Annotated in this window: 62 protein-coding genes and 1 pseudogene (1 of these 63 running past the window's edge); 48 read left to right on the forward strand and 15 right to left on the reverse strand. The window is 39.7% G+C overall.

What is annotated here, in order from left to right; all coding sequences use genetic code 11:
* Nucleotides 1–340: 340 nt before the first annotated feature.
* The 3 genes from efp to nusB are packed head-to-tail and all read left to right on the forward strand — an operon-like array spanning nt 341 to nt 1760.
* On the forward strand, nt 341–898 hold the full coding sequence (gene efp, locus Hs30E_RS00840) for an elongation factor P (RefSeq protein WP_172207378.1): 558 nt from the start codon (nt 341–343) through the stop codon (nt 896–898).
* Nucleotides 899–940: 42 nt separating this feature from the next.
* On the forward strand, nt 941–1348 hold the full coding sequence (locus tag Hs30E_RS00845; protein WP_172207274.1) for an Asp23/Gls24 family envelope stress response protein: 408 nt from the start codon (nt 941–943) through the stop codon (nt 1346–1348).
* Nucleotides 1338–1760 carry a transcription antitermination factor NusB gene (gene nusB / locus Hs30E_RS00850; protein ID WP_228461959.1) on the forward strand — a complete coding sequence of 141 codons (423 nt, stop codon included), beginning with the start codon at nt 1338–1340 and terminating at the stop codon, nt 1758–1760. The genes Hs30E_RS00845 and nusB overlap by 11 nt, the downstream gene beginning before the upstream one ends.
* 109 nt (nt 1761–1869) lie before the next feature.
* Here the strand turns inward: nusB and Hs30E_RS00855 are convergent, their stop codons facing one another.
* From Hs30E_RS00855 to Hs30E_RS00865, 3 genes are all read right to left on the reverse strand, one after another.
* Complete coding sequence (locus Hs30E_RS00855; protein WP_172207278.1) at nt 1870–3072, reverse strand: PASTA domain-containing protein; 1203 nt, start codon at nt 3070–3072, stop codon at nt 1870–1872.
* Between the two features lie 210 nt (nt 3073–3282).
* Nucleotides 3283–4170: a cation diffusion facilitator family transporter gene (locus tag Hs30E_RS00860; RefSeq protein WP_172207280.1), complete on the reverse strand. Its 888-nt coding sequence runs from the start codon at nt 4168–4170 to the stop codon at nt 3283–3285.
* Complete coding sequence (locus Hs30E_RS00865; RefSeq protein ID WP_172207282.1) at nt 4148–4477, reverse strand: ArsR/SmtB family transcription factor; 330 nt, start codon at nt 4475–4477, stop codon at nt 4148–4150. The genes Hs30E_RS00860 and Hs30E_RS00865 overlap by 23 nt, the downstream gene beginning before the upstream one ends.
* Before the next feature lie 438 nt (nt 4478–4915).
* Here Hs30E_RS00865 and manA point away from each other — a divergent pair, with 438 nt between their 5' ends.
* Nucleotides 4916–5860 carry a mannose-6-phosphate isomerase, class I gene (gene manA, locus Hs30E_RS00870; protein ID WP_172207284.1) on the forward strand — a complete coding sequence of 315 codons (945 nt, stop codon included), beginning with the start codon at nt 4916–4918 and terminating at the stop codon, nt 5858–5860.
* 78 nt (nt 5861–5938) lie between these two features.
* On the opposite strand, the gene yidC is transcribed toward manA, so the two are convergent.
* The 6 genes from yidC to Hs30E_RS00900 all read right to left on the reverse strand — a co-directional run bounded on the left by yidC (nt 5939) and on the right by Hs30E_RS00900 (nt 11106).
* Nucleotides 5939–6874 carry a membrane protein insertase YidC gene (gene yidC, locus Hs30E_RS00875; RefSeq protein ID WP_172207286.1) on the reverse strand — a complete coding sequence of 312 codons (936 nt, stop codon included), beginning with the start codon at nt 6872–6874 and terminating at the stop codon, nt 5939–5941.
* A 98-nt stretch (nt 6875–6972) separates the two neighbouring features.
* Nucleotides 6973–8676, reverse strand: coding sequence for a phospho-sugar mutase (locus Hs30E_RS00880; RefSeq protein ID WP_172207288.1), 1704 nt, complete (start codon nt 8674–8676; stop codon nt 6973–6975).
* 85 nt (nt 8677–8761) lie between these two features.
* Nucleotides 8762–9343 (reverse strand): ECF transporter S component, encoded by a 582-nt coding sequence (locus Hs30E_RS00885; RefSeq protein ID WP_172207290.1) that lies wholly within the window; start codon nt 9341–9343, stop codon nt 8762–8764.
* 91 nt (nt 9344–9434) lie between these two features.
* Nucleotides 9435–9980: a phosphopantothenoylcysteine decarboxylase gene (gene coaC, locus Hs30E_RS00890; RefSeq protein ID WP_172207292.1), complete on the reverse strand. Its 546-nt coding sequence runs from the start codon at nt 9978–9980 to the stop codon at nt 9435–9437.
* Nucleotides 9949–10662 carry a phosphopantothenate--cysteine ligase gene (locus Hs30E_RS00895; protein WP_172207294.1) on the reverse strand — a complete coding sequence of 238 codons (714 nt, stop codon included), beginning with the start codon at nt 10660–10662 and terminating at the stop codon, nt 9949–9951. The genes coaC and Hs30E_RS00895 overlap by 32 nt, the downstream gene beginning before the upstream one ends.
* 258 nt (nt 10663–10920) lie before the next feature.
* Nucleotides 10921–11106 (reverse strand): 4-oxalocrotonate tautomerase, encoded by a 186-nt coding sequence (locus Hs30E_RS00900; protein WP_172207379.1) that lies wholly within the window; start codon nt 11104–11106, stop codon nt 10921–10923.
* A gap of 149 nt (nt 11107–11255) precedes the next feature.
* Between Hs30E_RS00900 and Hs30E_RS00905 the strand changes: the two genes are divergently transcribed.
* Nucleotides 11256–11957, forward strand: a complete 702-nt coding sequence (locus tag Hs30E_RS00905; RefSeq protein ID WP_172207296.1) for a DUF8453 domain-containing protein — start codon at nt 11256–11258, stop codon at nt 11955–11957.
* 213 nt (nt 11958–12170) lie between these two features.
* Here the strand turns inward: Hs30E_RS00905 and Hs30E_RS00910 are convergent, their stop codons facing one another.
* Nucleotides 12171–13067 (reverse strand): Fic family protein, encoded by an 897-nt coding sequence (locus tag Hs30E_RS00910; protein WP_172207298.1) that lies wholly within the window; start codon nt 13065–13067, stop codon nt 12171–12173.
* Between the two features lie 388 nt (nt 13068–13455).
* Here Hs30E_RS00910 and Hs30E_RS00915 point away from each other — a divergent pair, with 388 nt between their 5' ends.
* The 15 genes from Hs30E_RS00915 (at nt 13456) to Hs30E_RS00985 (ending at nt 27997) form a co-directional block, all read left to right on the forward strand.
* On the forward strand, nt 13456–14139 hold the full coding sequence (locus tag Hs30E_RS00915; protein ID WP_172207300.1) for a DNA methyltransferase family protein: 684 nt from the start codon (nt 13456–13458) through the stop codon (nt 14137–14139).
* On the forward strand, nt 14140–18525 hold the full coding sequence (locus Hs30E_RS00920; RefSeq protein WP_172207302.1) for an Eco57I restriction-modification methylase domain-containing protein: 4386 nt from the start codon (nt 14140–14142) through the stop codon (nt 18523–18525).
* A gap of 135 nt (nt 18526–18660) precedes the next feature.
* Nucleotides 18661–18936 carry an AbrB/MazE/SpoVT family DNA-binding domain-containing protein gene (locus Hs30E_RS00925; protein ID WP_172207304.1) on the forward strand — a complete coding sequence of 92 codons (276 nt, stop codon included), beginning with the start codon at nt 18661–18663 and terminating at the stop codon, nt 18934–18936.
* On the forward strand, nt 18936–19280 hold the full coding sequence (locus Hs30E_RS00930; RefSeq protein ID WP_228461961.1) for a type II toxin-antitoxin system PemK/MazF family toxin: 345 nt from the start codon (nt 18936–18938) through the stop codon (nt 19278–19280). The genes Hs30E_RS00925 and Hs30E_RS00930 overlap by 1 nt, the downstream gene beginning before the upstream one ends.
* 45 nt (nt 19281–19325) lie before the next feature.
* Complete coding sequence (locus tag Hs30E_RS00935; protein ID WP_172207308.1) at nt 19326–19487, forward strand: hypothetical protein; 162 nt, start codon at nt 19326–19328, stop codon at nt 19485–19487.
* 291 nt (nt 19488–19778) lie between these two features.
* On the forward strand, nt 19779–20369 hold the full coding sequence (locus Hs30E_RS00940; RefSeq protein ID WP_172207309.1) for a thymidine kinase: 591 nt from the start codon (nt 19779–19781) through the stop codon (nt 20367–20369).
* Nucleotide 20370: 1 nt separating this feature from the next.
* Entirely contained in the window at nt 20371–21444 is a 1074-nt protein-coding gene (prfA, locus tag Hs30E_RS00945) for a peptide chain release factor 1 (protein ID WP_172207311.1), read from the forward strand.
* 23 nt (nt 21445–21467) lie between these two features.
* Nucleotides 21468–22493, forward strand: a complete 1026-nt coding sequence (gene mutY / locus Hs30E_RS00950) for an A/G-specific adenine glycosylase (RefSeq protein ID WP_172207381.1) — start codon at nt 21468–21470, stop codon at nt 22491–22493.
* Entirely contained in the window at nt 22490–23305 is an 816-nt protein-coding gene (gene prmC, locus Hs30E_RS00955) for a peptide chain release factor N(5)-glutamine methyltransferase (RefSeq protein WP_172207313.1), read from the forward strand. Before mutY ends, prmC begins: the two co-directional genes overlap by 4 nt.
* Entirely contained in the window at nt 23298–23909 is a 612-nt protein-coding gene (locus Hs30E_RS00960) for an L-threonylcarbamoyladenylate synthase (protein ID WP_172207316.1), read from the forward strand. The genes prmC and Hs30E_RS00960 overlap by 8 nt, the downstream gene beginning before the upstream one ends.
* Nucleotides 23906–25153, forward strand: a complete 1248-nt coding sequence (gene glyA / locus Hs30E_RS00965) for a serine hydroxymethyltransferase (protein ID WP_172207319.1) — start codon at nt 23906–23908, stop codon at nt 25151–25153. The genes Hs30E_RS00960 and glyA overlap by 4 nt, the downstream gene beginning before the upstream one ends.
* Nucleotides 25154–25155: 2 nt before the next feature.
* On the forward strand, nt 25156–26139 hold the full coding sequence (locus tag Hs30E_RS00970; RefSeq protein ID WP_172207321.1) for a nucleoid-associated protein: 984 nt from the start codon (nt 25156–25158) through the stop codon (nt 26137–26139).
* A 27-nt stretch (nt 26140–26166) separates the two neighbouring features.
* Complete coding sequence (locus Hs30E_RS00975; protein WP_172207322.1) at nt 26167–26760, forward strand: lysozyme family protein; 594 nt, start codon at nt 26167–26169, stop codon at nt 26758–26760.
* Between the two features lie 92 nt (nt 26761–26852).
* Nucleotides 26853–27722, forward strand: coding sequence for a methylenetetrahydrofolate reductase (locus Hs30E_RS00980; protein ID WP_172207323.1), 870 nt, complete (start codon nt 26853–26855; stop codon nt 27720–27722).
* Between the two features lie 59 nt (nt 27723–27781).
* Entirely contained in the window at nt 27782–27997 is a 216-nt protein-coding gene (locus Hs30E_RS00985) for a hypothetical protein (RefSeq protein WP_172207325.1), read from the forward strand.
* Nucleotides 27998–28060: 63 nt separating this feature from the next.
* Here the strand turns inward: Hs30E_RS00985 and Hs30E_RS00990 are convergent, their stop codons facing one another.
* A complete protein-coding gene (locus tag Hs30E_RS00990) occupies nt 28061–28336 on the reverse strand; it encodes an acylphosphatase (RefSeq protein ID WP_172207326.1) in 276 nt (91 codons plus the stop codon).
* Between the two features lie 100 nt (nt 28337–28436).
* Here Hs30E_RS00990 and Hs30E_RS00995 point away from each other — a divergent pair, with 100 nt between their 5' ends.
* The 5 genes from Hs30E_RS00995 (at nt 28437) to Hs30E_RS01015 (ending at nt 33262) form a co-directional block, all read left to right on the forward strand.
* The gene (locus Hs30E_RS00995) at nt 28437–29171 is read left to right on the forward strand and encodes a TrmH family RNA methyltransferase (protein ID WP_172207327.1); all 735 of its coding nucleotides are present in this window, start codon (nt 28437–28439) and stop codon (nt 29169–29171) included.
* A 192-nt stretch (nt 29172–29363) separates the two neighbouring features.
* A complete protein-coding gene (gene rpsD, locus Hs30E_RS01000; protein ID WP_172207329.1) occupies nt 29364–29975 on the forward strand; it encodes a 30S ribosomal protein S4 in 612 nt (203 codons plus the stop codon).
* Between the two features lie 169 nt (nt 29976–30144).
* Entirely contained in the window at nt 30145–30867 is a 723-nt protein-coding gene (locus Hs30E_RS01005; RefSeq protein ID WP_172207330.1) for an AzlC family ABC transporter permease, read from the forward strand.
* The gene (locus Hs30E_RS01010; protein WP_172207331.1) at nt 30867–31181 is read left to right on the forward strand and encodes an AzlD domain-containing protein; all 315 of its coding nucleotides are present in this window, start codon (nt 30867–30869) and stop codon (nt 31179–31181) included. Before Hs30E_RS01005 ends, Hs30E_RS01010 begins: the two co-directional genes overlap by 1 nt.
* 86 nt (nt 31182–31267) lie before the next feature.
* On the forward strand, nt 31268–33262 hold the full coding sequence (locus tag Hs30E_RS01015; protein WP_172207332.1) for an ABC transporter ATP-binding protein/permease: 1995 nt from the start codon (nt 31268–31270) through the stop codon (nt 33260–33262).
* 80 nt (nt 33263–33342) lie between these two features.
* Here the strand turns inward: Hs30E_RS01015 and Hs30E_RS01020 are convergent, their stop codons facing one another.
* From Hs30E_RS01020 to Hs30E_RS01030, 3 genes and pseudogenes are all read right to left on the reverse strand, one after another.
* Nucleotides 33343–34287, reverse strand: coding sequence for a dihydroorotate oxidase (locus Hs30E_RS01020; protein WP_172207333.1), 945 nt, complete (start codon nt 34285–34287; stop codon nt 33343–33345).
* 85 nt (nt 34288–34372) lie between these two features.
* Nucleotides 34373–35476, reverse strand: coding sequence for an NAD(P)H-dependent flavin oxidoreductase (locus Hs30E_RS01025; protein ID WP_172207334.1), 1104 nt, complete (start codon nt 35474–35476; stop codon nt 34373–34375).
* 125 nt (nt 35477–35601) lie between these two features.
* Nucleotides 35602–36413: pseudogene (locus Hs30E_RS01030) on the reverse strand (IS5 family transposase).
* Between the two features lie 169 nt (nt 36414–36582).
* On the opposite strand from Hs30E_RS01030, the gene fabT reads away from it, so the two are divergent.
* The 14 genes from fabT (at nt 36583) to Hs30E_RS01100 (ending at nt 49103) form a co-directional block, all read left to right on the forward strand.
* A complete protein-coding gene (gene fabT / locus Hs30E_RS01035; RefSeq protein WP_172207383.1) occupies nt 36583–37023 on the forward strand; it encodes a fatty acid biosynthesis transcriptional regulator FabT in 441 nt (146 codons plus the stop codon).
* On the forward strand, nt 37020–38000 hold the full coding sequence (locus Hs30E_RS01040) for a beta-ketoacyl-ACP synthase III (RefSeq protein ID WP_172207335.1): 981 nt from the start codon (nt 37020–37022) through the stop codon (nt 37998–38000). Before fabT ends, Hs30E_RS01040 begins: the two co-directional genes overlap by 4 nt.
* A 44-nt stretch (nt 38001–38044) precedes the next feature.
* On the forward strand, nt 38045–38272 hold the full coding sequence (locus tag Hs30E_RS01045) for an acyl carrier protein (RefSeq protein WP_172207336.1): 228 nt from the start codon (nt 38045–38047) through the stop codon (nt 38270–38272).
* An 88-nt stretch (nt 38273–38360) separates the two neighbouring features.
* Entirely contained in the window at nt 38361–39317 is a 957-nt protein-coding gene (gene fabK / locus Hs30E_RS01050) for an enoyl-[acyl-carrier-protein] reductase FabK (protein ID WP_172207337.1), read from the forward strand.
* Nucleotides 39318–39343: 26 nt separating this feature from the next.
* A complete protein-coding gene (gene fabD, locus Hs30E_RS01055) occupies nt 39344–40264 on the forward strand; it encodes an ACP S-malonyltransferase (protein WP_172207338.1) in 921 nt (306 codons plus the stop codon).
* Nucleotides 40265–40266: 2 nt separating this feature from the next.
* On the forward strand, nt 40267–41001 hold the full coding sequence (gene fabG / locus Hs30E_RS01060; RefSeq protein WP_172207340.1) for a 3-oxoacyl-[acyl-carrier-protein] reductase: 735 nt from the start codon (nt 40267–40269) through the stop codon (nt 40999–41001).
* A 58-nt stretch (nt 41002–41059) separates the two neighbouring features.
* Nucleotides 41060–42310 (forward strand): beta-ketoacyl-ACP synthase II, encoded by a 1251-nt coding sequence (gene fabF / locus Hs30E_RS01065; protein ID WP_172207341.1) that lies wholly within the window; start codon nt 41060–41062, stop codon nt 42308–42310.
* A 7-nt stretch (nt 42311–42317) separates the two neighbouring features.
* Nucleotides 42318–42782 (forward strand): acetyl-CoA carboxylase biotin carboxyl carrier protein, encoded by a 465-nt coding sequence (gene accB, locus Hs30E_RS01070; RefSeq protein WP_172207385.1) that lies wholly within the window; start codon nt 42318–42320, stop codon nt 42780–42782.
* Nucleotides 42779–43204: a 3-hydroxyacyl-ACP dehydratase FabZ gene (gene fabZ, locus Hs30E_RS01075; protein WP_172207343.1), complete on the forward strand. Its 426-nt coding sequence runs from the start codon at nt 42779–42781 to the stop codon at nt 43202–43204. Before accB ends, fabZ begins: the two co-directional genes overlap by 4 nt.
* A gap of 55 nt (nt 43205–43259) precedes the next feature.
* Nucleotides 43260–44648, forward strand: a complete 1389-nt coding sequence (accC, locus tag Hs30E_RS01080; RefSeq protein ID WP_172207344.1) for an acetyl-CoA carboxylase biotin carboxylase subunit — start codon at nt 43260–43262, stop codon at nt 44646–44648.
* A complete protein-coding gene (gene accD, locus Hs30E_RS01085; RefSeq protein WP_172207346.1) occupies nt 44635–45501 on the forward strand; it encodes an acetyl-CoA carboxylase, carboxyltransferase subunit beta in 867 nt (288 codons plus the stop codon). Before accC ends, accD begins: the two co-directional genes overlap by 14 nt.
* The gene (locus Hs30E_RS01090) at nt 45502–46260 is read left to right on the forward strand and encodes an acetyl-CoA carboxylase carboxyl transferase subunit alpha (protein ID WP_172207347.1); all 759 of its coding nucleotides are present in this window, start codon (nt 45502–45504) and stop codon (nt 46258–46260) included.
* Between the two features lie 195 nt (nt 46261–46455).
* Nucleotides 46456–47490: an endonuclease/exonuclease/phosphatase family protein gene (locus tag Hs30E_RS01095; RefSeq protein WP_172207348.1), complete on the forward strand. Its 1035-nt coding sequence runs from the start codon at nt 46456–46458 to the stop codon at nt 47488–47490.
* A gap of 14 nt (nt 47491–47504) precedes the next feature.
* Entirely contained in the window at nt 47505–49103 is a 1599-nt protein-coding gene (locus Hs30E_RS01100) for an NAD(P)/FAD-dependent oxidoreductase (RefSeq protein WP_172207349.1), read from the forward strand.
* 98 nt (nt 49104–49201) lie between these two features.
* On the opposite strand, the gene Hs30E_RS01105 is transcribed toward Hs30E_RS01100, so the two are convergent.
* The gene (locus Hs30E_RS01105; RefSeq protein WP_172207350.1) at nt 49202–50143 is read right to left on the reverse strand and encodes a UbiA family prenyltransferase; all 942 of its coding nucleotides are present in this window, start codon (nt 50141–50143) and stop codon (nt 49202–49204) included.
* 355 nt (nt 50144–50498) lie between these two features.
* Here Hs30E_RS01105 and Hs30E_RS01110 point away from each other — a divergent pair, with 355 nt between their 5' ends.
* The 9 genes from Hs30E_RS01110 to dnaK all read left to right on the forward strand — a co-directional run.
* Nucleotides 50499–50765, forward strand: a complete 267-nt coding sequence (locus tag Hs30E_RS01110) for an ACT domain-containing protein (RefSeq protein WP_172207351.1) — start codon at nt 50499–50501, stop codon at nt 50763–50765.
* Between the two features lie 28 nt (nt 50766–50793).
* Nucleotides 50794–52131, forward strand: coding sequence for a PFL family protein (locus tag Hs30E_RS01115; protein ID WP_172207352.1), 1338 nt, complete (start codon nt 50794–50796; stop codon nt 52129–52131).
* Between the two features lie 107 nt (nt 52132–52238).
* Nucleotides 52239–52928 carry a histidine phosphatase family protein gene (locus Hs30E_RS01120; protein ID WP_172207353.1) on the forward strand — a complete coding sequence of 230 codons (690 nt, stop codon included), beginning with the start codon at nt 52239–52241 and terminating at the stop codon, nt 52926–52928.
* A gap of 28 nt (nt 52929–52956) precedes the next feature.
* The gene (locus Hs30E_RS01125) at nt 52957–53739 is read left to right on the forward strand and encodes a M15 family metallopeptidase (protein WP_432205778.1); all 783 of its coding nucleotides are present in this window, start codon (nt 52957–52959) and stop codon (nt 53737–53739) included.
* A 109-nt stretch (nt 53740–53848) separates the two neighbouring features.
* Entirely contained in the window at nt 53849–54271 is a 423-nt protein-coding gene (locus Hs30E_RS01130; protein ID WP_172207356.1) for a hypothetical protein, read from the forward strand.
* A gap of 149 nt (nt 54272–54420) precedes the next feature.
* Nucleotides 54421–55470, forward strand: a complete 1050-nt coding sequence (gene hrcA, locus Hs30E_RS01135) for a heat-inducible transcriptional repressor HrcA (protein WP_172207357.1) — start codon at nt 54421–54423, stop codon at nt 55468–55470.
* 8 nt (nt 55471–55478) lie between these two features.
* Complete coding sequence (gene grpE, locus Hs30E_RS01140) at nt 55479–56015, forward strand: nucleotide exchange factor GrpE (protein WP_172207358.1); 537 nt, start codon at nt 55479–55481, stop codon at nt 56013–56015.
* The gene (locus Hs30E_RS01145) at nt 56015–56380 is read left to right on the forward strand and encodes a YccF domain-containing protein (protein WP_172207359.1); all 366 of its coding nucleotides are present in this window, start codon (nt 56015–56017) and stop codon (nt 56378–56380) included. Before grpE ends, Hs30E_RS01145 begins: the two co-directional genes overlap by 1 nt.
* 83 nt (nt 56381–56463) lie before the next feature.
* Nucleotides 56464–57671, forward strand: the 5' portion of a protein-coding gene (dnaK, locus tag Hs30E_RS01150; RefSeq protein ID WP_172207360.1) for a molecular chaperone DnaK. It continues 616 nt past the right edge of the window; only the first 1208 of its 1824 coding nucleotides appear in the window; the start codon lies at nt 56464–56466; its stop codon lies beyond the right edge, outside the window.

The raw sequence follows: 57671 nt of genomic DNA on the forward strand, positions 1-57671 counted from the left end.
TGCTAAAATCAAAACCTTTAAGTGTATGGCTCAGAAATATCGTAATCGAAGAAAGAGGCACTTACTTCGTGCGTCCTTAATTTGTGGTATTATCAATTTCGAAATTTAATTTCGGGAGAAGTCTAATCAATAATTTTGGTATTTCAAAATATTTCTACGAAAATAACTTTTAAAATAGATTAACTAAAAATTAAATCGACAACTTACATGTATATTCCAGAAAAATTAAATTTGTGAAACGCCCGTGTCGAATCGTTAATAAATCTAGCGAAATCATAGCAAATATGATAAAATAAAGAGTACAAGTAAAAAATTTGTAAAAATGAAAGCGAGAAATAAAATGGTAGCAGCAAACGAGCTCAAGGCAGGAATGACTTTTGAATCAGATGGCAAACTTTTGCGTGTTCTTGAAGCTAGTCATCACAAACCAGGTAAGGGCAATACAATCATGCGGATGAAACTGCGTGATGTTCGTACAGGGTCAACTTTTGACACTTCTTACCGTCCTGAGGAAAAATTCGATCAAGCCATTATCGAAACGCACAATGCCCAATATCTCTATAAAATGGATGATACAGCGTATTTTATGGACAATGAAACTTATGACCAATACGAAATTCCAGTGGCAAATGTTGAAAATGAATTGAAGTTCATCCTTGAAAATGCTGAAGTGAAGATTCAATTTTTCGGTAATGAAGTCATTGGTGTGTCTGTACCATCAACTGTTGTCCTTGAAGTCGTTGAAACGCAACCGTCTATCAAGGGCGCAACGGTCACTGGTTCAGGAAAACCAGCTGTTATGGAAACGGGACTTGTTGTCAATGTGCCAGATTTCATTGAAATCGGTCAAAAACTCGAAATTAACACTGAAACTGGTGCTTATTTGAAGCGCGCCTAGACTGTTTCTTATTATCATTAATTGAGTATAGAAAGGAAAAACATGTCAGATATTATTAAAAGTCATCCCGAATCACTCGGAGAAATCGTCATTGCTCCACAAGTTGTCGAAACGATTGTTGCTATTGCTGCAGCAAAAGTTGAGGGTGTTTATGCCTTACGCAACAAGCGCTTTGCTGACCGTATTGGCAAAAAAGCTGACGGGCGTGGTGTTTATGTTCAACAAACTGACGATAAAATTATCGTTGACATCTATGTTTACTTGACTTACGGCGTTTCAGTGCCAAATGTTGCCATGGAAATGCAACGTGTCGTTAAAGATAACGTTCGTGATATGAGTGACATCGTGATTGATGACGTCAATATTCACGTATCAGGTATTATCCCTGAAAAAACACCGAAACCTGATTTCAAAGAACTCTTTGACGAGGACTTTTTGGATGCCGACTAAGCCCTTAAGTCAGCACGAAATTCGTATTCGTGCGGTTCAAACCCTGTATTTACTTGAAAATCAAGCTGATGAAACGGTTGAAAATGCCTTAGACTTTGCGCTTGGCTATGACGGTGACGTAAGAAAAGTAAGTGAGATCCCAGCCTTTTTAACAGAGCTGATTTATGGTGTTCGCACAAAAAAAGCAGAACTTGACGAAAAAATCACAACGCATTTGGCGAAAAACTGGTCAGTCAAACGACTTGCGCCAATCAATCGTGTCATTTTGCGACTCGGTACATTTGAGATTTGTTTTGCCGAAACGCCGCGTGTTGTTGCGATAAACGAAGCTATTGAACTTGCAAAAGCCTTCAATGATGAAAAAGATGCTAAGTTTATCAATGCGATTTTGACGAAAATTGAAGCAGAATAATCACTGATGAAACAAGTGATCATAGTTGCTTGTTTTTACATGAATAAATTATAAAAACACATGAATTACGTTTTTAAAACGCTGATTTCATGTGTTTTTTGGCGCATTTTTAATGGCTACTAGAAGATGATGAACTACTAGACTTGCTGTCATCAAATCTTGACGAAATTTTTAGTAGCAACATATCGTTATTGACTGTTGCTGAGATGATTCTACCTGATGCCAAGCTACTTTTATTATCAAATGAAACACGGAAATCAATGCCTAAATCTTTAAGTGTTTTAAACGCAGCAGACGAGTCCATATTGACGAGTGATTTTGGATCGATCTGGTCAATCGCTTTTTCGTATGCTTTCGGACTTTCCATAATCAAGGTTACAAAAGAATTGTCCATCATAACCATGGTGTCAGGTGCAATCGTCTGTTCCTTGACAATCGTTGTTTTAACGCCACTATAAGTAATATGATCAAGCGGATAGCCCATGGCATTCAAGGTTTGTAAGGCATTATCATAGCTCATGCCAATCAAACTTGGGAAAGCTACGGTTCTAAGAACGCTACCACTTGAGACGGTAAAGCTAATGTCCTCAGGAGATTGGAGGGAATAGTTATCATTTTTTTCGGGAGTTTGTCGGATAATTTTCCCGATGTCAACGACTGTCGAATTTTCATAATTAACCTTGATTTTTTCAGCGGCAACACCCATTTCAATCAGCTTATCACGAGCTTCAGTCAAAGATTTATTAACCCAGTCACTCATCAAAAAAGCATCTTTTCCGTCACTAATTGTTATTTTTAAAATATCAGAGTGGCTATTGAAATTTTTGAAAGTTGTTTTATTTAAAATTGTTCCCGCTTTTTTAGATGAATATTGTCGTGTAATTTTAAGATTTTTATCGGTTAATTTATAATCTTCCCGAAGCTGATTAAGCGAGCTATCAGCCATTTTTCCTTGATAATCAGGAATGTCAACGCCCTTAAATTCACTGATATAAATGACAATATTGCCCAAATTTTTGGCAGCAGAACCCGCCTCAGGTGAAGTTTTCAGTGCAATGTTACTCTCACCATCATAAGTTGTGAATTTATAAGAGATTTTCTTGAAACCAACAGTGGTTAATTTATTGGACGCGTCAATTTTTGATAAGCCCTCAACATCAGGGACAATCAAATTTTTCGAGCTGTCAAAGAAGATATAGATAGCCGTTCCAGCACCGATTGCTGCAGCAAGAGCAATAAATAAAGCGAAACGACCAAAATAATGCCATAACGTTTTGAAAAAATGTTTTTCTTGTTTTCTAAAAGTTGTCATAGTTCTATTATAAATTAAAATGTTTAGATTTTCAAAGAAATAATAACTTTAAGATGAATTTTGTCTTGAAGTTGGGTTGTGTAGGCAATTGATTTCATTTATATTAGTGTTAATTCTTATCAGTTACACGATAGTTTCACTAAAAAATATTATGAATTTCTAAACAAAATTATCAAAATCTCATATTATAAAAAATATGAAGATAATAAGTCAAATTAATGTTTGATGTGACTCATGTTCTTTTTGATTGACATCAATTTCGATTGCTGAAAAGGCGACATCATGGTTTTTTAAAATTTGTCGTGCAACAGATTTTGCGCGTTTGTTATCAGAAATTTCTATCGTCATGTGCATCATAGCAGCATGCTTTTCACCATCAATGGACCAGATACAAAGTTCTGTTATTTTGCTAATTTCTGGCAAATTTTCTAATTCTCTGACTAATTTTTTGTAGTCAATCGTTTCAGGTGCTGCCTCCATTAGAATACGTAAAGTCCCGAAAAATTTGGGTATCGCTTCAGTCAGGATGAAAATAGCAATCCCTAGTGAAAGCAGTGGGTCGAGCCAATACCAAGGCTGAAAGTGCATAACGATTGACACGACTAGAACAGCAGCCCAACCAAGCACATCTTCCAACATATGCAGGTTAAGGATACTTTCATTGCGCGAGCTACCACGTGTCATCAGAAAAGCGCCGTAGCTATTAGCGACAATGGCGAAAATAGCTAGCCAAAACATGCCTGTTGTTTCAACAGGTCTTGGATGAATCAAGCGTGGTATTGCCTCAATGACTACAAAAACTGATCCAGTAAGGAGTATAACGCTTGTAATCAAAGCGCCGAGAAGTGAAAAACGTCGATAGCCCAAAGTAAAGGAAGTATCAGATTTTTTGCGTGAAATTTTCTCGAAAAACCAAGCAAAGCCAACAGCAATCGCATCGCCTGTATCATGGACAGCATCGGACATAATGGCGACTGAGCCAAACATAGCGCCGAAAATAAATTCGAGTACCGCAAAAGTTGCATTGAGCGCAAAAACAATCGTGATTCGTTTGCCCGCTGCGGCAGTTTTAGGGTCAGTGGAAGAGTTCTGGGTCATGAATATGGTCGCTTTCTAGCTCCTTGGCATGGTCAATGGAGACTTTTAAAAGTTGTAAAATGTGGCTATCGCCAATTTGATAAACACTGGCTTTACCAACTCTAATGTTGGCAACAAGCAAATGTTCTTTGAGTAATTTCAATTGATGAGAAACAGCAGATTGCTCTAAACCTAATTTTTCAGCGAGTTGTGAAACGTTTAAAGGACTTTCTGACAAGAGTAGGAGAATTTTGACACGAGTTGCATTTGCCAAAATCTTATGAATATGAACAATTTCTTTGACAATAACATCTGAATATTTTTTCATATGAATAGTTTATCATATGTTTAATCAAATAGCAAGAGTAGATGTAATTAACTCACGGAAATTTCATGGTTTATTACAATTATGTAACAAAAACAATAAAAGCCTTGAAAACATTGAGATTTTCATACTTTTTGCTATTTCTATAAGTTTGTCGTGCATATAAAAATTTTGAACTCTTTTGTAGAATTTTTATCTGTCATTTTTAAGACGATCTTACTTAAAGTCTTGATTTACAAGGCGTTTAGTGTATTTTAGAAATTGTGATGTCATTTACCTGTAACAAACCGTGAAATTTCCGTGGCAATTAACCGTTGGCTAGAACTGACGAAGAACAAAAATGGCATTATTCTTTTTTAGTTAATCAAGTATAAAATCAGTCATTTTTATGGTAAAATAAATTATATACTTATTTATAAACTAGAAAGAAGTTCGACTATTATGACACAACCATTATTTCTCAACTCTGTCTTGCAAGAAAAGATTTGGGGTGGTAATCATCTCAAAGATTTTGGTTACGATTTGCCGAGCGATAAAATCGGCGAATATTGGGCGATTTCAGCGCATCCCAATGGCGTTTCAGTCGTTAAAAATGGCGAATTTGCTGGTCAAAAGTTAGATGACCTTTACAAAAATCGTCGTGATTTGTTTGGTAACTCGAAAAAAGAAGTTTTTCCTTTATTGACTAAAATTCTTGATGCCAATGACTGGCTCAGTGTGCAAGTTCATCCTGACGATACTTATGGTCTGGCTAATGAAGGCGAACTTGGTAAGACGGAGTGTTGGTACATTATCTCGGCTGAGCCTAACGCTGAAATTATTTATGGGCATAATGCCAAGAATAAAGCGGAATTGCGTGCTATGATTGAATCTGGCGACTGGGATCATCTTTTAACGAAAGTTCAAGTTAAGGCGGGCGATTTTTTCTATGTGCCAAGTGGGACGATGCACGCGATTGGTAAAGGCATTTTGATTCTTGAAACGCAACAATCTTCTGACACAACTTATCGTGTTTATGATTTTGACCGTAAAGATGACAAGGGTAACTTGCGTGAGCTGCATATTGATAAATCTATTGATGTGCTGAATTACGGCGCACCCGCAAACACCGTGCCAGTTGTCACAAACGAAGAGAATCTCGTGAGAACCTCATATGTTTCAAATGATTTCTTCACAGTTGAAAAATGGGAAATTTCAGGTCTTGTCAAATTCATCAAGACTGCGCCTTATATGCTTTGCTCGGTTTTAGAGGGACAGGGAATCTTACGTGTTTGTGGCGAAAGTTATGCGCTTAAAAAAGGCGATCATTTTATCTTGCCAAGCGACATAGCTGCTTGGGAATTTGAGGGGAATTTAACCTTGATTGCTAGCCATGATGGCGAATAAGTGTTAATATTATAAAAAAATAGTCTCTTGACAGCAGACTATTTTTTTTATTTTATATCAATCAAGTTCTTTTAAATTTTAACGTCTTTGTTTCCCAGCATTTCGGTTTTTCTTATTTTTGTTAGCAGAAACACTGTTATTAAATTCTGTCTTAGTATTTATCACGTTTTTGGGTGTCACGTCTTTCAAGACTGTTGTCTTAACGACGGGAGGATTTTCTTCAAATTCTCTGTCAATTTTCGCACGCAAGTGCGGCTTAATCATGAACGTCACGATGATTTGTTGGATAACGCCGAACAAACCGCCGACAACCCAGTAAAGCGTCACACCTGCAGGCGAGCTAAATGAGAACATGATAATCATCAAGGGACTCATGAACATCATCGTTTTCATCTGTTTCTTTTGCTCTTCGTCAATGCCGATAGTTGAGAGGAAACTTTGCAAGAAATAGAAAGCACCCGCGACTACTGTCAAGACAAGACTTGATTTGCCAAGGTCAATGCCGAGGAAAGTCGCCTCTGTAATGCCATTCGTATAACGCGCAGCATAAAAGAGTGCAGAGAAGAATGGCATTTGAATCAGCATTGGCAGACAGCCCATAGAGGCGAACATGTTGATGCCATTTTCCTTTTGTGCTTGCATCAGCTCTGTTTGTGCCGCCATTTTTTCTTCGTTATTAGTCGCCTTGTTCACTCTTTGTTGAATCGGTTCAAGGACAGGTTTCAGATAACGCATTTTTTCTTGCATATAGCTTGATTTGTAGGCTTGATTCAGACCAAGAGGTAAGATTAGCAAACGAACAATGACTGTGACAAGAATAATTGCAAGTCCAAAGCCAAAACCAAGGTCATTTGCAAAAAATTCAACTGCCTTACTCATCGGTTTGACAAGCAAATTATAAACCCAACCTTCACCAGTCGGCTGACCTTTTTTTGTTTTGACACAGCCAGTTAAAAATAGCAGTGCTGTTAGCATAAAGCCAGATAAAAAGAGTCGTTTAGTTATTTTTTTCAATGTTATTCCTAATTTCTAAATTATAGTCACTAACTATTTTACCACAAAAAAACAAGATTTTGATACGTCCTAAGACTGAAATCTTGTTTTTCTGTGATTTATTTGATAAAGTTTTTAATTTCTTGGTCAAATTTGACGAGTTTTTCAGCTGAAAGGTCATTGGTTTCAGCAACAGCTGCCAGATAGAATTTGATTTTTGGCTCAGTGCCAGAGGGGCGAACAGCAATCCATGACCCGTCTTCGAGATGATATTTGAGGACATCTGACGGTGGTGTTGTCAATTTTTCAACTCTACCATCAAGAGAAGTTGCCGTATTTTCAAGGAAATCTTCAGTCAAGATAACTTTAATACCATTAAAAGCTGTCGGTTGATTGCCACGGAATTTATCCATAACCGCTTTAATTTGCGCTGCGCCATCAATTCCCTCAAGCGTGACAGAAACGGTATTTTCAAGATAGTAGCCGTATTCCGCATAAATAGCTTGAATGCCGTCATACAGAGTCTTACCGAGCGATTTGTAGTAGGCAGCGACCTCACAAATCAAAAGGAGCGCTTGAATCGCATCTTTATCGCGAACGAAAGGTTTGATGAGGTAGCCAAACGACTCCTCAAAGCCCATCATATAAGTCTGTGAGCCAGTTTCTTCAAATTCTTGGATCTTTTCAGCAATGAATTTGAAACCTGTCAAGACGTTTAACATTTTGACATCGTAAGACTTGGCAATCGCTGTCACCAATTCTGTGGAAACGATTGATTTGACAATGGCAGCATTACTAGGGAGCGTGCCAGCCTGTTTGTGCGCCTCAAGGATATATTTTGCCAAAACAGCGCCGATTTGATTACCTGTCAAAGGTTGATAATCGCCATTTGGCAAGCGCACTTCAACACCGATACGGTCAGCATCCGGGTCAGTTGCGACCAACATATCAGCATCAACTTTGCGACCAAGTTCTTCAGAATAGGCAAAAGCAGCTTGATTTTCAGGATTTGGTGATTTCAAAGTTGGGAAATCGCCGTCAGGAATGGCCTGCGCTTCAACAACGGCGATTTTTTCAAAGCCAGCCTGTGCCAATGTTTTACGACCAAGCATCTCGCCTGTGCCATGGAGCGGTGTGAAAACGATATTGAGGTTTTTGCCAAATTCGTCAATGACTTTTTGGTTAATGGTCACAGATTTAACATTTTCAAGGTATTTTTTATCAATTTCATCGCCAATGACCGTGATGAGCTCGCTATTTTCATCAGCTAATTTGATTGTGAAAATATCATCAATCTCTTTGATATAGTCTGTCAGTTTATCCGCATCTTCTGGCGGCATTTGTCCGCCATCCTCGCCATAAACCTTGTAACCATTGTACGGCGCAGGATTGTGCGAGGCGGTAATCATGATACCAGTCAGCGTATTGAGCTCACGAATGGCAAATGACAGCTCGGGTGTCGGGCGCAAAGACTCGAAAACATAAGACGGAATGTCGTGTTGCGCCAAAACGCGTGCCGCCTCAAAGGCGAACTCACGAGAAAAATGGCGTGAATCATAAGCAATCGCAACGCCACGTTTTTTAGCGTCCCCCTTAGAGTCCATGAGACGTGCAAGACCCTCAGTCGTTTCGCGTGCTGTGTAGATGTTCATGCGGTTAGTTCCCGCACCAATCAAGCCCCGTTGCCCCGCCGTCCCGAAAGCAAGTGAGGTATAAAAGGCATCCTCCCTTGTTTTTTCAGTCATGTTGGCAAGTTCAGTTTTGAGATAGTCAGGCAATTCTGCGAAGTCAGCCCATTTTTGATAAGTTTCTTTATAAGACAATGTTGTCTCCTTTCGCTTGTAAGCATTCCAATACGTTCAATTCCATTTTATCAAAAAAAAGCGTGAATTTCACGCTTTAACTGCTTTACTTTCTCATTTTGCTTAAAATGGGGACTAATGCAGCTGTTAAGACTGTTGCTGCAATACTTTCAGCGATTGAATTTGTTGCAATGATTGAGGCAATCAAGGCTTTAAAAGTCATATTCAATTCATTATTGAAAAAAAGGAAAGCTGAACTCAAGACGAGAACGGTATTGGTCGCAGAGCCAAAAAAGCCAGAAAGACCCGCACCAAATCGGTTTTTAGCTAACTGATAAATGAAAAAGGGCAGAATCCCGACAATAATCCGAGGAATAAAGGCAACGAAAAGTGACCAACCATTACCATGAGGCGCAAAAGGAGAGAATAAAAAGGAGGTTGGAATCGGCGCAAATGTCGAGTTCAAAAAGGAAATCATTCCCATGGCAAAGCCTAAAAATGCTCCTTTGCGCCAACCGAGAATAATCGAGCCAATAATCACTGGAATATGAACCAAAGTCGGTTGAATCGGAAAAGGCCAGACGGTATAAACGATTTTGGAAAGCAACTGAATCACTACCATAATGGCGATAAAAATACCAAGAATGGCAATATCAGAGGCTTTTGAGTGTTTTTTGGAGTTTGTCATGTGAGATGATAAGCCAACTTAAAAAGTCAGACTCAAATCCTTTCGTGTTTTTGTTTATTATAGCACAAATTTAGCTGATTTCAGTAAATTTTCAAGAATTTGTGATAATTTCTTGAATTTTTTCAACAATATCGGAAACATCTGCCAAAGCGCCCTTACCTAAATCGCCACAGGCTAATAAAGCAATTTTTGGCTCAATTTCGGTAAAACCAATGTTTTTTAAAGTCTGGATATTACGTTGCGTTAAGCTATTTTCATACATGTTGGTGTTCATAGCGGGGGCAATGACTTTCTTGACACCTTGCGGGAGCGCTAGCGCCACGCTTGATACAATATCATCTGCTCGACCTTGCGCCAAGCGCGCAATCGTATCAGCAGAGGCGGGTGCAACGAGGAAAATCTCGGTATGTTTTGCCAAATCAATGTGGTTGACGACCTCGGCTCGCTCCTCAGCCATGACACTGGTATGAACAGGGCGTTTGGACAGGACTTGCAAGGTCATGGGCGTGATGAAAGCCTGTGCAGCCTCTGTCATCAAAACGGTTACGTCGTGACCGAGTTTACCTAAGCTAGATGTGATGTCAGCGGCCTTGTAGGCGGATATGCTACCAGTTACGGCGAGTGTGATTTTGGTCATAAGTCTCCTTACTTTTTGCGACAATCAAGTCGGCAATGTCAAGTTTCGTCTTTGCTTCTATTATAGCATTTTGGCTGACGAGCAGCCCGAGATGGCGCTCAGCCGTGATAGTCGTCAGGTCATTTGCTAGGATAAAATCTGCCTTATTTTGGGTTAATGATGTGCTGGCAACTTGAATGAGATGTTCTTTTGGGACATCAACCAGCAACTTGAATCCAAATAAAATAACATTTTGGTTAATCGTTTTAATTGATTTTATAACTTTTGGGGTCTTTTTCAAAAACAGAACTTGATAATCAGAATGAGAAGAAATTTTCTTTTCTTCATTACTAGCGCTCAGAAATTCTGTTATATCATCAGACTTGGCTACCGTCTCAAAGTCAGTCATATAAATGGGCGTATAGTCAGAAACCGCCATACTATGCACAACGACATCAACAGTTGGCAGATAATTTTGCATAGTTTCAAGCAAATTAGCGACACCAGAAATCCGAATAATCGTCAAATTATCATGATTGTCAGGCACAAGTGCTTGCAATCCAGCTAATAAAATAACTTCATGATTTTGAATAAGAAAACGCTCGGCAATAAGTTTTCCCAGCCTACCAGTCGCAAAATTGGTAATACCACGAACGCTATCAATGTTTTCAGTCGTCCCGCCAGACGTAATAAGAACGCGCATAAAACTCCTTTCTCAACCGTTTTTGTTATTATATCATAAAATTCGCAGCCAGTGAACTTTATGATATAATTTTGCATCTTATTTTGTTAAAAATAAATGCAAAAAAGCGTTATGTAGTCAGATACGTAGCGCTTTGTGTTGGCGTTCACAACCCAAATTATGATTAAACTATACCACAAAAAGTTATGTTGTCAGATTTTAAGAAATAGTCATCAGTTTGAGCTTAATCTTTATACAGAACTCGCTTTTCGTAGCAGTTTAATCAACTTTTTTCATTTCACCCTCTGGGAAATAAGTGCCTTCTTTCATGTCATTGATAAAAACATGAATGGCACTTTTGGGCGCAGTTGTATTTTTGAGGACAGCCTCAGTAATATCACGAGCGAGCTGATTTTTTTGCTCTTGCGTGCGACCTTCAAATAATTCTACACGGACAAATGGCATAATTTTAGTAACCTCTTTTCTTGTTTGATAATATTTTTGCATATTTTTCCTAAAATATCAAGTAAATAGATTGATTATGCTAGGAATTTCATATATTTAGTGAAAAATGGTATAATTGAAGTAGTAAATACTTGACATGGAGAGATAGTGTGGGAAAAATTATAACTTTTCTTGAAAATATTTTGAATTATTTATGCACGATTACAGCAGATGGTTTACTAGGTTTTTTGGGAGCATTAGTTGGAGTTTTTGGTACATTTTTTGTAGTAAGATACCAAATTAAAAAAGAGCGAGAAATCGCTAAGGAAAATGATAGACCAATTCTAAAATCAACTAACTCAACTGGATACATAGATTTTGATGATGAACAGACTAAATCTATTGAATTGAATATTGTTAATGCAGGAGAAACACCTGCTTTAGATATTCATGTTGAAGTACGTACTTTCTATAAAAATTATTTTCTTAAGGTAAAAGAAGAACTTTCTATTGATAAGATTTTTGATAGGAAGTATGATGTACTGATGGGTGGAGATTTACTAAAAATTCCTATTGTCGTAAATAACTTTGAAAAAATGAGGAAAAATAGTGAAGGTTGCTCAATTTTTATTGATCAATTAAATAGTACTTTGGAACAAAATAATAATATGACGTTTTTTCTGAAAATAACATTTACTAATAGAGATGGGAAGAGTACTGAAGAAAAAGCAATTTTCAATTTGAAATGGTCAAACTTGAAATTTACTGATGAAAGTAGGACAATTCTTAGTTATGTGAATTTTGTTTTGGAAGCTGGTTGGGGCAAAGTTCCAGAAGGGTTTGATAGATTGAATTACAAAAAAATACATTGATTTTTCAAATTCATTTAATGTTAATATATAAATATAAGCTCAAAAAGTTCAAATGTTCTGCAAAGAAAATATCAACCAACATTTAGCATATCGTTAGCAAGTTTGCCGAAGTTTGAGGTGGTGGAATGAGAAATGCACTCAAACTCGCAAAAACGTGTGAAATTTCAAATGAAATGAAAAAAGCAAGGAATGCTTGCATACACATGCCTTGCTTTATTTTTTGTAGTCAATTCTAAAATAATCTAGGTGTTTTTTAAATTTATCTTGTGCCGTCAAACAAGTATCTATCAAATACCCATGTTCCTCTTCCCATTGAGATAACCCTCGATAATAAAATAGTTTCAGATTATCTTCAATGATGAAAGGCACGATATTATTTCGGAGCAATTCTTTGAACATTAGCAAACGCCCAACACGACCATTGCCGTCTTGAAAGGGATGAATAGACTCAAAGGCATAATGAAAAGCTAAAATTTCTTCAAAAGTTTTGATTTTGTTGCTATTGTAGGTTAGAAGAAGTTGTCTCATCTTTTTAGACACTTCTTCTGGTTGACAACTTTCCTTGCCACCAACCTCGTTTGGGATCTTTTTATAATCGCCAACCGCAAACCATTCTTTTCTTGAATCACTTGTTCCATTTTTTAAGATAAAATGAAGTTCTTTAATCAATTTTTCAGTAAGCGGCTTTTTCGCCTGTTCAATGATGAGGTCAATACACCGAAAATGATTAGCCGTTTCCACAATATCATCTACATTGAGGCTATTAGAATTTATGCCAACCGTATTTGTTTCAAAAATATATCTCGTTTGGTCATGCGTTAGCGTACTGCCCTCGATATGGTTGGAATTGTAGGTTAGGTCGATTTGGATTTTATGGTAAATCCCGCCCTTTACTTTCCCACGTTCTTCATCTTGCAAAATTTCAAGTAGTGTTCTATGATTCGAGATTACTTGATTTTTTCGTCTAGGTTTTTCAGCATTGTCGGGAATCAACCAAGTTTTTCCTTTTAATTTTGCACCTGCAATCCGACCTTGATTGGCATAGTTACGCACTGAACGCTCTGATAGTTGCCATTTTTCTGCGATTTCTGATACTGATAAGTCTGCCATAAACCCTTCCCATATATTTATTATACCATTTTATCGGCAAAATAAATCATTTATATATTATTAAAATAATAAATTTTGCCGATAATCAAGCGAAGAACTCAAATTTTACTCGAAACTGACAAAAAAGCACATAAATATGCTGTAATGAGAGTTATGCTCTCTATTTTTGAATTTGCTAAATTTTATTTAGGTTAGAAAAACGAATATTTCTAAAAAGTGATATAATTAAACTATTAAATAATTGACATGGAGAAATAAAGTGATACAATTGGACAGCCAACAGCCAACAGCCAACAGCCAACAGCCAACAGCGTAAATTTTACGTTTTTTCGTCATATTTTAATAAAAAGTCGTACTCTCAAGAGTGCGACTTTTTTGGTGCTCTCATATGAATAAACGTCTAATTAAAAGTAAGCATCGTGTTCAAAAACATGGAGAAGTTTTCACGCCCAGTTGGATGGTTGAGAAAATGTTAGATATTCAAGGTGTGAAAGAAGACACTTACGATGTGACGAAAACATTTTTAGAGCCAGCAGCAGGAGATGGAAATTTTCTTGTAGCGATTTTAAAGCGAAAATTAGTAGGTGTTAAAGAGACTTTCAGTCCAAAATATTGGCAAACAAAATCACTTTTTGCTTTGTCATCTATTTATGGTATTGAATTTTTGGCAGATAATCTTGAGATTGCTCGTTATCGGATGTTTCTTTATTATTTAGATTGGTATGAAGAAACATTTGGTCAAAAATTGAATAGTAGAAAAGACATCTATAAGTCTGCTTATTTTCTTATCCAAAAAAATATTGTTCGTGGTAATACTTTAACAAAGTGTCATCCTGAAACCGGTGCGCCTATCGTATTTAATGAGTGGCGACGAGTCAAGGGAAGTGCAAGCAAAGTGGAAAGGGTTGAATTTTCTTTTGCGGAATTGTTAAATGAGAAAATTACTTTAGAATCAGGCATTTCAGAGGGACAATTAAGTTTATTTGACCTAGAGGGCGACGATACTGAACAAAAGAAAATAATAGCTACAATCATTGATATACAGAAAGTTTACCAATTGGAGGGAAAGTAAATGACATCAAATTTTGAATTTTTGATGGTTGAGACGGATACAGCTATTCTTTTTGAAACAGCTAATTTTGCTGAACAAAATTATATCCAAAAAGATTATGAGGGCACATTGACTAAAGTCGGGAAAATGGCTAAAAAAGTTGCATTTTCTACCGCGGAACAGGAAAATATTATTTTGCCTGAACGTTCGACGTTTAATGATTATCTCTCTGAACTCAAACAAAATAATATCGAATCTTATATTTTAGATGGATTTTATAGTATTAAGGGAATAGGAAATAAAGCAGCTCATGTGATTAATTCACAAGAGGCGACAAAGGAAAATGCTTTAAAAGCGCTTAATCACATCTTTATTATTCTTGTTTGGTATGTCAAGAGGTATACAGATACAGATATTCAAACAGCTTATTTGGATTTTTTGGAGCCAGAGGCTGAAAAACGTTATCAAACTGCTGAGAGAAAACTAATTTATATTCAAAGCGGTAAGTGGTCGCAATATGATGGCTATGAAAAAATTGGTGATGCCTCAATAGAAGATTTTGAAATTGACCAGTCTCCTAATAGTAAAGATTTGCAAAAAGCCGCAGATAATACAGTTCGTGCTTATATGAATAGGGCGGGTGTACCTTATACCATTCATTGGGCAGAACTTGCTTACTCTAAAATAGAAAAGCGCTTTTTTAGAGATTACGATGTTCATGAAGTATTAAAACGTTCGGGATATAGTCCAAAAGAATTTGGTCAAGGAAATGAGTTTTATCCTGTTGATGTTGAAACGGCAAAATCAGCTATAAAAGCTGTTAAAGAGGGGAAATCAGCACTTCAAGGAATTGCTGAGGCAAAATCAGAATATGACATTACACTGCGTCCTGAGCAAGATGCTGCGGTTGCGAAAACTAAAAAATCCTTTAAGAAAAAGGACAAAATGCTTTGGAATGCCAAAATGCGCTTTGGGAAAACGCTGACTGCTTTGCAACTGGTAAAAGAAGAGCAATTTCAAAAAGTACTGATTATGACCCACCGTCCTGTTGTCTCAGATTCATGGTTTGAAGATTTTAACAAGATGAAAATGGCGGATTCGGGCTATTTTTTCGGTTCATATGATAAAGGTGAACGTTTAGAAAAACTCAAAACAGGCAACCAACCCTTTATTTATTTTGCCTCTATCCAGTTACTTAGGTATGGCAATGGACAAGCCAATCTTGGGCAGTTTTCAGATATTGACTGGGATTTGATTATTGTTGATGAAGCTCATGAAGGCACGCAAACGGCGCTTGCAGAAGAGGTTTTAAAAACACTTAAAAAAGATAAGACAAAAACGCTTGAGCTTTCAGGCACGCCCTTTAACCTCCTTGACCAATACGAAGAGAGCCAAGTTTATACATGGGATTATACCATGGAGCAGACGGCGAAACTCAAATGGTCGCTTGAAAGTCCAGATAAGCCTAATCCTTACGAGGGCTTGCCCAAGGTCTCGATGTTCACTTTTGATATGAGGCATAAAGAACATTATGCAGATGAATCAAAAGCCTTTAACTTCCGAGAATTTTTTAGCGTAGATGATAATGGTGATTTGGTACATTTTAATGACGTGACGGCTTTTTTGGATAATCTGACTAATCCAGACAAGTTATCAAATTATCCATTTTCAACACCAGAATATCGTGAGGAATTAAGACACACACTTTGGTTATTGCCAGGTGTCAAAGAGGCGGCAGCGTTTGAAAAATGTTTGAAAGCGCATCGGATTTTTGGACAGGAGTATGACATTATCAATGTTGTGAAAGACGGTGATGATGAAGTAGCTAGTCAAAACGATTTGGATAAGGTTAGAAATGCGATTACAAAAGACCCTAGCCAAACTAAGACGATTACGTTGACTGTGCGTAAATTGACAACAGGTGTGAATATTCCTGAGTGGACAGCAGTATTTTTCTTGTCAAATACGACTAGCGCCATGAATTATCTTCAGGCAGCCTTTCGAGCACAAACACCATTTTCTCATGAAAAATTAGGCATGAAGAAAAATTGTTATATCTTTGATTTTGCACCAGACCGTGCCTTGTCCGTTATGGCTGAAAGTGCGCAAATCAACTCGGATGTTGGTAAGAAAAACACCCAAGAACAAAAAGATGCCATGACACGTTTGTTGAACTTTATGCCGATTCTGGGTAGTTCTGATACTGGTATGAAAACTTTTAATGTTGATAGTATGCTGACACAGCTTAAAAAGGTCTATGCTGAGAAAGCCGTCCGTTCTGGCTTTGAAGATGATAGTCTCTATAATGATAAATTGCTGACCTTGACCGTAGGCGATGCTGAGATGTTTAAAAATCTGAGTACGATTGTCGGTAAAACGCAAGGACAGAAAAAAGTATCTGACATCGTGATTGCTGATAATGGCTTGACTGACGAAGAATACGATAAGGGAGAAAAAGCTAAGCAAAAACCAATACGCAAGCGGACTAAAGAAGAAAAGGAACTGATAGAGAAAATCAATGCTGCTAAAAAACAGCGCAAAACCATGATTTCTATCTTGCGTGGTGTCTCTATCCGTATCCCGATGATGATTTACGGCATGCAAGTTGAGCTTTCCAAAGATATTACGATAGCAGATTTTACGAAACAAGTGGATGATAAGTCTTGGCAAGAATTTATGCCTAAGGGATTTACTAAAGGCATGTTTAAGGACATTTCCCAGTATTATGATGCGGAAGTCTTTATCGAGGCAGGAAGATTAATTCGTCAACGTGCTAAATCCTATGATAAATTGGACTTTATCGAGCGTGCTGAACGTATCGCTGAACTTTTTTCTAGCTTTAAAAATCCCGATAAAGAAACGGTTTTGACACCATGGCGTGTGGTCAATCTGCAACTTGTTAAAACCATTGGTGGCTTGAATTTTTACGATGATGATTTTGTGTCAACGACTGGTAATGCTATCTCTAGTTTACACTGGGTTGATAAAGACGATACGAAAGTTGTCTATACGCCTGTGAGCAAAATTCTTGAAATTAATACCAAGACAGGACTTTATCCACTTCATGCGGCGATGAGCTTATATTATCAAGTGCTTAATGCCAATGATGACAGTCATTTTGATGCAGATAAAGTTTATCGAAAAATTCTCAAAGAAAATATCTATGCGATTGCCAAAACGCCAATGGCGAAAACGATTACCGAACGGACCCTTGCGGGGTATCGAGATTTTGAGATGAATGTTGAATGTATTGAGGATTTTGTCGAAACGATTAAAAAAAGTCCAGAAAAAGGCAAGGAAAAAGTAGAAAAGGTGTTTGATAATATGAAATTTGATGTTGTGATTGGCAATCCGCCTTATCAGGAAAATCAGGCAAATAATAATAAAGGGGAAGCTCTCTATCATTATTTTTATGATGTAGCAGAAAAGATTGCAGATAAATATTGTTTGATTACACCAGCGAGATTCTTGTTTAATGGAGGTTTGACTCCGAAACCTTGGAATCAAAAAATGCTCAATGATAAACATCTAAAAGTTAAATATTTTGCTCAAAATTCTAGTGAAATTTTTCCAAATACAGATATAAAAGGTGGGGTTGCTGTTTTATATAGAGACTCTAAAAAAGATTTTGGAGCAATTAAGACTTTTGTTCCAGACCCAATTTTAAATGGTTTATCTAGAAAATTTGAAGATAATCTAGACAAAAATTTACCTTCGATTATTTTTGGCGGGCGTTCGGATTTGAAATTTAACGATGAATTTTTAAAAGATTATCCAGAGACAGTCCGAATGAGGCTTGCACAGATACAGATAAAGTATCCAGATGTTACAACTTTGAGTGCAAATGAAGAATATGAATTAAAATCATCTACTTTTGAATCATTGGATGCTGTTTTCTTGAAGGAAGAACCTGCAGATAAAGATAATTATTATAAAATACTCGGACTTTATCAATCTAAACGAGTTTATCGCTGGATTCAAAAGAAATATATGGCACCTCGCTATGAAAAATCAAATAATATTGAAAAATACAAAGTATTTGTCCCTAAAGCAAATGGTAGTGGGGCAATTGGAGAAGTTCTCAGTGCGCCGCTCATCGGTGCGCCGCTCACTTCTGCAACGCCTACCTTTATTTCTATTGGCGCTTTTGATACAGAATTAGAAGCAGAAAATTTATTGAGTTATGTCAAAACAAAGTTTGCAAGGAGTTTACTTGGAATTTTGAAAATTACCCAAGATAATCCTCCATTCAAATGGGCGCATGTCCCCCTCCAAGACTTCACAGCAAACTCAGATGTGCCATGGGAAAAATCAATCGCTGAAATCGACCAGTTTTTCTATCAAAAATACGGACTTGATGATCATGAAATTACCTTTATTGAAACAAAAGTGAAAGAGATGCTGTGAGATGGATAATACGGCAGTTTATGATATAGAATGTTTTAAAAAATTATTGATTTAACCAAAATAAAGCAGTAAACTTCTTTACATTTTCCTTACTTTGAGCTATAATGAAGTAAAGAAAATGTAAGGAGAAAGATAATGCGAGTTCAAACTAAGGTGGAGGCAACCCTATCTTCTAAAGGTCAATTGACGATTCCAAAAAATATCCGTCAATTACTTAATATCAAGACTGGTAGTAAGGTGGTTTTTATGGTATTGGCTGATGGTAAAATTGAAATTGATAATGCGGACAATCTTCAATCAGAAAAAGATGTGCAAAATGAATTAGCAAATTATTATCGAAAATATGGTCAGGTAGAACTTGAAGAAACAGATCGTATGCTAGAAGATTTTGTAGGAGATTGGGTTAGTTGATGAAATACGGCGAAGTTTATATGGTCGATTTTAACCCTGTTGTTGGAAGTGAGCAAGGCAATTTTCGACCAGTAGTGATTGTGAGTAATGACCTCTACAATAGAGGAACAAAGATGCGGGTTGTTATTCCCATTTCTAGTGTTGAGAAGTACGGCACAGAAAAGAAGTGGCTTGATTATCCTTTGATACAAAAAGTGCCTGAGGAACAAGTTGTTCATGGCTTTGCTTTGTGCAATCAATATAAAACGGTTGATTTGAGGGCGAGGAAAGGGCAATTTAAAGGGGCATTTTCTAAAGAATTTGTTGATAGATTAGCCTTGATTGTTAGAAGTACGATTGGCTGATATTGAAATTTAGAAGTGTCTATTTTAAGTCTACAAACTGACTTTATGACAGTCCATAGAGAGGAACGAGTGATTGAAAATGAACTGGTTCAAAATGTGACGAAATTCCTATTTGAACTGGCAATTTTGCCAGTGGCTAATCAATCGAAAGATTATAGGGCATCTCTAAAAACTCAAATTCGCCCATTTTTGCTAAAATTTCCTTAGTCGTCGTCATTCCTCCTCGACTTGCACCAGCAAGCCTTCGTCGGATTTCCTAGCCTAAGAAAATTTTATCTAAAAATGAACAAAAGCAGTTTTTAGAGGTGCCCTATACAAATTCTTAGTTAAATTATTAATCAAGAACATCACAACCAGTCTAGTGAGTGAGGATAGAGATGCCCTTAATCTCAAATTTTACTCGAAACCCACAAAAAAAGCACATAAACATGATATAATAGAGAGTATATGCTCTCTATTTTTGATGAGATAGCGTTTTTTGAAAGAGAAAATGAACGAATGGCAAAATTGTACTTCAAATACGGCACGATGAACAGTGGCAAATCAATTGAGATTCTTAAAGTTGCGCACAATTACGAGGAACAGGGGAAGCCCGTCGTTATCATGACAAGCGCGCTTGACAATCGTGATGAGATTGGCGTGGTCAGTTCGCGTATTGGCATGCGCCAAAATGCTGTCTCGATTGATGAGACGTTTGATATTTTTGATTATGTGGCTAAGCTTCCTGACAAACCTTACTGCATTTTGATAGATGAGGCACAATTTCTCAGCAAAAAAAATATCTATGACTTTGCTAGAATTGTTGACGAACTAGATGTGCCAGTTATGGCATTCGGGCTGAAAAATGATTTCCAAAACGAGTTATTTGAGGGGAGCAAATATTTACTTCTCCTCGCCGATAAAATCGAAGAAATCAAGACAATCTGCTGGTTTTGCAGTCAAAAAGCAACCATGGTTCTCCGCACCGAAAACGGAAAACCAGTCTATGAAGGCAGTCAAATTCAAATCGGTGGCAACGAGACTTATCTGCCTGTTTGTCGCAAGCATTGGCTCAATCCCGACCTAGAAAAAATGAAAGAAATGAGATAAAATGTTCGATCAATTACAGATTATGGCTGACCGCTACGAAGAATTAGGTGGTCTGCTCAGTGACCCAGAGGTTGTTAGCGACACCAAGCGTTTCATGGCATTATCTAAAGAAGAGGCAGCATTGCGTGAAACAGTTGCTGCTTACGAACGCTATGTTGCTGTTACGACAGGCATTTCTGATGCTGAGGACATGTTGTCAGATGCAAGTCTTGATGCGGAAGAATCTGACATGTTCAAGGAAGAACTCAAAGACTTGAAAAATGAGAAAACACAACTTGAAGAAGACATCAAAATCTTACTTTTGCCAAAAGATCCCAATGATGATAAAAATATTATCCTCGAAATTCGAGGTGCAGCAGGTGGCGATGAGGCGGCATTATTTGCGGGCGATTTGTTAGCTATGTACCAAAAATATTCGGAAAATCAAGGCTGGAAATTTGAAATTTTGGAATCAAATGTCACAGAAATTGGTGGTATCAAAGAAGTGTCAGTCATGATTTCAGGCAACAGTGTTTATTCCAAACTTAAATATGAGAGTGGCGCTCATCGGGTACAACGTGTGCCAAAAACAGAGACACAAGGGCGTGTCCACACGTCAACAGCAACGGTGCTTGTTATGCCCGAAATCGAAGATTTCGACATTGACATTGATCCAAAAGATTTGCGGATAGACATCTATCATGCCTCGGGCGCTGGTGGGCAAAATGTTAATAAGGTGGCAACAGCCGTGCGGATTGTGCATGAGCCGACGGGGATTAAGGTCGAGATGCAAGAGGAGCGCAATCAGCAAAAGAATCGCGATAAGGCGATGAAAATCATCAATGCTCGCGTTTATGACCATTTTGCGCAGATTGAGCAGGATAAAAATGACGAGATGCGCAAGTCAACCGTTGGGACAGGCGACCGTTCTGAGCGGATTCGCACCTATAATTTTCCGCAAAATCGCGTGACAGACCACCGTATCGGGCTAACTTTGCAGAAACTGGACACGATTTTGTCGGGCAAACTTGACGAAGTGATTGATGCGCTGATTCTTTTTGACCAAACGCAGAAACTTGAGGATTTGAAACAGTGACGAGCTGGCATTTATCTCAGGAAATGGTGGCTGAGTTTCGGAGAACGTTGCTTGATTGGTATGACGAAAGTGGTCGGCCCCATTTGCCTTGGCGGAAGAATACGGACGCCTATCACGTCTGGGTCAGCGAAATTATGCTCCAACAAACCCAAGTTGAAACGGTCATTCCCTATTATGAGCGATTTCTAGCAGAACTACCAACTATCGCAGATTTGGCGGCAGCAGATGAAGAAGTCTTGCTAAAACTTTGGTCGGGTTTGGGCTATTATTCACGTGTGCGCAATATGCAAAAGGCGGCGCAACAGATTATGGCAGATTTCGGCGGTCAATTTCCGACAACGAGCCAAGCACTCCAAACTCTAGCAGGTATCGGCCCTTACACAGCAGCAGCTATTGCCAGTATTTCATTTGGTGAAGTTGTCCCAGCACTTGACGGTAATATGTTTCGTGTGTTTTCACGTCTGCTTAAAATTGAGGCGGATATTGCCCAGCCAAAATCTCGAAAAATTTTTTATGACCTTATTGCGCCAATTGTTGATCCTGTGCGACCTGGCGATTTTAATCAAGCGATTATGGACCTAGGAACATCCTTGATGAATGCGAAAACGCCAACGCTTGCCACATCGCCATTTGCACGCTTTAATCTGAGTTTTCAAGATGGCACGGAGCTTGATTTTCCAGTCAAATCTAAAAAAGTCAAGCAAAGACAGAAATTTTATGCAGCACTGATTTCTGAGAAAAATGGTCATCTTGCCTATGAACAGCGCTCGAAAACGGGTTTACTGGCAAATTTTTGGACCTTTCCCTTGCTTGAATTTGACTCGTGGGATGCTGTTTATGACGGCGTTTCAGCGCAATTTGCAAATGCAAAACAATTGACAATAACACCTGTCACGCATATTTTTACGCACCAGAAATGGCAAGTCATGTTAGTTCAAATTGATGAGTTTTCAGAAAATTGGACGTATTTTTCTGAAAAAGATTATGACACCTTGCCCCAAACGACTTTACAGCTGAAACTTCAAGTGGCTTTGAGAGAGAATTTATGACTTATTTGCAGACTTTCCAGACTTATGAAAAGCAGTTGACGCGCCCTGAGGAGTTGCGCTATGTCTTTCGTTATGCGCGGAATTTGTCCTATACAGACTTTGTCATGTTGCTCAATACCGAAATTTCAGCTGAAGATGAAAATTTCATGAAAATGATTTTCAAACGGTTGCAAAAAGATGAACCAGCCCAGTATATTGTCGGCGAGACTGAATTTTACGGCTTGACTATCACTGTTGATAGACGTGCCTTGATTCCGCGACCCGAAACAGAAGAATTGGTTGACTTGATTTTGGCAGAAAATGCGACAGAAGGGTTAAAAGTGCTAGATATTGGGACAGGGACGGGTGTCATTGCCCTGTCACTCGGCAAACATCAGCCGACTTGGCAACTGACAGCGACCGATATTTCAGCAGAAACTTTAGAATTAGCTGCTCAAAATGCCGAAAAAACTAAGATTTCAAATCTTACTTTCATCCAATCAGATGTTTTCAGTCATATTTCAGAAAAATATGACATTATCGTGTCAAATCCGCCTTATATTGCAGATTTTGAAAAAGCTGATATGGCAAAAAACGTGCTAGAGTACGAGCCACATCTCGCCTTATTTGCGGAAAATGACGGTTTAGCCATTTATCAAAAAATGGCTGAAAATGCCAGTCAATTTTTGACAGAAACGGGTAAGCTCTATCTGGAAATTGGCTATTTACAGGGTCAGTCAGTCAGTCAGCTTTTTCAGCACCATTTTCCCCAAAAACGTGTGCGTGTTTTGCAAGATTTATCTGGAAAGGACAGGATGATTGCCATTGACTGAGTTATTATCAGCTAAGGACTTAGCAAGAGCGGTTGCGCTTATCAAGTCTGGTCAACTTGTCGCCTTACCAACCGAAACAGTTTATGGTTTATTTGGCTTGGCGCAAAACGATGAGGTAGTTAGGCAAATTTACGAGCTCAAAAACCGAACGTTCGACCATATGCTCAACTTAAATATCGCCAGTTACGAAGATTTGAAAATTTTTTCACAAAATCACCCAAAATATCTGGAAAAGTTGTATAATAAATTTATGCCTGGCAGTCTAACGATGATTTTAGAGGCTAATGAAAATGTGCCGAAACTGGTCAATAATGGCTTAACAACTGTTGGTTTTCGCGTACCCAAAACACCTGTAACGCTTGATATTATACGACAAACAGGAACGCTAGTCGGTCCGTCTGCCAATTTGACAGGCAAGCCTAGCCCCAAAACAGCACAAGAAGTGCTGGCTGATTTTGACGGCAAGATTGCGGCGATTTTGGTAGCTGATGACAGTATTTCTGGTCTTGATTCGACGATTGTCGACTTGACGGGCGCGACACCTAAAATTTTGCGCCAAGGCGCAATCACATTAAAAAAAATTAACGAGGTAATTCACACATGATTTTTGACAACCCTAACTACGAAACATATGACCAAGACCTTTGGCAAGCGGTTCATGCCGAAGAAAAACGTCAGCAACAAAATATTGAGCTGATTGCCTCTGAAAATGTTGTCTCAAAAGCTGTTATGGCAGCTCAAGGGACACTTTTGACTAATAAATATGCCGAAGGTTATCCTGGTAAACGCTATTATGGTGGTACTGAGTGTGTTGATGTTGTTGAAACGCTTGCTATTGACCGTGCCAAAGCCCTTTTTGGTGCTGAGTTTGCCAATGTTCAGCCACATTCTGGTTCACAAGCCAATGCTGCGGCTTATTTGGCTTTGATTGAGCCAGGTGATACGGTAATGGGGCTTGACCTCGCTGCTGGTGGGCATTTGACTCACGGATCGCCTGTCAACTTCTCGGGAAAAACGTATCATTTTGTCGGTTATAATGTTGACAAGGAAACAGAATTACTTGACTACGATCAGATTTTGGCACAGGCTAAAGAAGTGCAACCGAAATTGATTGTGGCTGGCGCGTCTAGCTATTCTCGCACGATTGATTTTGCTAAATTCCGTGATATTGCGAATGCTGTTGGTGCGAAACTCATGGTTGATATGGCGCATATTGCTGGTTTGGTTGCGGCTGGTTTGCACCCTAACCCAGTCCCATATGCTGATATTACAACGTCTACGACCCACAAAACGCTCCGTGGACCGCGTGGTGGTCTGATTCTTACAAATGACGAAGACTTGGCAAAGAAAATCAATTCGGCTATTTTCCCAGGTATTCAAGGTGGGCCACTCATGCACGTTATTGCAGGCAAAGCGGTTGCTTTTAAAGAGGCGCTTGACCCTGCTTTCAAGGTTTATCAAGCACAAGTTATCAAGAATACCAAAACAATGGCGGATACTTTTGAAAAAGCGGGAATGCGCGTGATTTCTGGCGGAACTGATAACCATATGTTCATGCTTAATGTAACAGGTTTTGGTATTAACGGCAAAGAGGCACAAAACTTATTGGACACTGTGTCTATTACTTTGAATAAAAATGCGATTCCTTATGAAACTTTGAGTCCCTTTAAAACTTCTGGTGTGCGAATTGGTGCAGCGGCAATGACGTCGCGTGGTTTCAAGGAAGATGAGGCTGTCAAGGTTGCTGAATTTATCATTCGAGCTTTCCAAAATAAAGATAATCAAGTGATTCTTGACCAAATCAAAGCTGATGTGATTGCTTTGACTGATCAATTTCCGCTTTATTGATAATGGATATTTATATTAAAAAGGCGATTTTACACGCTTTTGACCCAGGCAATCCTGAGATAACTTTTTCGGAAAATCTGATGGAATTGACACCTGTGATGTTGGACTATGTGACCAAAAAAGTTGAGAAAATTTATTCTGATGATGCCAAACGTGGTGTTTTGTCGGCTGAAAATCAATTTTTGTCACATGTGACGGATGATTTTATTCCCGCAACGGTGGCTGTTGCTAATTTTTGGCGGGAAGAATTTGTCTTGTCTGAAAAACAAAAGCAAAATGACTTGCTTTTTGTCGATTATGAATTGGCAACGCAACCGCATTTTGCCTTTATTCGCTTGTCATTGCGTGATTCTTTTTCGCATGATTTCGATTTGGCAAATGGTCAAATCAAAATTCGCAAGAGCGAGTCGTCATTGCCTGGGGCTGGCAGTGCTGCTGATGAGGCAATTGCTGTCAATCGTGTGACTTTAGCTTACCATTTGTTAGAAAAACGTATCAAATATAATGGTAAAAATTACAATTATTTTTCAGAAAATCTGCTTGCGGAAAAACCTGAAATTTCTGTCAAAAAAGCGATTAAAGCGATTAAAAAAACAGCTGAAACGGTTGCTAAATCTTATGATGACGATGATTTTGCTTTCTCGCAAAAGGTGCAAAATGCGGTTTTTCATGCGGTCGAAAAACAGGATAATCTCAATCCAGAAGTGCTTGCAGACCAGCTTTTTGCTGATAATCTGACAGCCCGTTTGGCATTTAAGGACAAAGTCAAGGAAGAAATTCCCGAAAAAGTCAATTTTGAGCAAATGCCTATGGAGAAAATCGAGAAGCAGTTAGCCAATCAGAAACTTTCGCTGTCAAATGGCATTGAGATGACTGTGCCGCAAAGTCTTTACGAGGATGCAGAAACAGTTGAATTTATCCAAAATGATGACGGAACTTATTCGATTTTGATTAAAAATATCGAAGAAATTAAAAACAAATGGTAAGAGAATAGTGACAAAAGGAGGGGAATTTTGTTTAAATTTATTAGAAATCTGTTCCTCCTAATCGTCATTTTGGGGACTGGTTTTTGGATTTATCGCACACATGAAAATGTGAAAGCAGTTATGAAATATGATGATTTTGTGACACAAACCCTTGAAAAACATGATGTTTCAGGTAATCGTGAGTTGGTACTCGCTATTATCTATACTGAAACCAAGGGGCAGCGCACGGATGTGATGCAGTCGACCGAGTCCACTGAGGAAGAGATTGAGACCGAAGAGGAGAGCATTCATCAAGGCATTAACAATCTGACGGAGATGCTAGAGTACGCACATGAGCGTGATGTTGACGTTTGGACAGGGGTTCAAGCTTATAATTTTGGTAAGGCTTATGTTGATTATATCGCTGAGAATGGCGGTGTGAATACGCTGAAGTTAGCTGAAATTTATTCTAAAGATGTCGTTGCACCAAGTCTTGGTAATATGACTGGCGAAGCATATTATCATGTCACAGTCAATTCGCTTTTGTTCAACAAAGGTAAACTTTACAAAAATGGCGGGAATATCTTTTATGCTAAAGAAGTCCGTTGGAATATGAAAATACTGCAAGCATTCAACTGGTGAAAATCAGTTGTTTTTTGTTATAAGAAATAACTATAACAAATCGCTCATTTTAACAAGTTTTAAAGAATAACAAAATTTGTTAAAATAGAGTTATGAAAATTACAGATATTTATAAAGAAAAAAATGCGCAACATCAATCGGTCATTTCGCTAGAGATTTTCCCGCCAAAAACGAATGTGGGTGTTGAAACAATCTATAAGACAGTTGCAGGTTTGACTAAAAAGCCTGATTTTATCAGCGTAACTTATGGCGCTATGGGGAGTTTCGGTCGTGAGAATAAGACACTTGAGATTGCCGAAAAAATCAAGAAAGATGATGGCATTGAGACAATGCACCATCTGACGTCAATTAACAATAATCCTGAGCAAATTACCGAGATTCTTGCTGACATCAAGGCAAAAAATGTCAAAAATATTCTTGCTTTGCGTGGCGATGTTCCCGCAAATGCCTGTCGTGCTGATTTTCCTGACGTTTACCACTATGCGCATGAGTTGATTGCTGACATCAAAAAAGCAGGCGATTTTGATATTGGAGCGGCGATTTATCCTGAAGGGCATGTTGATAGTCCGTTTGAGAGGGAAAATATTGACCATGTTAAAGCTAAGCACGATGCGGGCGCTAACTTTTTTGTCAGTCAGCTTTTCTTTGATAATGATAAGTTTCTAAGGTTAAATGATGCCGTGAAAAACGCGGCTATTGAGGTGCCGATAGCCGCAGGTATTATGCCAGTACTCCAAAAATCACAGGCGGAGCGGATGATTTTTTTCGGCGCTAGTTTACCGACAAGATTGATTAAAATTATCAATAAATACAAAGACTCGCCCGAAGATTTGCAAAAAGCAGGGATGGCGTATGCTTGTCAGCAGATTGATGAACTTCTCTCACAAGGTGTGGACGGTGTGCATATCTATACCATGAACAAGCCATTTGTAGCAAATGGCATAATGGCTAAATATTTGTAATAATTAAACCTTTCAACTAGCATTTTAGTTGAGAGGTTTTGTGTTATAATAAGGATACTATGATTAATAAAAAACGAAAGTTTTACGATAAATTTGATAGTTTGGTTGATACTTCAACTAAGCCTATGTCTGGGATTTTTGCGAACTTATTTAAAAAAGGCGTGTTGCCAAAAACTGCTGAATATTACAGAGTAAGAGGCTTATCTGAGGAGGATATTCCTGTTTTTCGTGAGATGATTATCATCAAATATTTATCGAAAATATTGAGATTTTAAAGACTGAGATTGAGGTGGGAGCTGAAACTAGCCAAAAGAACTAAGCGTAATTTCTTTGGCTAGTTAGTTCAACATTGTAAACTTCTTAAAATCTGGAAAATTAGCTAATTTAACATCCAAATAGTCGACTCTACCGAATTTTGCGGGCGATTTTCGGACTTCATTGATGAATGTTTGCATGTTTAGTGTTTTATCGGTTTGTGCTTGAATCGTGACTGAACCGTTGTCTTCGTTTTTAACTGTTCCTTTGATGTCAAGGCTTAGTGCTAGTTGATAGGTGGCAAAGCGAAAACCCACGCCTTGAACTCTGCCGCTTACATTCATGATAACCTTTTTCATAGTGTTTACCTCCATTTTAGCTGAATCTCTTTATGAAAATTATACCAAAAATTCATGATTTTAGCCCACATTTTTTTGAGAATATGCTAAAATAAAAGCTATGGAAATGATAAGTTCAAAAGATAATATACGCGTGAAAACTGCCAAGAAACTTTATAAAAAGAAATATCGCACGACTTCTTATTTGATTGAGGGTGTGCATTTGTATGAGGAAGCATGCAAGGCTGGCGCTGAATTTGTACAGATTTTTGTGACTGAAAAATTTGCTAATATCGAAAATGCGAGACTTGTTTCAAGTGAGGTTATGAAATTTTTGTCAGATACCGAGACACCGCAAGGCATTATTGCTGAAATCAAGTTGCCGACACTTGAGATGACCTCTGAAACCTTGCAAAGACTTTTGATTTTGGAGAATGTTCAAGATCCAGGTAATGTCGGCACGATGATTAGAACGGCTGATGCGGCGGGGTTTGATGGTGTTATTTTGACGGCTGGCAGCGCTGATATTTATTCGCCAAAAGTTCTGCGCACGATGCAAGGGTCGCATTTTCATCTGCCGATTTTTCTGGAAAATGATATACAGGCTTTATATGCACGGCTGAAAACACAGAAAACGACAGTGATTGCGACCACATTATCTGCTGAGTCAATTGATTATAGGACGATTGCTAAACCCGAAAAATTAGCCCTTGTCATGGGGAATGAAGGAAGTGGGATTAGTGCTGAAACAGCAAAATCTGCTGATATTCTTGCTCATATTAACATGATCGGTCAAGCTGAGTCTTTAAATGTTGCCGTTGCAGCGGGGATTATGATTTTTTCCTTGACAGATTAACATTTTCATGATATACTAGATGAGTTGAAGTAATGCAGCCGTGAACTAGGGTGTCGTCAACATTGTAAAGAGGTGTTTCAAAACTGGCACCAAGCTAACGAGTAACCGAAGCTGTGAGGCGAATTTACAATGCACGAACCTGAAAGTCACATGAGTTATTTCTTCAAATCAAATTTTTGAAGGAGACATCAAATGTCACGCTACACAGGTCCATCATGGAAACAATCACGCCGTCTTGGCGTATCACTTACAGGCACTGGTAAAGAAATTGCACGTCGTAACTACGTACCAGGTCAACACGGTCCAAATAACCGCTCTAAATTGTCTGAGTACGGTTTGCAATTGGCTGAAAAACAAAAACTTCGTTTCACTTACGGTGTTTCTGAACGTCAATTCCGTAACTTGTTTGTTCAAGCAACAAAAGTTAAAGAAGGTAAACTTGGTTTCAATTTCATGGTGCTTCTTGAACGTCGTCTTGACAATGTTGTTTATCGTCTTGGTTTGGCGACAACACGTCGTCAAGCGCGTCAATTCGTCAACCACGGTCATATCTTGGTCAATGGTTCACGTGTTGATATTCCGTCATACCGTGTCAATATTGGCGATGTGATTTCAGTTCGTGAAAAATCACTCAAAGTACCAGCGATTCTTGAAGCAGTTGAAGCAACGCTTGGTCGTCCTTCTTTCATCTCGTTTGACGGTGAAAAACTCGAAGGGACACTTGTTCGTTTGCCAGAACGCGACGAAATTAATCCAGAAATTAACGAAGCACTTATCGTTGAATACTATAACAAACAAATGTAATTTTAAAAGCTCTGACCTTTTTATTTGTGAGGTTAGAGTTTTTTGTTTGATAATAGGCAGATTATGCCAGTTTTGCATGATTTCTTCTATTTTCCAAAAATGCCCCTAAAACAACCAATCAATCGGCTGTTTTTGTTATAATAGACTTATTATGTTTTAGGAGCATTTTATGGAAAATTATAAATTTACGGATGGCATCAAGTCCGCTATGCCCGTTACGATGGGGTATATTAGTATTGGTGTGGCATTTGGCATTGTCGCTGCGGCACAAGATTTCAGTGTGTGGCAAGTCTTTTCTATGTCCGTTTTTCTCTATGCGGGCGCGGGTCAGTTTATCATTGCTGCCATGATAGCCGCACACACGCCAGTTTCGATTGTTGCTGCAACGATTTTTCTGGTCAATTTTCGTATGTTTTTACAAAGTTTTACTGCCACACAGATTTTCCCTGACCAGTCGCTGAGATCTGGTATTGCCATGGGGACGCTGATGACGGATGAATCTTTTGGGGTTTTGACTTTGGAACATGCTAAAAGAACGCCGATTACGGCTGTTTGGATGCAAGGCGTAAATGTTATGAGCCATCTGTCTTGGGTGTTTGCGACAGTAGTTGGTGCTGGCGTTGGCAACTTAATTCCGAATCCGCAAAAATTTGGCATTGATTATGCCTTGACGGCGATGTTTGTTGGTCTTTTTATTTTGACGGCAGATTCAATGTTTCAAAATGAGCGTGTCAAAGTGGTGCTAACTGTTATTTTATCATCAACGATTATTTATTTTTTAGCAGGAATTATCATGACAACTTATGTAGCAATTTTAATTGCGACGGTTATTGGTGCAGTAATTGGTGCGGCTTTTACCTCACCAAAGAATAAAGAAGTAGGTGTGGTCTGATGTATTTTTATTTAGCACTTTTTTCAGCTGTTCTCGTGACTTGGTTGCCACGAATATTGCCATTTCCTTTGGCAAAAGTCCTAACTTTTCCTGATTTTTTCAAACGTTTTCTGAGTTATTTATCATTATCAATGATGACAACTTTATTGGTGTCGGAGCTTTTGGTTTTGCATAAAAATGCTTTGCCAACGCTTGATTTGCTAAAATTTTTAGCAATGATTCCAGCTGTTATCGTTGGCTATGTCAGAAAATCCTTGATGTTAGCTGTTGTTGTCGGTGTTGTGACAATGGCGATTTTACGTTTTATTTTTTGAAAATAGGTCTAAAGTCCCATGAAAATTTTCTGAAAGTGATGTATACTTAAACAGAACTTAATTTTATAAAAAAGGAAAAGTAGTCAATGTCAATTTTAGAACTTAAAAATATCAAAAAATCTTACTTTCTCGGTAAAGAAGAATTTCCCGTCCTGACAGGCTTAGATGTCAGCTTTGATAGGGGAGACTTTATCTCAATTCTTGGCGAGTCTGGTGGCGGTAAATCAACGTTGATGAACATTATCGGTGGACTTGATAACAAGTACGATGGCGAGGTTAAGGTAGGTGGTGTCAAGCAAGCAGATAAAAATTTGCGTGCCATGGACGAGTATCGCCGTGATACGATTGGTTTCATCTTCCAATCTTTTAATCTCGTGAGTTATCTGAGTGTTTTGGATAATGTGCTCATTTCGCTAAAAATGACGAATCTGTCACACAAAGCGCAAATCAAGAAAGCTGAAGAATTGCTCAAACAAGTTGGGCTATTGGAACACAAGAAGAAAAATCCGAATCAATTATCGGGTGGGCAAAAGCAACGTGTTGCCATTGCCAGAGCTTTGGCAAATGATCCAGATATTATTCTTGCTGATGAACCGACTGGTGCGCTTGACTCACAAAATACTAGGGATGTACTTGAAATTCTGTCCGACATTGCCAAAAGTGGTAAGACGGTTATCGTTGTGACGCACTCGCAGGAAGTTGCCGATTATGGCACGCGGATTGTGCATTTGGCGGACGGGCAGATTATCTCGGATGAGCGAATTAAGCCAGCTTATGAGAGTAAGCTAAAAACACGTGAGTTCAAAACGAGGGCGCTGTCATTCTCAGCCAAATCGCGCATGGCGACCCAGCATTTTTTACATAATTGGAAACAAAATCTGATGATTATGATTGGCGTGGCAATCGGTCTGTTCTCGGTCATGTTTTTCCTTGGCTTAGGCAATGGGGCTAAAGGATATATGAATAAAATGATTACAGACCTTGCTAATCCAAATGTTCCCATGGTTTTGAAACGTGTGACCGAGGATAATAAAAAGTCGAATGAAGAGGCGATGGGCGAAACGCAACAACTTGCAGTGACTAATTCGCCTAAAGTAGCGATTTCTGATGCGCTTGTCACAAAAGTTGAAAAAATTAAGTATGTTACAAAAGTTGAGAAGGCTTTTGATGTCCTACCTGTCGAGTTGACGGCAACGATTGGTAAGGTAACAGAATCATTTCCAGAAATTCAAACGTGGAATAATACAAATACGGCTAGCTCACTTTTAGTTGGGAAGAAACCTAGCGAAAATGAAGTGGTTATTCCTGACAGTTTGGCGAAAAAATGGGATAAGAATAACTGGCGGAAAATGGTCGGTCAAACGATTCATCTTGCGTATAAAATGCCGGTCGAAAATGGCACGCCTATCAGTATTTCTCAAGATGTTAAAGTGTCAGGTATTACCAAGAGCAGTCCAGCGCAAAATGTGTTGACTTTGAATTTCAAATCATTGTCGAAAACATTTAAAGAAAATAATCTTGTTAGTGAGCCGAACCTTATCGTGCCAACGATTGATGATAGTCATCATGTGGACGGTGTGATTAAGAAAATTCAAGCGCTTGAAACTGACGGTCATAAGGATTTCGTGACTTTCTCAGTTGGTGCAATCTTGAAACCGATTAACAAAATTACGTCAATTGTTTCGATTGTTTTGGCGTTAATTGCGGGTATTTCGCTCTTGGTTAGTTTGATGATGATTATTGCGACAACTTACATGTCGGTTGCCGAACGCACGAAAGAAATTGGGATTCTTCGTGCACTTGGAGCGCGCCGTGGGGATATTCGCTCGCTTTTTGTGGTTGAGACAGTTCTTCTAGGTTTCGCTTCGGCTGTTCTAGGGATTATTGTTGCTTTCATCGGTCAATTTGGTGTCAATGCGGCAGTGAGTGGTCTGTTGGATAAGTTCGATATTATCCAAATTTCTCTTGCTGCGGTTATTGGCAGTGTGATTGTTGCAATTGTCATTGCTTTATTTGCAAGTTTGATGCCCGCTGGAAAAGCAGCCAAGCTCAATCCGATTGAGGCTTTGTCAAATGATTAAATGAGATAGAAAAAGAGCGATTCTTCGCTCTTTTTCTATCTCTAAATTCTTATATGAATAGTGGGTATTTCAGCAACGCTTTAATCTAAAGTACCCAATTTCCCTTTAAATTCAGCGATTGACTGATAACCTTTTTCCTCAAGTACAGCCAATAATTCGGCAGTTAAGCGTTCAAATACATGCACGCCCTCTTTTTGCAATTGTGTGCCAACTTGTACCATTGATGCGCCACAAAGCAAGTGTTCATATGCATCACGTCCAGTCAAAATGCCACCAGTACCAATCACTTCAATTGTCGGATTGAGCCGTTGCTTCAAGGCACGGACATTTGCCAAAGCCGTTGGTTTGACGTACTCGCCGCCGATGCCACCAAAACCACCTTTTGGTTTAATAACGACGGTATCAGTTGTTTCGTCAATATAAAGCCCATTGCCGATAGAATTGATACAGTTGACAAATTTCAGATCAAATTGATTTAAAACGTTAGCGATTTTATCGAAATGTTGCATATCGAAATAAGGTGGCAATTTCACGCCAAATGGCTTAGTATAAAACTTGAAAATCTCAGTCAACAAGCGCTTAGTGTCTTCAAAGTCATAAGCCATTTGCGGTTTGCCAGGGACATTTGGACAAGAAAGGTTAAGCTCGACAAGCCCAGTATAAGCGCTGTCTTGAATTTGGCGCATATTGTCCACATATTCGTCAAAGCCTTGATACGAGGCAACGCTCATGACAAAGGGCGCATCTGGCTGACTTTTCTGGCGCAAAATAGCGTAGTTGAGATAGTAGTCAAGCCCGAGATTTGGCAAGCCCATGGAGTTGATACTGCCGAGGTCAAGGTTGACGTAGCGCGGTTCGGGATTGCCTTTGCGACCGTCAGCAGTCGCTGATTTTGTGACAAATGACCCCGCCGCAGAACTAGCGAGTTCGTCAAGTTCCGTCACATCCATGCAGTGTACGCCAGATGCGTTCATGAAAGGATTGTCGTAGGTGTGTCCGTAAAATGTCGTTTCTAAAGTTGGCATGAGATTTTTTCCTTTTCTTTGATACTTCCATTTTAACAAAATAATCAGAATGATACAAAAAATGACAAGCGCAATCTTGTCATTTTTAAAATGATGCTGTCAATTCATCAAAAATCGCCTTAACCGTTGTGATTTCGTTGATACGATAACCATTTGTTCCAGAAAACAGCAAGCCCATATCGGTGTTGTGTTCGACCGAATTGAGCAAAGCTTCGCTGATACAATAAGGAATTGTCTTACGGTCGCAAAGTTTTGTTTGTAAACAATTTAAACAGCTAGCAATTGGAATAAGTGGCGTTTTCGGTGCATCTTGTGCCTTATAGTCAGCAAGCCCATTTTTGATAATTTCAGTAAATTTGTTATCAATCGCTCGACCAGGTAGCCCAACAGGCGAGGTTGTCAAGTGAATATCATTTTCGTTTGCTTGAATAAATCGATCTTTAAAATCATCAGGCGCATCACATTCGACTGTGCCAATAAAACGTGTCGCCATTTGTACGCCTGAACAGCCAAGACTGAGATAATGCGCAATATCTGAACGATTCCAAACACCACCTGCAAAAATCACAGGGATTGATATGTTAAATTTTTCTTCATACTCCTTAACGTGTGCGATGATTTGAATAATCTCATCGTCCATACCAAGAATGGCTTCTTCAATTTGATTAGCCTTAAACCCTAGATGACCGCCACCTTCAGGTCCTTCAATAACAATGAAATCAGCAGTTCGATTGTATTTCTTTGCCCAATTGCGCAAAATAATCTTGGTAGCCTTAACTGATGAAACAATCGGTGCAATTTTTGTTTTGGCATTGCCAACAAGCTCTGGTAGATTCATTGGCAGACCCGCACCTGAGATAATCACGTCAGCACCAGCTTCAACACAATGTTTGACGACATCATCATAGCGAAAACATGCTACCATAACATTAAAGCCGAGAATACCCTCTTTAGCAATAGCGCGTGCCTTATCAAGTTGCGTTTGAATCGCCTTAAGATTTGTTTTAACAGGAGCACGCCGAAAATTTTCCTCTTGAAAGCCGATTTGTGCTGTTGATAAAATGCCGATGCCGCCTTGTGCGGCAACATTTCCAGCTAATTTGTGGAGAGAAATTCCAATTCCCATCCCACCTTGAATGATAGGGACTCTAGCTGTCAAATCACCAATCTTTAATTCTGGTAGTTTCATTACTTATCCTTAAATTTTGTTTGATGTCAAACATCTAGTTTTTGTAACTAGATGAAATGATTTATACAACTCTATTGTAACAAAACATCTTTTAATGTCAAGAATTTTAGTAAATAGACTTGTTCCTAAACCATCGCTCTTTCAAAATTGATAATGCCACAAATTAATTCAGCCCGACAATCAAAGCGTCTTCTGCGATTCCGATAAGGAAGTGCCATAATTTGAAAGGTTTTGAATACCGCATTAAAGTGCTCAATCTCCATACGTATTCGAGAAATTTCTCGATTCAGTGCCTTCTCCTCTTCATTCAACTCATGATTTTTAGAACGCTTTGCAGGAATAAAAGTATTTTCATGAAAATTAAGAATGCCTAGATAACCTAAATCAACAACAAGAAGAAGGTCTTCTGGCAGAGTGCCACCTATGCTTTCCTTGAAAAGCTTAAAATCATGACAATGCCCTTCAGCGAAGGCAAGACTCACGACACGATGAGTGGTAAAATCAAGCAAAACTTGCGTTTTCACGGTATGTCGGTGTTTTTTTCCTGAATAGTGGTCACGTTGGTTTTTTTTGGACGTTGAATTGGACTTTCTGTCACATCAATCGCAAACCAATGATCCTTGTCTTTGACTCCCTCAATATCAAAACTCCCCTCTTCATGGAGCGTATTTTCTACCCAAGTGATGGTTCTTGAAACACAAGAAAGAGGCACATCAAAATCAAAAGCAATGAGACGTTGAGTGGGATAATGCCGCCAATACCGTAAAGTGAGCAAAAGCTGATTTTCTAAACTCAGGCAACGTGGACGCCCACCAGTCAGATGTTCTGCTTGATAAGCTTTGTTCAAAATTTCAAGCATGTGAGTAAATGTCGAGCGCTTCACACCAATAAGTTGTTTGAATAAACTGTCATTGAGGGAGCTAGTTTTTGCATAAATATCTGCCTAACATTAGTTTAACATTTTTTGTACGGTTTAGGAACAATTCTAATATAATTCTTTTTTAAAATATTTTCTAATAAAATCTTGACAATAAAAAAATAACTTGGTATAATTTGATAGTCAAATAATTTGATTATCAAAACTAGGGGGGAGAGTGCAAGCAGATATGGTGGTCGAATATGAAAAAATCAATAAATATCTTACGCACATTTTCAATAATGTTTTGATTATCGAAGAGGCAACCTTGCGATCTTCGCGTTTTTCAAACGTCTCAATCAAAGAAATGCACACTATTGACAGTATCGGGGAGGCAGGCATGACGACCCCTAGCGACATTGCCAAAAAACTGATGTTGACAGTCGGCACGGTAACGGTTTCGCTCAATCGGCTAGAAAAAAAGGGCTATGTTGAGCGTTATCGTAGTGATAATGATAGGCGTGTTGTCAATGTTTCGCTCTCTCGTAGTGGTCGCTTGCTTTACCGCTTGCACCGCAAATTTCATCGTGAAATGGTCAAACGTTTCGTGGCTGATATGCCAGAACCCTCAGTTAAAATTTTGCAAACTGGTCTGGAAAATCTTCACACATTTTTGGAGGAAATCAAATGACTTACGCAAAAGTCACGGCAACTGCGCACTATGCGCCTAATCAAGTCGTGAAAAATGACGATTTGGCGAAAATCATGGATACATCTGATGAGTGGATTTCATCACGGACAGGTATTCGTCAGCGGCATATTTCAGTTGACGAAAATACCTCGGAGTTAGCGACAAAAGTTGGACGGCAGCTCCTTGAAAGAAGCGGTCTTTTGGCTGAAACGCTTGATTTCATCATCGTAGCGACAGTTTCCCCAGATGGCAATATGCCAAGTACAGCAAGTCTTGTTCAAGCTAATCTAGGTGCGGTAAATGCTTTTGCCTTTGACTTGACGGCTGCTTGTAGTGGTTTTGTTTATGCGTTGTCAATGGCAGATAAACTGCTTGCAAGTGGTGTTTATCAAAATGGATTGGTCATCGGCGCTGAGGTTTTGTCAAAAGTGATTGATTGGACAGATCGAGCGACAAGTGTTCTGTTCGGTGATGGTGCAGGTGGCGTGATTGTTCAGGCAATAGCTGAAGAACCACTGATTTTAGCAGAATCGCTCAAATCTGACGGCAGTCGTGGTATGAGCTTGACGAGCCATTTGACCCAGCCCAATTCCCCCTTTTCAAAGGCTAAGTTGGCAGATGACAACTTCCTAAAAATGGATGGACGTGCGATTTTTGATTTTGCCGTGCGTGATGTGCCAAAAAATGTTTTGGAGGGTCTTGAAAAAGCGAATTTGACGACAAATGAAATTGATTATTTTTTACTTCATCAGGCAAATTCACGGATTCTTGATAAAATGGCACGAAAAATCAAAGCAGACCGTCAAAAATTTCTGCAAAATATGCGGGATTATGGTAATACAAGTGCAGCAAGTATTCCGATTCTCCTATCAGAATCGGTTGAAAATGGTACGATTAAACTTGATGGTACGCAAACGTTAGTACTAACAGGGTTTGGTGGTGGCTTGACATGGGGGACACTTGTTGTTAAAATTTAGGTAACAAAAGATTTTAAAAATATAGAAAATTGGAGATTACAATCATGGCAGTATTTGAAAAAGTTCAAGAAATTATTGTTGAGGAACTCGGTAAAGAAGCAAGTGAAATTACGCTTGAAACATCATTTGAATCGCTTGATGCGGATTCGCTTGATATTTTCCAAATCATCAACGAAATTGAAGAAGAATACGAAATCGCAATCGAAACAGAAGAAGGTCTCAACACAGTTGGTGACTTAGTTAAATTTGTTGAAGCGAAAGTCGCTGAATAGTCAAAAATTCTGGGAACGTGCGAACGTTCTCAAAATTTTTATGCTAATAGTTTGATTGTCAAACTATTTAATCGAATGATAAAATAATATGAAAACTAAAATTACAAAATTACTAAATATAGATTATCCTATTTTCCAAGGTGGTATGGCGTGGATCGCAGACGGCGATTTGGCTGGTGCAGTTTCTAAAGCTGGTGGCTTTGGCATTATCGCTGGTGGTAATGCACCTAAAGAAGTCGTTAAAGGGCATATTGACCGTATTCGTGAGATTACGGATAAACCTTTTGCGGTTAATATCATGTTGCATTCACCTTTTGTTGATGATATTGTTGACCTTGTTATCGAAGAAGGTGTGAAAGTGGTCACGACTGGTGCGGGTTCTCCTAAAAAGTATATGGCGCGTTTCAAAGCGGCAGGGATGATTGTCATTCCAGTGGTTGCGAGTGTCGCTCAAGCCAAGTCAATGGCGCGTCTCGGTGTTGATGCCATTGTCGCTGAGGGCATGGAGGCTGGCGGTCATATCGGACAATTGACGACGATGACCTTGGTACGCCAAGTGACAGAGGCGGTAGAATTGCCTGTTATTGCAGCCGGCGGTATCGCTGACGGCAAGGGCATGGCAGCAGGCTTTATGCTAGGTGCTGAGGCTGTTCAAGTCGGAACGAGATTTATTGTCGCAACAGAATCAAACGCGCATCAAAACTATAAAGACAAGGTTTTGAAAGCTAAAGATATTTCGACGGTTGTGTCAGCCAGTCATTTTGGTCATGCCGTTCGTGCCATTAAAAATCAGTTGACGAAAGATTTTGATAAGGCAGAACTTGCCGCATTTAAGCAAGACGAGCCAGATATGAGTGTTTTTGATGAAATGGGCGCAGGTAAATTGCCAGCATCCGTGATTCATGGTGATGTTGACAATGGCTCAGTTATGGCGGGTCAAATCGCTGGTTTGGTCAATAAGGAAGAAACAGTTGAAGAAATCATTTTGGATTTGTATACTGGATTTCAAGCTGAAATCAAAGCAGCTCAAAAATGGCTTGACTAAGTGACCTGAAAAAATTGGAGTAGAAAATGACAAAAACAGGCTTTTTATTTGCGGGTCAAGGTGCTCAAAAATTGGGTATGGCGCGCGATTTGTATGATAATTTTACAGTTGTTAAAGAAACTTATGATGAGGCATCTGAAATTCTCGGTTACGATTTGCGTGAGCTGATTGATTCTGATGCAGATAAATTGGGAGAAACGAGATTTACGCAGCCAGCGATTTTGACGACTTCGGTGGCAATTTTACGTTTGCTTGTCTCACGTGGCATCAAGCCAGATGTGGTTGCGGGTCTTTCCTTGGGTGAGTACTCAGCACTTGTCGCTAGTGGCAGTTTACCATTTGCCAAAGCCGTAAAATTAGTCGCAAAACGTGGGCAATACATGGCGGATGCAGCGCCGACAGGCTCTGGCAAAATGGTCGCAGTCATGAATACGGATGCGAAAGTTATCGAGGAAGTCTGTCAACAAGCTTCAAGCAAAGGAATTGTCAGCCCAGCCAACTACAACACACCAGCCCAAATCGTGATTGGTGGTGAAGTGGCGGCAGTTGACTATGCGGTCGAACTGCTCACAGAGGCGGGTGTCAAACGGATGATTCCGCTGAAAGTCTCAGGACCATTTCACACTGCTTTGCTCAAATCGGCATCTGAAAAGTTAGCGATTGAGCTAGAGGATGTTGCCTTTAAAGACTTTGAGCTACCATTGATTTCAAATACAACGGCACAAGTCATGGCTTTCAATGACATTAAATCTTTGTTGACACGTCAAGTTATGACACCAGTTAAATTTTACGAGTCAGTTGAGACGATGATTGCTTTGGGTGTAACCGATTTTATTGAAATCGGACCAGGTAAGGTTTTATCAGGATTTGTTAAGAAAATTGACAAGGCAGTTAATATCACAAATGTTGAAGATTTGGCAACATTAAACGCAATTTTGGAGAAATAAAAATGGAAATTATCAATAAAAATGTCTTAATCACAGGCTCAACACGTGGCATTGGTCTTGCTATTGCGCATGAATTTGCGGCAAATGGTGCCAATATTATCCTAAACGACTTGTTTGAGATTTCATCAGAACTTATCGGCGAATTTGAACAGTATAATGTGCAAGTTGTTGGTATAATGGGCGACGTGAGTAAGTCTGACGATGCGAAACGGATTATCGCTGAGGCGACTGAGGCATTAGGAAGTGTAGACGTTTTGGTCAATAACGCTGGCGTTACCAACGATAAGCTGATGTTGAAAATGACGGAAGAAGATTTCGAGCGGGTGCTTAAAGTTAATCTGACGGGTGCTTTCAACATGATGCAAGCAGTCCTTAAACCGATGACTAAGGCGCGCCAAGGTGCGATTATCAATATGGCATCAGTCGTTGGTCTTATGGGTAATGTTGGGCAAGCTAACTATGCTGCATCAAAAGCTGGGCTGATTGGTCTGACTAAGACGGTTGCGCGCGAAGTTGCGGGACGTAACATTCGTGTCAATGCGATTGCACCTGGTTTTATCGAAAGCGCCATGACGGCTGTTTTGTCTGATAAAGTTAAGGATGCCATGAAAGCGCAAATTCCAATGAAACAGTTTGGTCATGCAAAAGAAATTGCAACAACAGCGCTTTTTCTTGCCACACAAGAATATATCACAGGTCAAACAATCGCCATTGACGGCGGTTTGACGATGCAATAAAAAATTAAGAGGGATTCGCTTTTTTGGTAATGAATCTTGAATTTGAGGAGTAAAGACAATGACAAATCGTGTAGTCATCACAGGTTACGGCGTAACATCGCCGATTGGGAATACACCAGAAGAGTTTTGGACAAATCTTGAAGCGGGAAATACTGGGATTGACGTCATCAAAAAATTTGATGCGACAGAGACAGGGATAACCGTTGCAGCTGAAGTTAAAAATTTTCCTTTTGACAAATATTTTGTTCATAAAGATAAAAAGCGTATGGACACTTTTAGTCTTTATGCGATTTATGCGGCACTTGAGGCGCTCGACATGGCGGGTATTGATACTGAAAATGATGAAAATTTGAATCATGATCGTTTTGGTGTTATTATTGGATCGGGGATTGCTGGTTTGCCAGTCATTCAAGAACAAGGAAAACGTTTGGCATTAAAAGGTCCTAAACGTGTGGCACCGCTTTTTGTACCACTTTCGCTTGTAAATATGGCGACAGGTAATATCGCAATGCGTGTTAAAGCAAAAGGTGTCAGTCGTGCTGAGGTTACTGCTTGTGCGGCGGGAACAAATGCCATTGGTTCAGCTTTCCGTGAAATCAAAAACGGTTATGCTGATGTTATGCTAGCTGGTGGCACAGAGGCAGCCATTTGTGAATTTGGTGTAGCTGGTTTTGCCAATTTGACAGCTTTGACAAGTGAGACAGATCCCAAACGTGCTTCAATTCCATTTGATAAAGAGCGTTCAGGTTTTGTTATGGGTGAAGGTTCTGGGATTCTCGTTCTTGAGAGTCTTGAACATGCCAAAGCGCGTGGTGCCAATATCTTGGCAGAAATCGTTGGCTACGGCTCAACAAACGATGCTCATCATATGACAACGCCATTACCAGACGGCTCTGGTGCTGCTAAAGCTATGCAACTGGCGCTTGATGAGGCAGGGATTGCGCCGAGTGAAGTGGGCTACATCAACGCTCATGGCACGTCTACACAAGCCAATGAAAAAGGTGAGGCACTTGCCATTCACACTGTTTTTGGCGACGATGAAAATGTCCTTGTCTCTTCAACGAAAGCCTTGACAGGACACGCACTCGGTGCTGCTGGCGGGATTGAGGCGGTGGCAACTTTAGAAGCTATTCAGCACCAATATGCACCTGTCAATGCTGGGACGACTGAACTTGATGAAAATACATCTATTATAAACGTTGTCCTTGGTCAAGGTAAGCCACATAACATCAAGTATGCGATTTCAAATTCACTTGGCTTTGGCGGTCACAATGCTGTTATTGCCCTCAAAAAATGGGAGGATGACTAAGATGTCAATTCAGATTAGTGAAATCAAAGACTTATTGAGTCAATTTGACGCATCGTCTTTACGTGAATTTTCTTATGCGACGAGTAAGTTTTCTCTGTCATTTTCTAAAAACAATGGTGGACAGGCAACAGTAGCTGCACCTGTCGAAAAAGTGGTCGCACCACAGGTACAGGTTTCTGAAACGATTAACTTGTCAGAAGTATCAGTTCAAGCTGAAATGCCTGTTGCCATTGCCGAAGGCGACGTTGTAAAAAGCCCGCTCGTAGGTGTGGCATACCTCAAACCCGCGCCCGACAAATCAGACTTTATCGCAGTTGGCGAAACAGTCAAAAAAGGTCAAACCTTGCTGATTATCGAGGCGATGAAAGTCATGAATGAAATCCCTGCACCGCACGACGGTGTTATCACAGAAATTTTGGTATCGCCAGAAAGCATGGTCGAATACGGAGAGGAATTGGTACGCATTAAATGACGATTGATATTAACCAAATTAAAGAGGCTTTGCCTCATCGTTACCCAATGTTATTAGTTGATCGTGTCTTGGAACATTCTGATGATGAAATCACGGCGCTTAAAAATGTTTCTGTCAATGAAGAATTTTTCAACGGACATTTTCCAGGCTATCCAGTCATGCCAGGGGTACTGATTATGGAGGCATTGGCGCAAACAGCTGGTGTTTTAGAGTTGTCAAAAACTGAAAATAAAGGCAAACTCGTCTTTTACGCAGGCATGGATGGTGTGAAATTCAAAAAGCAAGTTGTGCCAGGAGACCAGCTTATCTTGCATGCTAAATTCATCAAACGCCGTGGACCAATCGCTGTTGTTGAGGCAAAGGCGACAGTTGACGGGAAGTTAGCGGCTAAGGGGACTTTGACTTTCGCTATTGGGGAGTAGTAGAGACATCTTTAAAAATAAGCCTGAAATGGCAATTAATAAAAAAGAGTAAATTATGTTTAAAAAAATATTAATCGCCAATCGTGGTGAAATTGCGGTACGGATTATCCGTGCGGCGCGTGAGTTAGGTATTGCAACGGTCGCTGTCTATTCTGAGGCGGATCGAGATGCCTTGCATACTTTGCTTGCTGATGAGGCGGTCTGTATTGGTCCTGCTAAAGCGAGTGAGTCTTATCTCAACATGCACCAAATCATCTCGGCAGCTGTGACTTTGAAAGCTGAGGCCATTCATCCTGGCTTTGGTTTTTTGAGCGAGAACTCGAAATTTGCCAATCTTTGTGAAGAAGTTGGCGTGAAATTTATCGGACCGTCTGCCAAAGTCATGGATACCATGGGCGATAAAATCAATGCTAGAGCGCAGATGATTGCGGCAAATGTACCGGTCATTCCTGGGTCTGACGGCGAGGTTTACAGTGCGAGTGAGGCGCTTGAAATTGCTGAAAAGATTGGTTATCCAGTTATGCTCAAGGCATCAGCAGGTGGCGGTGGTAAGGGCATTCGCAAGGTAACTTGCAAAGAGGAATTACTGCCGAATTTTGAGTCAGCTCAAGCCGAGGCAAAAGCCGCTTTTGGCAATGGTGCGATGTATTTGGAGCGCGTGATTTACCCTGCGCGTCATATTGAAGTACAGATTTTGGCTGATGAGTATGGTAATGTCGTCCATTTGGGCGAGCGAGATTGTTCTTTGCAACGTAACAATCAAAAAGTCTTGGAAGAGGCACCGTCAATTGCGATTGGTCATACTTTACGTGGCAAAATAGGTGCTGCAGCAGTTGCCGCGGCGACGCATGTTGGTTATGAAAATGCGGGAACGATTGAATTTCTACTTGATGAAAAATCTGGTGCGTTTTACTTTATGGAGATGAACACACGGATACAAGTCGAACATCCTGTCACTGAGTTTGTAACCAATGTTGATATTGTCAAAAATCAGATAAAAATTGCTGCTAGAGAACCGCTTGATTTCACGCAAGATGATATTAAAATTACAGGTCATGCGATTGAATGTCGCATTAATGCGGAAAATCCTAAGTTTAATTTTGCCCCAAGTCCAGGTAAAATTACAGATTTGTACTTGCCGTCAGGTGGTGTTGGCTTGCGTGTTGATTCTGCTATGTATCAAGGCTACACGATTCCGCCGTATTATGACAGTATGATTGCAAAAATCATTGTTCATGGGGAAAATCGTTTTGAGGCGCTGATGAAAATGCAGCGTGCCCTTGTTGAGCTTGAGGTTGAGGGTGTTCAGACCAATACTGATTTTCAAATGGACTTGATTTCTGACCACCGTGTTGTTGCTGGAGATTACGATACAGCTTTTCTTGGCGAAACATTTCTGCCGAAATATCTAAGTGATGAGGATATAGCTAATGGCATTATTTAAGAAAAAAAATAAATATATCCGTATCAAACCTAATCATTTACGGCTTGATACGCAAAATGCGACACCAGAAGTGCCAGATGAGCTTTTTGCCAAATGCCCGAGTTGCAAGTATACGATTTATACCAAAGATTTGGGGCGAGAAAAAGTTTGTCCGTTTTGTAGTTACAATTTTAGGATTTCTGCTTTAGAACGCTTGGCAATTGTTGCGGACGAGGACTCTTTCAAGGAATTGTTTACAGGTATTGAGACGACTAATCCCTTAGATTTTCCAGATTATATGGCAAAGTTAGCGACAGCTAAGTCGAAAACTGGTCTTGATGAGGCTGTTTTGACAGGAGTTGCAACGATAAAAGGTCAGAAAACGGCGCTTGCCATTATGGACTCGAATTTTATCATGGCATCTATGGGCATGGTTGTCGGGGAAAAAATCACACGTCTGTTTGAATATGCGACGGTTGAAAAATTGCCAGTCGTTATTTTCACGGCATCGGGTGGTGCGCGCATGCAGGAGGGCATTATGAGTCTCATGCAAATGGCAAAAATTTCGGCAGCAGTTAAGCGCCATTCTAATGCGGGCTTACTTTATATCACTGTTTTGACTGATCCAACAACTGGTGGTGTGACGGCTTCTTTTGCTATGCTTGGTGATATTATTTTGGCTGAACCGCAGACTTTGATTGGCTTTGCTGGACGGCGCGTGATTGAGCAGACGGTGCGAGAAAATCTGCCAGATGATTTTCAAAAGGCTGAGTTTTTACAGGCTCATGGTTTTGTTGACAAGATTGTCAAGCGGACGGCGCTTGTTGAGGTTCTCGGTCAAATTTTGACATTGCATGATAAGGAGAACGAGTAAATGGCTGAAACAGCAAATAAAATTGTCCAACTGGCACGCAGTCAAGATAGATTGACGACTTTGGACTATGCGAGACAGATTTTTGATGATTTTATCGAATTTCACGGAGACCGTAATTTCAGAGATGACGGTGCTATCCTTGGCGGCATTGCTAGTCTTGCTGGACGTCCTGTGACCATTGTCGGCATTCAAAAAGGGAAGAGTCTGCAAGATAATCTTGACCGTAATTTTGGGCAACCGCACCCCGAGGGCTATCGCAAGGCTTTGCGGCTCATGAAACAGGCGGAAAAATTTGGTCGTCCGATTATTACTTTCATCAATACGGCGGGCGCTTTTCCGGGTTCTGGCGCTGAGGAGCGTGGGCAGGGTGAGGCGATTGCGCGCAATCTGCTTGAGATGAGCGATCTCAAAGTGCCGATTATCGCCATTATCAACGGCGAGGGTGGTTCTGGCGGTGCGCTTGCTCTGGCAGTAGCTGACCGTGTTTGGATGCTTGAAAATGCCATGTATAGCATTTTGTCGCCCGAGGGATTTGCGACGATTCTCTGGAAAGATTCTTCACGTGCACCTGAGGCTGCCGAACTCTTGAAAATTACATCCAAAGATTTGCTTGCAAATGGCGTGATTGATCGAATTATTTCTGAGGAAAATACGGTTGAGCATTTGAAAACGGCTTTGATTGCTGAACTTGAAGTTCTTTCAAAACTCTCAGTTGATGACTTGATAAATGCACGTTATGCGCGTTTTAGGAAATATTAAAAAATAATTTAAAAAATCTCCGAACAATTTTTGCTTTTTATGGCTGTTCGGAGATTTTTATTTTTGAACTATGACTATTTAGAATAGTTGACAATGCTTTTATTAAAACTTGCTTATGATGACAATATCATATTTTTCAAAAAATTTCTGTATTTATTTGAAGCTGTTTGGAAATTTTTTTGTTATAATTAAGAAATGAAGAAATTAATAAAAAGTATTTTAAGTCTAATTGTACTCGTTCTTATTGTCATTGCTGGTTATGTTGCCTATGTTATTATTCAATACCATCGTTTGCCCGATAATCAGAATTTGGTGGTCAAAAATGTGGCTAACCATGAGCAAATTTTGCCGAATAAGTCTTATAAAATCATGACTTTTAATATTGGCTATGGTGCTTATCCTGCAGATTACACCTTTTTTATGGCGGGTGGTAAGGAATCGCGTGCGCGTTCCAAAGCTGATGTTTTGGCAAATCTGGCGGAGAGCAATAGCTTGATAAAAGCTGAAAATCCTGATTTTGTGACCTTGCAAGAGGTTGATTATGAGGGAGATAGATCATTTAAAGTTGACCAGCCAGCCTTTTTTACTGAGGAAAATGCAGCGTATGGTAGCGTTTTTGCTAATAACTATGATTCAGCTTATCTTTTTTATCCTGTGACCAAGCCAATTGGTAAGGCGAAGTCAGGCTTGTTGACACTCTCAAAAGCTGAGATGACAAAATCAACACGTTTTAGCTTGCCGATTGAGAAAAATTTCAATAAGTTTCTTGACCTTGACCGTGCCTTTAGTGCAAGTGAAATTCCTGTTGAAAATGGCAAGAAACTTTACATTTACAATGTTCACATGTCGGCATTTATCAAAGATGAAGTGATTCAAGTTGCGCAGCTGACCAAACTTTTTGACAATATGAAACTGCACGCTGACAATGGCGATTATGTTATTTGTGGTGGCGACTATAACCATGTGTTGACAGGTAAGGCGCATCCTGAGTTGACTTGGATGAAAGTATTGCCAACCGAAAAAATGGCGACGAATATGCGCGTTGTTGCCCCGACCAATGCGCCGTCTGTTCGGAGTAATGGAACAGTTTACGGTGATACCTCAACGCTTGGCATTATCGACGGTTTTCTTGTCACGAATAATGTTAAGGATGTAAGCATTCAAACCATTCAAAATTATTTTAAATCAAGTGATCATAATCCTGTTGTGATGCAATTTGAGTTAAATTGAAATAAGGAAAAATAATGTTAAGAATAACACAAATCAAACTGTCAATCAACGACGACATCGGTCAAGTGAAAACGTTAGTTGCCCGCAAATTGAAACTCAAACCAAATGAAATTTTAGAGTTCAGAATTTACAAGGAATCAATTGATGCGAGAAAGCGTGGCGAGATTAATTTTATCTACACTGTTGATGTTAAGGTTAAGGACGAGGCAAAATTTCTGACTGGCAAGTTGAAAAATGTTGCGCTTGCTCCTGATTTGACCTATCAAAATCCTAAAATTGGCAAGCAAAAGTTGGAAAATCGACCGCTTGTCATTGGTTTTGGCCCTGCTGGCATGTATGCAGCTTTGCTCCTTGCGCAAATGGGTTATAAACCGCTTGTGCTTGAACGTGGCGAGGCGGTTGAGGCGCGTGTTAAGTCAATTGAGCGATTTTGGACGACAGGCGAGTTAAATCCAAACTCAAATGTTCAGTTTGGCGAGGGGGGTGCGGGGACATTTTCAGATGGCAAGCTGACCAGTCGGGTTAAGGACTTGCGTGGTCGTAAGGTTTTGCAAGAATTGGTCAATAACGGTGCGCCAAAGGAGATTCTTTATAAGGCACATCCGCACGTCGGAACTGACCTGTTGCGAGATATTGTCAAAAATATGCGTGAAACAATTATCGCACTTGGTGGCGAGATTCGTTTTAATGCGCAAGTGGCGCATTTTGCTGTGAAAAATGGGACACTAACAGGCGTACAACTTGATTCAGGTGAAGAAATCGCTTGTCAACAAGCGATTTTAGCGATTGGCCATAGTGCGCGCGATACTTTTCATGCGCTTTATGATAATGGCGTTCAGATGACGGCGAAACCTTTTGCTGTTGGTGTGCGAATTGAACATCCGCAGACGGTAATCAACAAGGCGCAGTATAAGGAATTTGCAGGTCATTCAAAACTAGGCGCTGCGGAATATCGTTTGACTTATAAAGCGAGTAATGGTCGTGGTGTTTACACCTTTTGTATGTGTCCTGGTGGACTTGTTGTGCCGTCAACATCTGAAGTGGGGCATTTGGTAACAAATGGTATGAGTGAACAGGCACGTGACCAAAAAAATGCCAATAGCGGCTTGTTGGTGCAAGTTTTTCCAGAAGATTTTCCAAGTCATCATCCGCTTGCGGGCATTGATTTTCAGCGAGAATTAGAGCAAAAAGCCTTTGAGCTTGGTGGAAGTACCTATCAAGCGCCAGCCCAATTAGTTGGCGATTTTCTCCAAAATAAGCCCTCAACAGCTATGGAAAGCGTTGTACCGAGTTATTGTTTGGGTGTGAAACCAACGAATCTGGCAGACTTGTTTCCAGATTATATCACGGTTGCTATGCGAGAATCTTTGACTGAATTTGATAAAAAATTGCACGGCTTTGCCATGGCTGATGCTGTGATGACAGGTGTTGAGTCACGTTCATCTTCGCCTTTGAGAATTAATCGCGACGAGGAAAGTTTTCAATCTGTTTCAACAACTGGCATTTATCCGAGTGGTGAAGGAGCAGGCTTTGCAGGTGGCATTGTCTCAGCTGCGATTGATGGTTTGAAATGTGCTGAGGCGCTGATTCGAGAGTTTTCGCCTGTTGATTGAAAAAGTTTAGCTATTTTTTGTTTTAAGGTTTTTTCAGCGATGAAACCAACTTCTAAATATTTAGATAAAATAAAAACTTTGCACATAGCAGCAAAATCTCATCTAAAAACCAACGCAACAGCAATACTCAATGCCAAACTACCATTAAAAATCATTAAATTCCGAATGGACAAGATGAAAGTCTCTCTTTTATCTTGTTTTTTTAGAAATTTCATTACATGTCGCAGAATTAGTGGTGTACACAGAGACATTAGAAGGACTGTTTTTGGTAGTATGCCAAAAATGATGGCAAGCAAAACACAAACACTAGCCAAAAGATACATGCCAACAAATAATTTGAGCGCATTTGGGATGCCAATAAAATGTGGTAAAGTTAGGCGACCATTTTTTTCGTCTTGTGTGAGGTCGCAGATATTGTCAGCTAACATTACATTAAAATTCATACAAAAACACATGATACCGACCAAGATAATTGGTAACAGCACCGCCAAATCCATGTTAAGTGTCAGCATGAGTTTGTCAAATTTTAGTGAAAAATAACCTTTATCAAAGGAATTGATATAAATGCCGAAAAAGAAACCACAGATGCCTTCTGCAAAGCCAGCCAACATTTCCCCAAGTGGAAATCGGGAAAAGGCGAATGGGCCGAAAGTGTAGAAAATGGCGATGATAAAGCAAAGCGCGCCGACAGGGAGAATGGCGAGGTTGGTCGTAAGCACGACAGCAATGCCGACAATCACGTCAACAGCAAGGAGGGCGAGACAAATCTTTAGCGCAAGACTGGGCGCAATATGGCGCGTTGAGAGGATGTTTTCGTGTGTCTTGTAGTGGGGGTCAAGCGCCTTTTGATAGTCCATGAGGTTGTTCCAGGCGCTGACAAAGAGGTTAATGGCAGTCAAGCCGATGAAAAACAGGACAGTCGGTAGGAGATGAAAACTCTGGAAATAATAAAGTGAAAAAATCACGCCAGCAATGGGCGACAAAAGCGCAGCAGGGAGGGTTTGAATGCGCGTGAAATTGAGAAAAGTTTTAAAAGTCATGTTTTTCCTTTCCAATGACATTGCTTAGCAGCTTGTATCAGAGCAAGTCGAATGCGTTATTTAAAACTTTGCATAATGCTTGCACCTTAAAACAAAAACGAGACAACTGAAAGCTATCTCGTTCAGATTTTATTCTGTTTAATCAGTACTGGAATAGGGCGCTAAGCTCCCATCCGACGATAAGTTTATTATACAGGAAAATGGTTCTGAAATCAAGAATTAGGCAAATTTTCACAAGTAAATGACAAAATTTTCAAACAACTTATTGGAAATTATGGTATAATATTATTTAACGTGATGATAGACTCGTTTTCATGTTTGAACGAGTTATTAAAATAGTTTAAAGGAGAATCAAATGCGCGCGATTGTAACAGTTATCGGACAGGACAAAACAGGAATTGTAGCGGGCGTTTCAACTCGTTTGAGTGAACTCGAAATCAATATTATTGATATTTCGCAAACGATTATGGACGGTTTTTTCACCATGAATATGGTCGTTGAAATTGACGAAACCCACCATTTTGCTGACGTTAAGGCAAATCTTGAAAAATTGGGTCAAAGCTTAAAAGTTGACATTAAAATCATGAACGAGGCAATTTTCGAGGCGATGCACCAATTGTAAGAAATATAGATTCCAGAAAGGAAACGACGTGAAACAAACTCAAATTCTTGAAACAATTCGCATGATTGAAGAGGAAAATCTTGACATCAGAACGATTACAATGGGAATTTCACTTCTTGATTGTATTGACAGCGATATTGATTGTGCGTGCGAGAAAATATATCAAAAAATAACAACAAAGGCGCGTGATTTGGTTAAAATTGGCAACGAAATCGGCGATGAACTTGGGATTCCAATTATCAATAAACGGGTCAGTGTGACACCGATTGCGATTATCGGTGCTGCGACAGATAGTGATGACTACACGCCATTTGCCTTGGCGCTTGACCGTGCTGCCAAAGAAATCGGTATTGATTTTATCGGTGGGTTCACGGCACTTGCGCAAAAAGGTTACCAAAAAGGCGATAAAATTCTGATTGACTCGATTCCAAAAGCCCTTGCGGCGACTGATTTTGTCTGCAGTTCGGTCAATGTTGGCTCGACTAAAACAGGCATTAATATGGACGCAGTCCGTGATATTGGTGAAGTCATTGTTGCTGCAGCGAAACTTGACGATATGAGTTGTGCCAAACTTGTCGTTTTTGCCAATGCTGTTGAGGACAATCCATTCATGGCAGGCGCTTTTCATGGTGTCGGCGAGGCTGATGTTGTTATCAATGTTGGTGTTTCAGGTCCTGGCGTTGTCAAGCGTGCGCTTGAAAAAGTGCGTGGTGCATCGTTTGACGTGGTTGCCGAAGTGGTCAAAAAAACAGCCTTCAAAGTCACGCGTATGGGGCAGCTTGTCGGTAAAATGGCATCCGAACGTCTAGGTGTCGAGTTCGGCATTGTTGACCTATCGCTTGCCCCAACACCCGCAGTTGGTGACTCCGTTGCCCGCATTCTCGAAGAGATGGGACTGGAAATGGTCGGCACGCACGGCACAACGGCGGCGCTTGCCCTCCTCAACGACCAAGTTAAAAAAGGCGGTGTCATGGCGTGCAACCAAGTCGGCGGTCTTTCAGGCGCTTTCATCCCCGTTTCTGAGGACGAAGGCATGATTGCTGCGGTAAATGCTGGTGTGCTCAATCTTGAAAAACTGGAAGCGATGACTGCGATTTGTAGTGTCGGATTGGATATGATCGCTGTTCCAGAAGATACACCAGCGACAACGATTTCTGCCATGATTGCTGACGAGGCAGCGATTGGCGTGATTAACATGAAAACGACAGCTGTTCGGGTCATTCCAAAAGGTAAAGTAGGTGAGCAAATTGAATTTGGCGGTTTACTTGGCACAGCGCCAGTCATGCCAGTTCACAAAGAATCTTCTGCTGCCTTTATCGCACGTGGTGGACATATCCCAGCGCCGATTCATAGTTTTAAAAATTAGATAAAATAGAAATTTTTACAAAGAATAGATCACAAAAGATAGCGAATTTCTTCTTTTTTTGTTAAACTATATAAAAGAACGCTTTTTCAAAGTGGAGTATAAAATAAATGGTAAATGTATATGTAGTGAGGCATGGAAAAACCATGTTTAACACTATTGGTCGGGCACAGGGGTGGTCAGATACACCGCTAACAGCCTTTGGAGAGCTTGGTGTTAAGGAGCTTGGCGTCGGATTTGGGGCGAAAAATATCAGATTTGACCGTGCTTATTCGTCTGATAGTGGGCGCACAATTCAAACGATGAGTTATGTTTTGAAGTATTCGGAAAATGAAGATATTCCTTACAAGATGGATAAACGTCTGCGTGAGTGGTGTTTTGGTAGTCTTGATGGCGGTTTTGACGGTGAACTTTTCGACGGCGTTTTGCCGCGAACAGATGCTTACAAAGGGAAAACTTTTGAGGAGCTGACCTATCAAGATATTGCTAATGGTATTCTTGAAGTAGACACAGCAGGATGGGCAGAGCCATGGGAGGTTCTGAGGAAGCGGATTTTAGATGGCTTTTTTGATGCGGCTAAAAAAGCTGAGGAAACTGGTGCTGAAAATATCATCATTGTCAGTCATGGCATGACGATTGCAACTTTTATCAAATTGATTGATAGTCATCAACCGAAATTTTTAGGATTGGATAATGGTTCAGTGACACGCTTAACTTATTTTAATGGTAATTTTATGATTCACGAGGTGGGCGATATGAGTTATCGCGAGCTCGGAAGGGAGATTTTAGATGCAGAATAAACGGAGTCAACGTAAACGTAGTGACAGAATGAAAAAACCACATTATGGTAGGATATTTGGGACATTATTTGTTCTTATTTTGGTCATATGTGTTGTGATATTTGCAGTTCGAGGTTTAGGAACTAAAAAAGATAAGGCGACAGGCTCTCAAACGTCTAAAACAGAGCAGTCAGTTAAAAATTCATCAGCCTCTCAAACAACGACCCCAGAAACAGATACACCAATAGAAAAAACGGGCGATGAACTTCCTGATAGTCAAAAAACAGACTGGGAGTTGGTTTTGGTCAATCGGGAGAATCCTAAGGACGAGATGAATCCTGAACTGATAGAACTCGGCAATATTTTTGTTGATTCACGAATTGCCACAGCAGCCGAAAACTTTTTAACGGCAGCGCAAGAAATCAATCCGTCAGAACACTTTATCTCAGGCTATCGTAGTGTAGACTACCAAAGTGAGTTATATAATGGATATGTTGAAGAAGAAATGGCAGCTGATTTCTCATTAGATCGTGAGGCAGCTGAAAAAATTGTTCAGACTTATTCACAGCCACCAGGTATGTCTGAACATCAGACAGGTCTTGCGATTGACCTTTCAGATATTGATGCTCTCAATGAATCAGAGACAGCTAAAGAAATTGCTGCACTTGCACCTGAATATGGCTTTATCCTACGTTTCCCAGAAGGTGGCACTGATAGCACGGGTGTGGGTTACGAGGACTGGCATTTTCGTTATGTTGGTGTTGAAAATGCCAAATATATCACGGCACATCAATTAACGCTTGAAAATTATCTTGAATTGCTGAAAAAATGACTACTTTTTGCCGAAAGGTCATCATCTTTTCATGTTTTTCAAATGGCAAAATTGATGTTTGAGTGAAAATAAGTTCATAAATAAATAGTTATAGGAGCAAAAAAGTCTCATGTTTTCAGGAAAAACCCCGACAAGTATTGTCATAACCAATATTGGTTTGTTGATTTATGCAACTTGGACAATGATTAACAGTATCTTGCCGAATTTGAAAATTTTCAATTTTGTTTACGAATCAATTCTCAATGTTTTTCAAGCTTTCAAATTACAATCGACGATTTCAATGACGAATGTGCAATTTTTGGCGTATATTGTTTTACTGGTTGCTTTTCTCGCTTTACTGGTTAAGTTCCGACATTTTGCCATTTATGCCTTGCTATTTTTTGTTTTCATCATTGTATGTAATTTTGTTTATTACGTTATTGTTGTTGGGGCAGATTCTACGGAATGGTTTGTTTTTGTCGTAATGTTTGTGAGTTTTGTCAATGTTTTCATTACGGCTAGAGGGACTGAAAGTACTAAGAAAGAAAAGTAAATTTAAAAAATTAGCACTCAATATAAAAGAGTGCTAATTTTTTTATGCTTTTCTCTTGACAAAAAAAGTGTAGAATTATATAATAATAATGTAGTTAGCACTTAGCAACTAAGAGTGCTAAATACAGTGCTAAAAAAGAGGTGTAGAACGTGATAACCAAGCGCCAACAACAAATTCTTAATATGATTATCTCGCTTTATACGCAAAATCATAAAGCGATTGGCTCAAAGGCGCTCATTGCGTCAATCAAAGCCTCTAGCGCAACAATCAGAAATGATATGAAGCGTTTGGAGGAGCTAGGCTTTATTCAAAAAGAGCACACATCGTCTGGTCGTGTCCCGAGTGTGATAGGCTATAAATATTTTGTTGAAAACTTTTTGAAACCAGGTAAACTTGATAATAACGATGTTTATCAGGTTATGAAAAATTTTGATGGCGAGTTTTATAGGTTGGATGTTCTTTATCAGCGAGCGGCGCAAATACTTGCTGATTTAACAGGATTTTCGGGATTTGTCCTCAATGTTTCCATGAAAAATCAAGTCTTGTCGAAGTTCGATATTGTGCAACTTGATAGTCATTCGGCAATGGCAGTTTTAACCTTGGATACAGGGCTTGTTAAGACTATTCAGTTTATTTTGCCGCGCTCAATGTCGCTGGATGATTTGACAACGTTTAAGTTTATTTCTGACGAGCGCTTGGTTGGCAAGAAGATTTTGGATATTCATTATTCCTTGTTGACAGAAATTCCACAAGTTGCCCAAAAGTATTTTGCGATAACAAATGATGTGTTACAGTTATTTGAGCATGTCTTTGCTGATTTATTCAAGGAAACGCTGATTTCATCGGGACGGCAAAATTTATTGGAGTATTCTGATGATGTGGTTTCACTTTACAAAATTCTCATGGATGATGAGGCAATTATTCATGAAATACGTGATATGGTGTCAGATGATGAAGTTAGAAGTGTCAAATTTGACTCAAATCTGACGGAAAATCATCAGATTACCAAAAATATCACGCTTATCACGCAACAGTTTGTCGTCCCTTATCGTGGATTGGGAACTTTGGCGATGATGGGACCTGTGGATCTCAACTATCAAAAAGTTGTCTCCACCATGGACCTTGTCGCAAAGATATTAACTATGAAACTGACAGATTACTACCGTTATCTTGACGGTAACCATTATGAAATGATTTAGGAGAGAAAATGTCTAAGAAAAAGAAAAAACAAGACATCGAAAAAGAATTAAACGAAGAACTTGAAAATGAAACGGTTCTTGAGGCAATTGTAGACGAAGAAATCGACGAAGTAGCGGAATTACAAGCCAAGTTAGATGAGATGGAAAATAAATATCTCAAAGCGCATGCTGAAATGCAAAATATTCAGCGCCGTGCCAATGAGGAACGTCAAACTTTGCAAAAATATCGCTCGCAAGATTTGGCGAAAAAAATCTTGCCAAGTTTGGATAATCTGGAACGTGCACTTGCAGTTGACGGTTTGACAGATGATGTGAAAAAAGGTCTTGAGATGACGCAAGAAAGTTTGCTCAATGCGCTTAAAGAAGAAGGCGTGACCGAAATTGAGATCATTGAAAACGAAACGAAAATGGATCACAATTTTCATATGGCGATTCAAACTGTTGAAAGTGATGCGGAGACGGATACGATTACACAAGTTTTCCAAAAAGGCTATGTTCTCCATGATCGTATTCTACGCCCAGCCATGGTTGTTGTAGCGCAGTAATGAGGTTGATTGGTAATCTAATCTGGCTTATCTTTGGTGGTCTTAGTTCGTGGCTAAGTTGGACAATTGCAGGGCTACTTTGGTGTCTGACAATTGTCGGGATTCCCATTGGTATGCAATGTTTCAAAATCGCAAGTTTTGGCTTTGCACCATTTGGCAAACATCTTGAAAATCAAGGTGGTAGCGTGAGTTTCCTTGTCAACGTCATCTGGTTCGTCCTATTTGGTTGGGAATTGGCAATAACACATCTTGTCAGCGCTTTTTGCCTAGCAATTACGATTGTCGGGATTCCCTTTGCTGTGCAACAGTTGAAAATGGTGGGCATTTGTCTAGCACCATTTGGCAAAATTGTTGTGAGAGATTAACGAAATAAACTATTTTGTCCGAAATGACGTTAAACTATATAGAAATTCAAACTAAAAAATTTAAAAATAAAGAGGTAGAAAAAATGTCTAAAATTATCGGTATTGACTTAGGTACAACAAACTCAGCAGTCGCAGTGCTTGAAGGTGGCGAAGCTAAAATTATTGCCAATCCAGAAGGTAACCGCACAACACCATCAGTTGTATCATTTAAAAATGGTGAAATCATCGTTGGTGAGGCGGCAAAACGCCAAGCGGTAACCAATCCTGAGACAATCATCTCAATCAAATCTAAAATGGGAACTGCTGAAAAAGTGGCGGCAAATGGTAAAGAATATACACCGCAAGAAATCTCAGCTATGATTCTCCAATATCTCAAAGGTTTTGCTGAAGATTATCTTGGTGAAAAAGTTGAAAAAGCGGTCATTACTGTGCCAGCTTACTTCAACGATGCCCAACGTCAAGCGACAAAAGATGCAGGTAAAATTGCTGGTCTTGAAGTTGAACGTATCGTCAATGAACCAACAGCAGCGGCGCTTGCTTATGGCCTTGACAAGACTGATAAAGATGAGAAAATCCTTGTTTTTGACCTTGGCGGTGGAACGTTTGACGTATCAATTCTTGAACTCGGCGATGGTGTCTTTGATGTTCTTGCAACTGCGGGAGATAACAAGCTCGGTGGCGATGACTTTGACCAAAAAATCATTGATTACTTGGTGGCTGAGTTTAAGAAAGACAATGGTATTGACCTTGCCAATGATAAAATGGCTTTGCAACGTTTGAAAGATGCGGCTGAAAAAGCGAAGAAAGACTTGTCTGGTGTGACATCTACACAAATCAGCTTGCCGTTTATTACTGCGGGCGATGCGGGTCCTCTCCATTTGGAAGTGACTTTAACGCGTGCGAAATTTGATGAAATTACACATGATTTGGTTGAGCGTACAAAAGGACCAGTTCGTCAGGCGCTTTCTGATGCGGGACTTTCTGCGTCTGAAATTGATGAGGTCATTCTTGTTGGTGGTTCAACGCGTATTCCAGCGGTTGTTGAGGCTGTTAAAAAAGAAACGTCTAAAGAACCTAACAAATCAGTCAACCCTGATGAAGTTGTTGCCATGGGTGCGGCGATTCAAGGTGGTGTGATTACTGGTGATGTCAAAGATGTTGTTTTGCTTGACGTGACACCATTGTCGCTTGGTATTGAAACAATGGGTGGTGTTTTCACAAAACTCATTGACCGTAATACGACGATTCCGACTTCTAAATCGCAAGTTTTCTCAACTGCGGCTGATAATCA

It is taken from the genome of Pseudolactococcus hodotermopsidis (genome assembly GCF_011170085.1).
GTDB lineage: Bacteria > Bacillota > Bacilli > Lactobacillales > Streptococcaceae > Pseudolactococcus > Pseudolactococcus hodotermopsidis.

Excerpts from the sequence above, each read along its gene's own strand:
- efp (WP_172207378.1), top strand. The coding sequence starts at position 341 with ATGGTAGCAGCAAACGAGCTCAAGGCAGGAATGACTTTTGAATCAGAT.
- Hs30E_RS00845 (WP_172207274.1), top strand. The coding sequence starts at position 941 with ATGTCAGATATTATTAAAAGTCATCCCGAATCACTCGGAGAAATCGTC.
- nusB (WP_228461959.1), top strand. The coding sequence starts at position 1,338 with ATGCCGACTAAGCCCTTAAGTCAGCACGAAATTCGTATTCGTGCGGTT.
- Hs30E_RS00855 (WP_172207278.1), bottom strand. The coding sequence starts at position 3,072 with ATGACAACTTTTAGAAAACAAGAAAAACATTTTTTCAAAACGTTATGG.
- Hs30E_RS00860 (WP_172207280.1), bottom strand. The coding sequence starts at position 4,170 with ATGACCCAGAACTCTTCCACTGACCCTAAAACTGCCGCAGCGGGCAAA.
- Hs30E_RS00865 (WP_172207282.1), bottom strand. The coding sequence starts at position 4,477 with ATGAAAAAATATTCAGATGTTATTGTCAAAGAAATTGTTCATATTCAT.
- manA (WP_172207284.1), top strand. The coding sequence starts at position 4,916 with ATGACACAACCATTATTTCTCAACTCTGTCTTGCAAGAAAAGATTTGG.
- Hs30E_RS00885 (WP_172207290.1), bottom strand. The coding sequence starts at position 9,343 with ATGACAAACTCCAAAAAACACTCAAAAGCCTCTGATATTGCCATTCTT.
- coaC (WP_172207292.1), bottom strand. The coding sequence starts at position 9,980 with ATGACCAAAATCACACTCGCCGTAACTGGTAGCATATCCGCCTACAAG.
- Hs30E_RS00895 (WP_172207294.1), bottom strand. The coding sequence starts at position 10,662 with ATGCGCGTTCTTATTACGTCTGGCGGGACGACTGAAAACATTGATAGC.
- Hs30E_RS00900 (WP_172207379.1), bottom strand. The coding sequence starts at position 11,106 with ATGCCATTTGTCCGTGTAGAATTATTTGAAGGTCGCACGCAAGAGCAA.
- Hs30E_RS00910 (WP_172207298.1), bottom strand. The coding sequence starts at position 13,067 with ATGGCAGACTTATCAGTATCAGAAATCGCAGAAAAATGGCAACTATCA.
- Hs30E_RS00915 (WP_172207300.1), top strand. The coding sequence starts at position 13,456 with ATGAATAAACGTCTAATTAAAAGTAAGCATCGTGTTCAAAAACATGGA.
- Hs30E_RS00920 (WP_172207302.1), top strand. The coding sequence starts at position 14,140 with ATGACATCAAATTTTGAATTTTTGATGGTTGAGACGGATACAGCTATT.
- Hs30E_RS00925 (WP_172207304.1), top strand. The coding sequence starts at position 18,661 with ATGCGAGTTCAAACTAAGGTGGAGGCAACCCTATCTTCTAAAGGTCAA.
- Hs30E_RS00930 (WP_228461961.1), top strand. The coding sequence starts at position 18,936 with ATGAAATACGGCGAAGTTTATATGGTCGATTTTAACCCTGTTGTTGGA.
- Hs30E_RS00935 (WP_172207308.1), top strand. The coding sequence starts at position 19,326 with ATGACAGTCCATAGAGAGGAACGAGTGATTGAAAATGAACTGGTTCAA.
- Hs30E_RS00940 (WP_172207309.1), top strand. The coding sequence starts at position 19,779 with ATGGCAAAATTGTACTTCAAATACGGCACGATGAACAGTGGCAAATCA.
- prfA (WP_172207311.1), top strand. The coding sequence starts at position 20,371 with ATGTTCGATCAATTACAGATTATGGCTGACCGCTACGAAGAATTAGGT.
- mutY (WP_172207381.1), top strand. The coding sequence starts at position 21,468 with ATGGTGGCTGAGTTTCGGAGAACGTTGCTTGATTGGTATGACGAAAGT.
- prmC (WP_172207313.1), top strand. The coding sequence starts at position 22,490 with ATGACTTATTTGCAGACTTTCCAGACTTATGAAAAGCAGTTGACGCGC.
- glyA (WP_172207319.1), top strand. The coding sequence starts at position 23,906 with ATGATTTTTGACAACCCTAACTACGAAACATATGACCAAGACCTTTGG.
- Hs30E_RS00970 (WP_172207321.1), top strand. The coding sequence starts at position 25,156 with ATGGATATTTATATTAAAAAGGCGATTTTACACGCTTTTGACCCAGGC.
- Hs30E_RS00980 (WP_172207323.1), top strand. The coding sequence starts at position 26,853 with ATGAAAATTACAGATATTTATAAAGAAAAAAATGCGCAACATCAATCG.
- Hs30E_RS00985 (WP_172207325.1), top strand. The coding sequence starts at position 27,782 with ATGATTAATAAAAAACGAAAGTTTTACGATAAATTTGATAGTTTGGTT.
- Hs30E_RS00990 (WP_172207326.1), bottom strand. The coding sequence starts at position 28,336 with ATGAAAAAGGTTATCATGAATGTAAGCGGCAGAGTTCAAGGCGTGGGT.
- Hs30E_RS00995 (WP_172207327.1), top strand. The coding sequence starts at position 28,437 with ATGGAAATGATAAGTTCAAAAGATAATATACGCGTGAAAACTGCCAAG.
- rpsD (WP_172207329.1), top strand. The coding sequence starts at position 29,364 with ATGTCACGCTACACAGGTCCATCATGGAAACAATCACGCCGTCTTGGC.
- Hs30E_RS01005 (WP_172207330.1), top strand. The coding sequence starts at position 30,145 with ATGGAAAATTATAAATTTACGGATGGCATCAAGTCCGCTATGCCCGTT.
- Hs30E_RS01010 (WP_172207331.1), top strand. The coding sequence starts at position 30,867 with ATGTATTTTTATTTAGCACTTTTTTCAGCTGTTCTCGTGACTTGGTTG.
- Hs30E_RS01015 (WP_172207332.1), top strand. The coding sequence starts at position 31,268 with ATGTCAATTTTAGAACTTAAAAATATCAAAAAATCTTACTTTCTCGGT.
- Hs30E_RS01020 (WP_172207333.1), bottom strand. The coding sequence starts at position 34,287 with ATGCCAACTTTAGAAACGACATTTTACGGACACACCTACGACAATCCT.
- Hs30E_RS01025 (WP_172207334.1), bottom strand. The coding sequence starts at position 35,476 with ATGAAACTACCAGAATTAAAGATTGGTGATTTGACAGCTAGAGTCCCT.
- fabT (WP_172207383.1), top strand. The coding sequence starts at position 36,583 with ATGGTGGTCGAATATGAAAAAATCAATAAATATCTTACGCACATTTTC.
- Hs30E_RS01040 (WP_172207335.1), top strand. The coding sequence starts at position 37,020 with ATGACTTACGCAAAAGTCACGGCAACTGCGCACTATGCGCCTAATCAA.
- Hs30E_RS01045 (WP_172207336.1), top strand. The coding sequence starts at position 38,045 with ATGGCAGTATTTGAAAAAGTTCAAGAAATTATTGTTGAGGAACTCGGT.
- fabK (WP_172207337.1), top strand. The coding sequence starts at position 38,361 with ATGAAAACTAAAATTACAAAATTACTAAATATAGATTATCCTATTTTC.
- fabD (WP_172207338.1), top strand. The coding sequence starts at position 39,344 with ATGACAAAAACAGGCTTTTTATTTGCGGGTCAAGGTGCTCAAAAATTG.
- fabG (WP_172207340.1), top strand. The coding sequence starts at position 40,267 with ATGGAAATTATCAATAAAAATGTCTTAATCACAGGCTCAACACGTGGC.
- fabF (WP_172207341.1), top strand. The coding sequence starts at position 41,060 with ATGACAAATCGTGTAGTCATCACAGGTTACGGCGTAACATCGCCGATT.
- fabZ (WP_172207343.1), top strand. The coding sequence starts at position 42,779 with ATGACGATTGATATTAACCAAATTAAAGAGGCTTTGCCTCATCGTTAC.
- accC (WP_172207344.1), top strand. The coding sequence starts at position 43,260 with ATGTTTAAAAAAATATTAATCGCCAATCGTGGTGAAATTGCGGTACGG.
- accD (WP_172207346.1), top strand. The coding sequence starts at position 44,635 with ATGGCATTATTTAAGAAAAAAAATAAATATATCCGTATCAAACCTAAT.
- Hs30E_RS01090 (WP_172207347.1), top strand. The coding sequence starts at position 45,502 with ATGGCTGAAACAGCAAATAAAATTGTCCAACTGGCACGCAGTCAAGAT.
- Hs30E_RS01095 (WP_172207348.1), top strand. The coding sequence starts at position 46,456 with ATGAAGAAATTAATAAAAAGTATTTTAAGTCTAATTGTACTCGTTCTT.
- Hs30E_RS01100 (WP_172207349.1), top strand. The coding sequence starts at position 47,505 with ATGTTAAGAATAACACAAATCAAACTGTCAATCAACGACGACATCGGT.
- Hs30E_RS01105 (WP_172207350.1), bottom strand. The coding sequence starts at position 50,143 with ATGACTTTTAAAACTTTTCTCAATTTCACGCGCATTCAAACCCTCCCT.
- Hs30E_RS01110 (WP_172207351.1), top strand. The coding sequence starts at position 50,499 with ATGCGCGCGATTGTAACAGTTATCGGACAGGACAAAACAGGAATTGTA.
- Hs30E_RS01120 (WP_172207353.1), top strand. The coding sequence starts at position 52,239 with ATGGTAAATGTATATGTAGTGAGGCATGGAAAAACCATGTTTAACACT.
- Hs30E_RS01125 (WP_432205778.1), top strand. The coding sequence starts at position 52,957 with ATGAAAAAACCACATTATGGTAGGATATTTGGGACATTATTTGTTCTT.
- Hs30E_RS01130 (WP_172207356.1), top strand. The coding sequence starts at position 53,849 with ATGTTTTCAGGAAAAACCCCGACAAGTATTGTCATAACCAATATTGGT.
- grpE (WP_172207358.1), top strand. The coding sequence starts at position 55,479 with ATGTCTAAGAAAAAGAAAAAACAAGACATCGAAAAAGAATTAAACGAA.
- Hs30E_RS01145 (WP_172207359.1), top strand. The coding sequence starts at position 56,015 with ATGAGGTTGATTGGTAATCTAATCTGGCTTATCTTTGGTGGTCTTAGT.